This is a genomic window from Streptomyces sp. NPDC045287 (assembly GCF_056432325.1).
This window is the reverse complement of the sequence record NZ_JBWKJG010000010.1, coordinates 57,672-115,342: the sequence shown is the minus strand read 5'-3', so window position 1 is coordinate 115,342 and position 57,671 is coordinate 57,672. Positions and strand designations below refer to the sequence as shown.

The following is a 57,671-nucleotide window of genomic DNA, read 5'->3' as shown; positions in this document are numbered from 1 at the left end:
CGAAGCGGAAGAGCGAGGAGAAGCGGCGGACCGCGATCGGCACGTCGAGCTCACGGAAGTCGGCGTTCAACTGGTCCACGAACGTCTCGGTCTTCCGGTCGAGGTCCCGTTGCAGGCCGGGGCCCTGCTCGCGGAGGTGATCGAGGACCGCCTTCGCCGCCACCATGGACAGCGGATGCTGGTTGAACGTACCGGCGAAGAAGGTGGATTCCACCGTCGGGCGGGAGTCGTCGCCGAAGTTCCAGACGCCGCCGTCGATGACGTCCATGACCCCGCCGCGTCCGGCGATCACACCGAGCGGCATGCCGCCTCCGATCACCTTGCCGTAGGTGACCAGGTCCGCCTCGATGCCGTACAGGCCCTGGACACCGGCCGGATGGCAGCGGAAGCCCGTGACCATCTCGTCGAAGACGAGCTTCGTGCCGTGCGCCCGGGTGATCTCCCGCAGCTCGCGCAGGAAGTCGGGGTTCTGCACGCCGGGAGTGCGCAGCGTCACCGGCTCGGTCATCACCGCCGCGAGCTCCGGGCCGTGCTTGTTGATGAAGTCGAGTGCCTCGTCCGTGCCGAACTCGAGCACGTACACGTTCTCCACCGCACGCGGTGAGACGCCCGCCGCGAGCGGTCTGGTGCCGAACACGCCGTTCTCGTGGGACGGCACGGCGAGCGCACCGTCGAAGTGGCCGTGGTACCCGGTGGAGAAGATCACGATCTTGTCGCGGCCGGTGGCCGCCCGAGCGATGCGAACCGCCGTCATGACCGCTTCGGTGCCGGTGTTGAGGAAGGCGACGCGCTCCATGCCGGTGAGTTCGAGCAGCGCACCGGCGACGTCCTCGACCAGCTGGGTACGCGGCCCGAGGCCGAAGCCGAGCTCCATCCGCTCCCGCAGGGCCGACATGACGGCCGGCGGGTTGTGCCCGAGGAGGTGGACGCCGTATCCCATGGTGAGGTCGACGTACTCGTTGCCGTCGACGTCCCACACCCGCGCGCCCCGCCCGCGCTCGGCGACGATCGGGTACACCATCTCCTTGGTCGAGGGCCGGAAGCCGATGCTGGAGCGGCTGTCGGCCACGATCGGCCGGAACCGCTGGGCGGATGCCTTCGAGCCCTTGGTCCGGGCACCGAATCGGTCGGCCAGGGCCTTCAGGTAGCGGGTGCGCTGCGCCGTCTCCACGGGGCCGACCGCGGTGCCGCGCGCGCCGGGACCGAGTGGCACCGCCGACCGGGCCGGCGCCTGCCGCGGCACGGACGTCGAAGCGTCGGCCCCGGGCGCGGCGGCCGGGGCGACCGCGTCGGCCCTGTCGCCCGCGAGCAGGTCCAACTGGCGCTGCATGATGAGGAGTTGGTCCTTGATCAGACTCTGCACGGCCGGCGAGACGGCCGCCGTCGGCGATCCGGCCGCCGGTGCCGCGACGGGCGGGACGCCCACGGCCGGCGCCGGCGTCACCGGATCGGGCACCGGGGTCGGTGCCGTGCCGACGGCGGCGGTGTCCGTGATGGGCGCGGCGGGCGGCACCGTCCGCTCCGTCGGCAGCTTGTCGGCCGCGGCGTGCGCGGTCAGGTGGGCGGCCAGGTCGGACGGGGTCTGTACGTCGTCGAAGAGCTGCCGGAGCGATATCTTGCAGCCGTACCGGTCCTCCAGCAGCCGTAGCATGCCGAGCAGCGCCATCGAGTCCGCGCCGAGATCCGGAAGCGGAACGTCGGGGTCCAACTGGCTGGGCGGGACGTCGAAATAGTCACCGACGATGGTGACGATCTCTTGGAGCAGTGGCTCCACGGTGTTCTCCTCGTGGTTGATGTCAGCCGGCACGGCCGCTCCTGCGGCAACTGGTTTTGGGCCGGGTCACGTCGCCGGGCACGGGCCCGTCACCCCGCCGTCCGTTCCGGGTCCAGCCGCGCCGCCAGCCGGTCGATCGTCGGGTGCGCAAGGAGTTCCCTCGTCGTCAGCGGTACGTCGAGTTCCTCCGCGATGCGCCGGGCGAGCCTGACCGCCAGCAGCTCGTCGCCGCCCAGGTCGAAGATGCTCCGGTCGTAGCGGTCGACCTCGGTCCGCAGCGCCCGGGACCAGAGTTTCGCCAGTGCGCTCTTCAACGCGTCGCCGCGCAACGGCCGTCCGGGAGCGGAGCCGGCGGGCCGCGCCGGCTCCGGGCGGGTCCACTGCCGCTGGATGTGACGCTCCAGGTCGGTGGTGCAGACCGCGAGCCGGGACGGCAGGTCTGCGCGCAGGACGAGTTCGAGGACGTCGGCACCGTGTTCGACCGGTCCGGGGCCGGGGCGGGCCCGGTCCTCCCAGCCGATGCTGACCAGGCCGTCCACAGCCGATGCCTGCGCGTCGAGGAAGCGGCAGGCGGCCGCGTGCCCCGCGGAGCCGCTGTCGGCGAGCACCGAGGCCAGGGAGGACATCATGACGCCGCCGCAGTCGGCGGGAGCGTCGGCGAAGACCTCGGCCAGCACGAGCGCTCCGCGGACCGCCGGGGCGAGGGCCGCCCGCCAGGCGGCCCGGTCGGTGCGGTGGTCCGCCCGCTGGTGCGGTGCGCCGGCGCAGTGGAACCAGCCGTCGATCCGGCCGAACCGGTGCCGTGCGGCGCTGACCAGCTCCCGCATCGCCCTCGCGTCGGTGACGTCGACGGATGCCGCCATGACGGTGCCACCGAGCCGTTCGACGGCGCGGACGGCCTCGATCTTCCGGCTGACCGGATCGGCGGCCCCGTGCTCGGCGATCCACCGGTCGAACGCGTCCGGGGGCGGGAGGGGGGTCCGGCCGGTGAGCACCAGCGTGGCTCCGGCGACGCGGGCCAGGTGACCGGCGAGGGCAAGGCCCAGCCGCCCGAGACCGCCGGTGATGAGGTACACGCCGCCGGGCCGCAGCCGGCCGGCCCGCTCCGGCAGGCCGGAGTCGGCCGCGACCGGGACGGCATGCTGCGCCCAGCGTTGCCCGTGCCGGAACGCGACCGGAGCCGCGGTCGGGGCGGTGACCTCCGCGAGGAGCGCTTCCGGCGCCACGACGGCGGTGCCGATGTCGATGCCGCGGCAGCGGAGCCCCGCGTATTCCCGCGGCAGGGCGTGCAGCACGGCATCGGTCATCGCCGCGGCCGGCGCGACGGCTTCACCACCCGTGACGGCGTGCACGTCGCGGGCCACCACCGCGAGGTGCGCGCCCGCGCCGCCCCCGTCGCGGACGAGCCGCCCGGCGATGTCGAGTACGGAGAACAGCCCGAGGTCGCAGGCACGGTCCAGGTCGTCGGTCGCGTTGCCCCCCGGCGCGATGTCGAGGGACCACAGGTGCACGACCCGCTCCGGGGTCAGCCCGTCCGCAGCGAGCGCGGCGAACAGCTTCTCGTAGTCGCCGGGGTCCGCGGGGTCCACGGTGAAGGAGTCGGCCGCGGTCCGGGCGAACGCGCCGCCGTGGCGCACGAGTACCGGAGTGGCGTTCCGGTCCCGCAGCACACCGGCCAGCGCGTCCCCGGTCCCGCCGGAGTCCGCGAACAGCAGCCACGGGCCGACGGGCGGAGCACTCGCCGCGTGCGCACCGCCCACGGGACCGAGCCGCCGCCAGGACGGGGTGTAGAGCCATTCGGCCGGGGTCCGGGCGCGGACCGGTTCCCGGTCCGGAGCAGGGGGCGGCTCAAGGCGCAGACGGCTGCGGTTCAGCGGCTGCACCGGCAGCGGGACGCGGCGGGGTTCCCCGCCGGTCCAGGCCGACCAGTCCACCGGAACGCCCGCGGTCCACAGGCGTGCCGCCTCGGAGAACAGCCGGGCCACGGGCGACGGGACCGGCTCGGTGCCGGGCCCGGGCTCGCCGGGCAGTCCGTCGGGCAGGTCTCCGATGGCCAGCACCGTCGCACCGTCCCCCGTCCGGCCCGCGCATGCCTCGGCCAGCCGCTGCCCCTCCCACACGTCCCGGGTCCAGTGCAACGGGTCGAGCATCCGCGACTGCGGCAACTCGCCGCCGACGACGGCCGACAGGAGGGGAATCCGCGCGGCCCGCGGCGTGATCGTGGGCGGGGAGTCGAGCAGTCCGGCCCGCCAGGACAGCAGCGCCAGCGTGTCGGCAGGGGTGAGGACCCCGCCGAAGCAGGCCGCGAGGACCTCGCCGGTGCCCGCTCCCCCGACCGCCTCGGGCCGTACGCCGGACTCCGTCCACAGCGTCGCGAGGACCTGGCTCGCGGTCAACCGGCCCGCCAGCGGGTGCTCGGCGCAGACGGCGGCGCTGTCGATGGACCGCTGCGCTTCTTCGGCGACGGCGGCCAGCTCCCCGGCCAGGGCCTGGAAGTCGGCGGCCGTGACCTCACCGAACAGGAAGGAGACGGCCGGGGCGCTCCGCACCGCCGGCCGGACCGCGGCGCTGCCGTCGGCGAGCGCGCGCAATCCGGCCGCGGCGGTGGCACGGTCGTGCGCGACGAGGGCGTACCGGTGCTCGTAGCCGCGCCGGCCGGTCCGCAACGTGTGGGCCACGTCGGCGAGGTCGGGTGCGTCTGCCTGTTCCAGCGCGTCGGCCAGCCGTCCGGCCAGCTCCCGCAGCGCCCCGTCCGTCCTGGCGCTGAGCGCGAGCAACCGTGTTCCCCCGGCCGGCGTCGGCCGGGAGGGCGGCAAAGGCGCCTCTTCGAGGACGACATGGGCGTTGGTGCCGCCGATGCCGAACGAGCTGACGCCGGCCCGCCGGGGAGTCTCGCCCGCCGGCCAGGCCGTCGCCAGGGTGTTGATGTAGAACGGGCTGTCGGCCAGGTCGATGGCCGGGTTCGGTTTCGTGAAGTTCGGATGGCCCGGGATCTCCCGGTGCTGCAGCGCCAGCACCGTCTTGATGAAGCCCGTGATCCCTGCCGCAGCGGCGAGGTGCCCGACGTTCGCCTTGACCGAGCCGAGCGCGCAGTGGCCGACCCGGCCGCTGCCGGTTTCGGCGAACGCCTCGCTCAGCGCGGCGAATTCGATGGGGTCGCCCAGGGCCGTCGCGGTTCCGTGGGCCTCGACGTACGAGATGGTGTCGCTGTCCACTTCGGCGACCGCCTGCGCCTCGGTGATCACCGCCCGCTGTCCGTCGATGCTCGGCGCCGAGTAACCGACCTTGTCGGAGCCGTCGTTGTTGATCGCCGAGCCCTTCACCACGGCGAGGATCCGGTCTCCGTCGTCGATCGCCTCGGCCAGGCGCTTCAGGGCGACCAGGCCCACCCCGTCGCCGAAGGTCGTGCCCTCGGCGGCGGCGTCGAACGGGCGGCACCGGCCGTCCGGGGAGAACATCATCCCTTCGCTGAAGACGTAGCCCGGGTACTGGTTGGCGATCACCGAGACGCCGCCGGCCAGGGCGATGTCGCAGTCACCGGTGAGCAGGCTCTGCACGGCCATGTGCACCGCGACCAACGACGTCGAGCAGGCGGTCTGCACATTGACGCTCGGGCCCTTGAGGCCCAGCTTGTACGAGATCCTGGTGGTCAGGTAGTCCTTGTCGTTGGTGAGCATGAGCTCGGTGCCCTCGTGTGTCAGGGGATCGCAGGCACGCGCCACGACGTTGGTCAGGTACGTGTTGACCGACGCACCGGCGAAGACTCCGACGGACTGGTCGCCCGCCCCTCCGGAGTAGCCGATGGTCTCCAGCAGCTCCCAGGCGACCTCCAGCAGGATCCGCTGCTGGGGATCGAGCAGTTTGGCCTCGCGTCGGGTGACGCCGAAGAACTCGTGATCGAAACTGAACGCGTCGGGCAGGGCAGCGGCCCGCTTGACGTAGCGGGGATCGCCGAGCAGCCGCTCCGGCACCCCGGCGGCGGCGAGCTCGGCGTCGGTGAACGAGGTCAGCAGGTCGTCTCCGGCGCGGATCCGGCTCCAGAAGTCGGCCAGGTCGGGGGCGCCGGGGAACCGGCCGCACATCCCGATCACGGCCACGTCATTGGCCCGGGGCACCGGGGTGGACGTAACGGCGTCAGGCACCCTTGTCTCCTTCCGCGTTCCGGCGGTGTCGTTCTCGTGCGCGCAGGCGCGTGCCGCGGACGGTGTCGTCCGTCAGCCGTGTCCGCCGGCTGGGCGTCCGGCCGGGGCCGCTTCCCTCGGCAGGCGCCGAGGGGGCCCGGCCGAGGCGTGCGGCCAGGCTGGCCACGGTCGGGTGGCGGAACAGCTCCGACACCTTCAGCGAACCGTCCGCGGCCTCGTCGGCGAGCAGTTGGTGGACTTGCATCAGCAGCATGGAATTGCCGCCGAGGTCGAAGAAGTTGTCGTCGCGTCCGATGCCTTCGCGGTGCAGCACCTGCTGCCAGGCGCCGGCCACCCGCCGCTCGTGCGCGCTCAGCGCCACTGCGCCGCCGGGCCCGGTGCGCGCCATCGCGCTCGCGAACTGCCCGGCCAGTCGAGCACGGTCGACCTTCTGGCTGGCGTTGAGCGGGAACGAGTCGAAGAACCCCACCGAGGTCGGCACCATGTAGGGCGGCAGCGTGGAGCGCAACTCCGCTTTGAGGCTGCTCTCCGTCACCTGGTGACCCGGCTCCACCATCACGCAGGCGACGAGGCGGCTGTCGCCCGCGCCCGCGCCGAGGACCAGCGCCGTCGACCTCCTGACCCCGGGCACCTCGTCCAGCCGCGCTTCCACCTCTTCCAGCTCGACCCGGAACCCGCTGATCTTGACCTGGTTGTCCGTGCGCCCGAGGACCTCCAGCAGTCCTCGGGAGTTGACCCGTGCCAGATCGCCGGTGCGGTACAGCCTGCCCCGGGGTTCGAACGGGTCGTCCAGGAAGCGTTCCTCGGTCAGTTGCGGCCGGTTGACGTAGCCGCGGGCGACGCACTGCCCACCGATGTGCAACTCGCCGGTGAACTCCGGCGGCACGGGGTTCCCGTGCTCGTCGAGTACGTGGACCCGGGTGTTGGCGAGGGGCAGTCCGACCGGCACTCCGGTGCCGGCGCAGTCCTCGGGCCGGACCCGCTGCGCGGTGACCCAGACCGTGGTCTCGGCCGGGCCGTACATGTTCCACAGCGTCCCGCACCACTCCAGGGCGGCCCGGGCGAGGGGCGCGGGCAGGGGCTCACCGCACGAGAGGAGGTGCCGCAGGGCCAGGTCCTGTGCCCCGCTCCGCCGCACCACGGCCGACAGGCCGTGCAGGGCGGAGGGCGTCTGGACCAGGTGTGTGACCCGTTCCGCCGCGAGCAGCGCGTGGAGGAGATCGGGCGATCGGGACGTGGCCGACGGCACGACGACCAGGCATGCCCCGGCCAGCAGGGTGCCCCACAGCTCCCAGACCGACAGGTCGAATCCGGTCGAGTGGAAGAGCGCCCCGACCCCGGTCTCGTCCATGGCGACGCACGTGCGCATGGACTCCAGCAGGCTCAGCACGTTGCCGTGCTCGACGTCGATCCCCTTGGGCGTCCCCGTGGAGCCGGAGGTGTAGACGGTGTACGCGACGTCCGCGGCGCCCGGCAGGTCGCCGGTGCCGCCGTCCACGGGCAACTCGGTGTCCGGCATGACCAGGGTCCGTACCGCCGTGCCGTCCAGCATGCCGACCAGCGACGGCTGGGTGAGCACCACGCGCGCTTCGCTGTCCTCGAGCACGGCCTGGCACCGGGCCGGGGGGGACGACGGGTCGAGGACCACGTAGGCCGCTCGTGCCCGCTGGACCGCGACGATGGCGACGACCGTATCGAGTGAGGGTTCGAGCAGCAGGGCGACGCGGCTGCCGGGCCCCACCCCCTCGGCACGCAGCTTGGCCGCCCAGCGCCCCGCGAGTTCGTCGAGTTCGGCATAGGTGAGCCGGGTTCCGTCGAAGCGCACCGCCGTACGAGCGGCATGCCGCTCAGCGGCTTCCCGGAAACGGACCGCCAGGCTGTCGGCCGGCGCGACGGACACCGGAGCGGAGTGCCGGTTGATGCCGTGGTCGGCCCCGGTCAGCATCGGCAGGTCCGCCATGCTGCGGTCGGGGTCCGCGATCGCGGCCCGGAGGAGCGTCAGGTAGTGCTCGGTCGCGCGGCGGGCCGCCGCGGCGGAGAAGACGGACGTGCGGTACTTGAGCACCCCGACGAGCCGGTCGCCGTCGTGCACGACCTCCAGCACGAGTTCGAGCTGGTCATCCTGCTGGGCCAGCCGGAACGGCTCCGCGGTCAGCCCGGCCCAGGCGACCGGGGCCGCACCCTCGTCGGCCACGTACAGACCCGCGAGCGCCGGGTACCTGCTGGGCTTCTGATAGCTGAACATCGTCTGGAAGACCGGGTTGCGGTCGTCCACCCGGGGTGGTGCCAGCTCGCTGACGAGCAGCTCGAACGGATAGTCCTGGTGCTCCAGTGCCTCCGCGACCGTGCGGCGGGTGCGGCCGAGCTGCTCCCGGAAGGACACCGCGCCGCTCAGGTCGGCGCGCAGCACGACCGGATTGACGAAGTTTCCGACGCACTCGGCCATCGTCGGGTCGGTCCGGCCGGCGACCGGTGTCCCCACCAGGACGTCCCGATGTCCGGTGTAGCGACTGACGAGGGCCTGGAAGGCCGTCAGCATCACCGTGTAGGGCGTGACCCCCTCCTGCGTGGCCAGCGCGAACACACCGTGGGCGAGATCGGCGGGGAAGGGGAAGACGATCGCCCCGCCCCCGTCGGCGTCCGCCGGATCGAGATCGAACCGCGGCCACTCGGCCGTCTCCAGCGGACCGGACAGCTGGGCGTGCCAGTAGGAGCGCGCCCGTCCGCCTCGCTCGCCCGCGATCAACTCGTCCTGGTACGCGACGAACCCGCTGTACGGGACGTTGCGTCCGGGCAGCCGCGGCGGGCGCCGTTCGGCCTCCGCGCGGTAGAGCTCCTCGAGCTCCGCCACGATGACGCCGAGCGACCAGAAGTCGCACACCACGTGGTGGGCGGCCACCAGAACGACGGCCTCTCCCTGCGCCACCTGGTACGCCCGTACCCGCATCGGCGGCCCGGTGACGAGGTCGAACGGCTCGCGGTAGGCGCTGCGCACCGCCTCCTCGACCTGCTGCCGGCTCCACTGGCGAGCGTCCAGTTCGGCGAAGTCGGGTTCGAGCCACCCGTGCACCGTCTGTCGGCCCGTGGTGTCGTCCTGGCCGTCCGTGCCCACGCGGGGGAACGTGGTGCGCAGGGCCTCGTGCCGCCCGACGAGCGACCGGATCGCGCGGGAGAGCGTCCCGGAGTCGAACCCGCCGGTGAACCGCGCGGTGAAAGCGACGTTGTAGGACGCGCTTCCCGGGTTCATCCGGTGCAGCATCAGCAGCGAGCGCTGGGCGTACGAGAGCGGGTGGTCGGTGCGCGCCTGCCGGGCACGCGACCGGAGGGCCGCCTCGAGCCTCTTCCGGATGTCGTAGTCGGTAATGGGATTCACTCCTCGGTCGATCCGGCGGCGTCCTGATCGGCCAGCCAGGGCAGCAGTGCCTGGATCTGGTCCTCAGTGAGCGAGTCAAGAGAGGCCAGGAGCCGTTCCGCCTCCTGGGGGGAGAAGGGCTCCGCGTCGGCCGCGCGGGGCGGTGCCGCGTCGGCGGCGGCCGGCGCGGACGGCGGCGCGGACGGCGCTTCGCGCGCCAACCGGTCGGCCAACTCGTCGACGAGCAGCCGCAGGGCCTTGCCTTCGAGGAGGCCCGTGAGCGGCAGGTCGATGTCCAGGTCACGGAAGATCTGGCCACGGACCTCGACCGCCACCAGCGAATCGAGCCCGGCCTCCTGGAGGGAGAGGTCCTCGTCGACCGCGGCCTCGGACATGCCGAGCCGCGTGGCCAGCATGATGCGCAGGTACTCCAGCACCAGTTCGCGGCGGCGTTCGGGCGTGGCGCCGGGCCAGTCCCGGCGCAGTCGCCTGACCGAATCCGCTCCGTCTCCGGACCGCGTCCCCGGCTCCCGGCCCGCCGCGACGGCCCTCCCGCCGGGGAACCGGGCCAGATAGCGGGACCAGTCCACGGAGAAGACGCCGTACTGGCCGCCGGGCCCGGCCAGGAGCCGGTCGAGTGCGGCGAAGGCCGGATCGGGCGCCAGCGGGGTGAATCCGCCGTCCAGGATGCGGTCCTGCAGGCGCCGGCTCAGCCGCGCCACCATGCCCGCCTCCCACGGCCCCCAGTTGACGCTGAGGGCCGGCAGTCCCCGTCCCCGCCGGTGGTGCGCGAGCCCGTCGAGGAAGGCGTTGGCCGCCGCGTAATGGGCCTGCCCGGGCGCACCGAGCAGAGCGGCCGTGGAGGAGAAGAGGATGAAGTGGTCGAGGTCGATGCCCAGGGTGGCGCGGTGCAGGTGCCAGCCGCCGGTCACCTTCGGGTCGAGCACCGCCTGGAAGCGGTCCCAGCTCAGTTGCGGCAGCACCGCGTCATCGAGCGAGCCCGCCGCGTGGACGACACCCTTGAGGCCGCCCCACTCCTGTTGCGCGCGCTCCACCAGTCGGTTGACCGCGGCCTCGTCGGTCACGTCCAGGCCGACCCGCGTGACCTTCGCTCCCGACTGCTCCAGTTCGCGGACCTGCTCCGCGATCCGCGCCTCGGGGGCGCGGCGCGAGGCGAGCACGACGTGGCGCACCCCGCGCCGGGCCAGCCACGCCGCGGTGCGCAGACCCAGTGCCCCGGTCCCGCCGGTGATCAGGTAGCACCCGTCCGCGGCGAACCGGTCCGGACGTGCCGCCGGCGTCGATGCGCGGCGCAGCGTCGGCTGGTGGACGCGGCCGTCCCGGATCGCGGCCTCCGCCGGCGCGACGGCCGGGGCGAGCACCTCGGGGAGCGTGCGCAGCGCACGGGAGAGGTCCCGCGGGTCCATGTCGAGCAGCCGTACGTTCAACCGAGGCGCTTCCAGCATCGCGCTGCGGCCCAGCCCCCACAGCATCGAGCCGTACGGGTCACTGGCCTCGCCGGAGTCGTGCACGGCCACCGCCCCGCGGGTGAGCAGCACCACGGAGCCCGGTGTCCAGGCCGCGCGCTCGGTGGCCCGTACCAGGGCGGGCAGGCTTCCGCAGGCGGCTCGCGTCTCCTGCCCGGCCGGGCCGAGCCCGTCCAGCCCCAGGCAGTACAGGATGCTCGCGGGCCCGGTGTCGCGGAAGAGCCGCACCAGGCTGTCCGCGTCGGCGGGGTCCAGGGCGTAGCGGCGGTCGTCGCGGCGTGCGAAGGTCTCGCCCACCTCGACGATCACGCACCGGTTTCCGCTCGCCTCCAGCGCCGTGACCGCCTGCCGCCAGTGCCCCTGGCCGTCGGCGAGCACGATCCACTGTCCGGCGGCGGGCGACGCGTCGCCCACCGCCGTGACGGGCTCCCATTCCTCGGCGTAGATCTGCGTTTCGGTTTCCGGCCGGGCCGATTCGCCGCGCGAGGACGAGGGGAAGGACACGGCCCTCAGTTCCAGGCCGAAGAGCTCCAGCAGCGGATTGCCCTCGTGGTCGGTCAGCGAGACGTCGGCCACGGCCCGCGACGCCTCGGCCACCCGGTGCCGAATGAGCGCGACACCGGACTCCACCGCGCTCGACGTCGGGTGGAACACGGCCCGCTCGATCCTGAACGGCAGCAGCACGCCGTCCTCGGGAGCCTTTCGGACGATCCGTGCCGCGATCGCCAGTTGGACGCAGGAGTCGAGCAGCGCCATCGTCCGCTCGCGCGGCGAGGCGGCCGGGAAGCCGAGGTCGCCCGTGCTGTCCTCGCCGACCAGGCGCAGCTCCTCGATCCACTGGAAGGCCGGGCCGAACCGGAAACCGGTCGACTCGAAGAGCGGGTAGAGCTCGGCGGCGAGGACCGGCAGGCCGGCCCGGTAGTCCGACGGATCCGCCCACGGACGCGGTCGCGTGTCGGCGTCGTCGGCCTGCCGTACGCGTCCCTCCGCGTGGACGTACCAGGACTCGTCGGCGAGGGGGGCGTCCTCGCGCGCCAGACTGAGCGACTGCGCCACGAACCTGCCGTCCCCGGCCGGGGTGAGCACGAGCTGGACCCGGCGTTCGTCCGCTCCGACGTCCAGCGCGCGCGGGAAGACCAGGTCCTCGACGACGGTCGCGGACTCGGCGGCCACCGCCTCCACCAGGCATGCCGTGTGGTAGGCCCCCGGCACGACGAGGCGGCCGGAGATCTCGTGGTCGGCGAGTACCCGGGGGGCCGCCGAGGCCACCGTGGTCTCGTAGCGCCGCTGCGCGGACCGCGGCAGCGCGAGGCGGCTCAGTTCGGGCGGGCCACCGGCCGGTTGCGCGGACGGTGCGGCGTCGGCACGGGCCGGCGCCGGTGCGATCCAGTGCCGGGTCCGGGCGAAGGGATACAGGGGTGCGGGCGCCTTGCCCGTGCGGAACGGCGCGTAGTACGCCGCCCAGTCGACGGGTACCCCGGCCCGCTCCAGCCGGGCCAGGTGCGCGAGGACCGTGGCCCGGTCGGGGTTCCTGGCGGACAGGCCGGGCAGCCACACGGCGTCGTCACCGGACTGTGCGCGGCCCGCGGTGGTGAGCGTCCGGCCGGGCCCCACCTCGACGAAGGTGTTGAATCCCGCGCCGAGCAGTTCGCCCACGCCGGCGGCGAACCTCACCGACGAGGTGAGCTGGCGTCCCCAGTACGGTGCGCCGAGCTCGTCCGCGGCGGCCGGTTTTCCCGTGAGGTTCAGGATCATCGGGACGGTGTGCGGCCGGTGGGTGATCCGGCCCGCCGCGGCGATCAGGGCCGGGACGGCCGGGGCGACCAGGGGCGAGTGGAAGGCGTGTGTCGTCTCGAGCGCGATCGTCTGCCAGCCCCGCCGCTCGAACGCGCTCTCCAGCGCGCTCACCTCGGCGTCCGAGCCGGACACGGTCACCCGCTCCGGCGCGTTGTACGCGGCGACCGACGCGGTGCCGCCCTGGGCCGCGACCAGGCGCTCCAGTTCGGCGAGGTCGGTGCAGCCCACTGCGAGCATCCGGCCGCCGCCGGGCACGGCCGCGAAGGCGCGACCGCGCTCGCAGACCAGTTCGAGCCCTTCCTCGACGGTGAACACCCCGGCCACGCAGGCGGCCGCGTACTCGCCCAGGCTGTGCCCGAGAACCGCGTCCGGCCGCACCCCGCACGACGTCCAGAACTCCGCGAGCGCGACCTGGAGGAGGAAGACCGCGGGCTGGAGCAGATCGGCGCGCGTCTGTGCCGCCGGGTCGGTGAACACGTCGAGCGGATCGACGCCGGTGAGACGACGGAAGAGCGCCGCGTGCCGGTCCAGTGCCGCGCGGAACACCGGGTGCTCCCGGTAGAGCCGCACGGCCATTCCGGGGTACTCGGAGCTCTGTCCGGGGAACAGGAACGCGACCCGCGGCTTGGCCCGCGCGGTTTCGCCCGCGTCCACCTGCCCGGTCCCCTTGTGCAGCCACGACTCGATCCGCTCGGCTGCCGCCTCCCCGGTGTCGGCGAGCACGCTGAGCCGGTGTCGGAGCGGCCTGCGCCCGACGTGGCTGGTGTGGGCCAGGTCCGTCAGGACGGCGCCGGGCTCGCGGAGGCGGTCCGCCCACGTGCCCGCCAGAGTGCGCAGCGCGTCCGCCGACTTCGCGGTGATCGTGACGAGTTCGGGCCCGGGACGCGCGGCCTCCGGTACGCGTTGTGGCGCCTGCTCGAGCACGGCGAACGCGTTGGTGCCGCCGATCCCCAGGGAGTTGACCGCCGCGCGGCGCGGGGATCCGGGCAGGGGCAGCCGGTCCGGGGGGACGAAGAGACCTGATGCGTCGAGGCGCAGCCGGGGGTTCGGCGCCGTGAAGTAGGGGCTCGGCGGGATGACTCCGTGGTGCAGCGCCAGCGCGGCCTTGATCAGGCCGGCGATGCCCGACGCGGCCTCCATGTGCCCGATCAGCGCCTTCACCGAGCCGATGGCGCAGGGCCCATCGTGGCCGAAGACCTTCTTCAGCGCCCCGATCTCGGTGGGATCGCCGAGCGGCACGCCGGTGCCGTGGGCCTCGATGTAGCCGATCGTGGCGGGATCGACGCCGGAGACGGCGAGCGCCTGGCGGATGGCGCCCAACTGGCCCGGCAGGCTGGCGGCGCCGTAGCTCGCCTTGCCGCCGCCGTCGTTGTTGATCGCGGTGCCGAGGATCGTGGCGTAGACGGTGTCGCCGTCGCGCAGTGCGGCGGCGAGCGGCTTGAGGACGACGGCGCCCACGCCGCTGCCGAAGATCGTCCCCTGCGCGCCGGTGTCGAACGGGCGGCAGCGGCCGTCCGGCGACAGGATGCCGCCCCGTCGGTGCCAGTGTCCGGCGGTGGGGATCCGGATGTTCACGCCGCCGGCCAGGGCCGCCTCGCATTCGCCGCGCAGCAGGCTCTGGCAGGCGAGGTGCACCGCGACCAGCGAGGTGGAGCAGGCCGTCTGCACCGTCAGGCTGGGTCCGGTCAGATTGAGCTTGTACGAGACCCGGGTGGCGAGGAAGTCCTTGTCGGAGCCGAGCTGTTCGAGCGAGGCCGTCGGGTCGGCCAGCGGCCCGGCGTTCTCCAGCACCTCGGGGAGGTAACTGGTGAGGACCCCGCCGCTGCCGGCGAAGACACCGACCGGGGCCCCGGCCCCGGCCGACGTGGCGAGGCCCGCGTTCTCGAGGGCGTGCCAGCAGGTCTCCAGGAAGACGCGGTGCTGCGGGTCCATGGCCGCGGCCTCGCGGCCCGAGATGTCGAAGAAGGCCGCGTCGAAGCGGTCGACGTCGTCGATCGAGGCGGTCGCCTTGACGTAGTCGGGGTCCTTGAGCCACTCCGGGTCCACACCGGCGCGCAGCAGTTCCTCGTCGTCGAGGTCGCGGATCGCCTCGCGTCCGGCGAGGATCGCGTCCCAGAACTCGTCCACGTCCGAGGCTCCGGGGAAGCGTGCGGCGATGCCGACGATGGCGATCGGGCCCCCGCCCGGCTCCTGTCGGGTCATGACGGCTCGCCGCCACCGAGCCGGGGCAGGACGACCGGGTCGTACGCCTCCAGCAGGTCACCGACCGTGCGCACGCTGGTGATGGGCACCTCGTCGGAGAACGGGTCGGTGTCCAGCTCCAGTTCCAGTACGGCGATCAGCCGGGCGAGGTGCAGTGACGTCAGACCGAGCTGGTCGACGAGCAACTGGTCCTCGTCCAGGTGCTCGACCGGCTCGGCCACCTCGTTCACGATCTCGAGCAGCACGGCCTTGACCGTCTCGCGCCTGTTCATTCGAATCTCACTCCCGTTCACGTTTGTCCCGGTCCCTGCGGTCGGGGCTCAGCAGGTGTAGCCGCCGTCGACGGCGATGGTCTGGCCGGTGATGAAGCTCGCCGCAGGCGAGGTGAGGAACCGGACGGTGCCGAGCACGTCCTCCACCGAGCCGAGCCGCCCGAGCGGTGTGCGCCGCACGATGCGACGGCGCTGGTCCGGGCCGATGCCCGCGGTCATCTCGCTGTCGAAATAGCCGGGGGCGACGCTGACCACGCGGACGCCGGCCGGGCCGACCTCCCGCGCCAGGCCGCGGGTCAGTCCGTCGAGCGCGGCCTTCGCCGCGCCGTACACCGCGACGCCGGTCTGCCCGCGCAGCGCGTTGATCGACGACAGGTTGATCACCACGCCGTCCCGGCGGGCGAGCATCGGCTTCAGACAGGCCCGAGTGAGCAGAACCGGCAGCGTCAGGTTGGTCCGCAGCGCGGCGTCGATCGCCGCCGGCGGGGTCAGCGTCAGCAGGCCCTCCAGCCCGACCGCGGCGTTGTTCACCAGCACGTCGACGCGGCGACGGCGGCGCACGGCCGCGCGGACGAACTCCTCGACCCCCGCGGCGTCCGTTCCGTCGACCGCGGACCAGGACAGTGCCTCGGGGCCGTGCGACGCGCGCAGTGCGGCCAGTTCGGCGGACTCGGTGCGACTGAAGGTCTCCACCCGGTAGCCGCGCTCCAGGAAGTCCGTCACGAGTGCCAGCCCCAGGCCACGGCTGCCGCCGCTGATGACCGCCACGGGACGCTGTTCTACGGGGCCGTTCATCGCACACTTCCCATTCGTTTGAATCGCTGGCCGTGCAACGGTCCGTCCGAGACGGTGATGACGGCCGGGACTTTGTGGGGCGGAAGATGCTCCGCGCAGAGCCGGCGCAGCCGCCTGCTCAGCTCCCGCCGCTCCTCCGGCTCGACCAGCTCGACCGTGGCCGCGACGATCTCCCCGGTGACGGCGTTCGGGCGTCCGGTCACGACGACGTCCCGGATGTTGTCCGCCCGGAGCAGCACGTTCTCGACCTCGGCCGGGGACACCTTCTCGCCGCCGACGTTCATCAGTGCCGAGAGCCGCCCGAGGACGCGCAGCGAACCGTCCTCGGCCACCTCGACCGCGTCTCCGGTGTTGAGCCACCCGTCCTCGTCGAACGGGCTGGCCGCGTTGAGATACCCGAGCATGCTGCTCGGCGACTTGATCCAGAGCACTCCGTCGCGCACGTCCGTGCGGAACCCGTGCCCGCCGACGTCCATCTGCAGCGAGTCCGAGGCGACGGACCGCGTGGGAAGGATGCCGGTCTCGGTCAGGCCGTAGGTCTGCTTGAACTGGACCTGCGGGAAGACTTCGGCGGCGTGCGCGAGGGTGACCTCGCGCATCGGCTCGGTGCCGTAGGTGACCAGTTCGAGCGAGGACAGGTCGTGGTCCCGGTACGCACCGGAGAGCAGCAGCATGTTGAGGAAGGTCGGCGTGGTGGGCAGGACCTGAACGCGGTGGCGCTCCATGGCCTCGCACGCGTGCTTCGGGGTGCGCCGCGGCTCGGTGACGACCGTGCCGCCGCCGACGAGCGTGCGGAACAGCGTGTTGACTCCGCCGATGTGGTCGAGCGCCATGAACTGCAGCGTTCTGCGCGGGCGGGAGGACGCCCTGAATCCGCCGAGCAGCCGCGGCAGCGAGAGCAGTGCCGCCTTGCTCTCGCCCGTCGAGCCCGAGGAGAACAGCACCAGGCCGGCCTCCCCCGACGCGGCCAGCTTCGTCAGCAGGTCGGGCCGGGGCCCCTCCGGTGCCGCGACCGTCCGGATGCTCCACTCGTCAGGGCCGTCGAACTCGATGACCGTGGTCGCGTGTGCCGTCGCGATCCTGCGGGCCCGCTGCTCCTTCGGCGGATCGGTGGGAGCGAACGGAACCACGACGCAGCCTCGGACGGCGAGCGCCGTGAAGAGCGCGACGACGGACGGCGAGGCGTTTCCGACCACCGCCACGATCTCGCCCGCGGCCGTCCCGCGTCGATCCAGCGTGTCCAGCCAGTCGGTGGTCCGCTCGCCGAGTTCGGCGTACGTGGTCCTGCCGCCGTACCCGGCCATCGCCTCGGCGTCGGCGCGCCGCTGGAGTTGTGACAGCAGCCAGTCCATCGAGCCTTCTCCACCCACGTTCGTCATGCGTCTGCTTCTCTCACCCGGGCCGCCCCGGCCGCCCCGTGGCGGCGGGAGTACGATCGCGCCGCCGCCGTCACGGGTTCCCACGCCTGCCCAGCACGGGGCGGGGCCTGCTGTCGTCGGTGCTGAGCTGAGCGGCGACGTCCCCGATCGACTGCGCTTCGAAGATCACCCGGAGCTTCAGCTCGCAGCCGAGGACCGTGCGCACTCGACCGATGACGATCATGGCGAGCAGCGAATCTCCGCCGAGGTCGAAGAAGTTGTCCTCAAGGCCCGCCCGCGGAACACCGATGACCTCGGCGACGATCCGGCACAGCTTCTCTTCGCGGGAGCCGGCGGATGCCGGGGTGCTCCGGCCTCCGGCCGGGGCCGTGCTCGACGGCTTGGTGCCCAGCAGTGCCTTGCGGTCCGGCTTGCCGCTGGGTGTGAGCGGGAGGCCGTCGACGACGACCACCCGGTCGGGCAGCATCGCGGCGGGGAGCCTGCCGCACAGGAATTCCCGTACGGCCGCCGGTGACGGCCCGCCCTGGTCCGAGTCGTCGGCCGGCACGACGTACGCCACCAGTTGGGCCATGCGCGTGCCCGGGTCGGTCGCGAGGACCGCGGCGCGGGCGACGGCGGGGTGAGCGAGCAGCGCGGACTCGACCTCTCCCGGCTCCACGCGCAGACCGCGGACCTTGACCTGGTCATCGAGGCGGCCCCAGAGCTCCACCTGCCCGTCAGGACGCAGCCGGCCCTTGTCACCGGTGCGGTACATGCGCTGCCCGGGGACACGGCTGAACGGGTCGGCGACGAATCGCTCGCTGGTGCCCGCGGGCCGTCCCGCGTATCCCTGGCCCACGCCGATCCCGCCGACGCAGACCTCACCGACGAACAGGGGCGGCAGCAACTGGAACTGGTCGTCGACGATGTAGATCTGGGACGTGCCGACCGCTCGCCCGGCCACCTGCTGCGGGTGTTCCCGAATCTCCGCCGCGGTGGACGCGACCGTGCACTCGGTGAGGCCGTACGTGGTGAACGCCAGCAGCCCGGGCTGGTCGTGCAGACGCCGCCACAGCCGGTCGGACGCCCTCTCGCCACCGATCACCACGATCTTCGGCGGGTACGGCAGCGTCAGGATCCCGTCATCGACCAGGACCTCCATCTGGCTGCTGCCGCAGTCGAGGACATCGATCGCCGTCTCGGGATTCGATCCGCGGGCGAGGAGCCGGGTCGGATCGGTTCGCTCCTCTTCGTCGAGCAACAGCAGCCGATGCCCGAAGGCGATCATGCCGAGACAGTGGTTGACGAACCCGTCACCGGTCAGGGGGGTCAGCGCACCGATGTTCACCGGACGGTCCGCGGGAAGCCGCGCGTACATCGGCGCCAGGTGGGTGGTGACGAACGCGACCAGGCTCTCGTCGTCGATGACCACGCCCTTCGGCCGTCCCGCGGCATCCGAGGTGAAGGCCAGGTAGGCCGGAGCGGCGGCCGGGCGACGGGTGAGGCCACTGCCGGTGGCCGCGTCCCCTGCCGCGTCCGCGAGGAGCACGGCCGTCGAAACGGTCTCCACGCCGGCGAAGACCTCGTCCGCGACGAGCAGGTCGGTGTCCGCCTCCTCCAGGAGCAGGCGCCGGCGGGCTTCGGGGTGTTCCGGATCCAGCAGCAGGAAGGCACCCCCCGCGCACCAGGTGGCGAGCATCGCGGTGATCAGATCGCTGCGCCTGGTCAGGCAGATCCCCACCACGGTGCCGGTCCGCACGCCGCGGGCCCGCAGTCCCGCGGCCATGGTCCTGGTTCGGTCGGCCAGTTCGGCGAAGGTGAGGTGCTCCCCGTGCGCGACGACCGCCTCCCTGTCGGGTGTGGCCGCGCAGGTCCGTTCGAAGAGGTCCCACGCCGACGTGGGTTCCGCGGGGGCGCGGCCGTCCCGTGGTGCGCCACCCGCGCCGAGTGCCAGCGTTTCCGCACGGGCTGCCGGGTCGAGCAGCGGGATGTTCCCGAGCGGGACGTCGGAGGCCCGGCTCAGTGAGCCCAACAGGTTGGCGTAGGCATCGGCGAACCGTTGCATGGCCGCCCCGGAAAACCGCCGGCGGTCGTATTCGACGGTGACGGTGACGTCGCCCGCCAGCCGTTGTACGTCCAGGGAAAGGTCGAATTGGGTCCCCGACACTTCCGTGGGATCCGGCATGGGCGTCACCTGGAGACCGTCAAGGGCCCACACGTCACTCGGGTCGACCGTGCCGTAGCTCATGGCGGCTTGGAACAGGGGGTTGCGGTCGGCTTCCCGCTGCGGGGCCAGCGCCGCGACCACGGCCTCGAACGGCACGTCCTGGTAGTCGAGCGCTTCGTGAACCGTTTCGCTCACCCTACCGAGGAATTGATCGAAGGTCAGCGTGGGCAGCACCTGGCAGCGCAGCGCCACCGTGTTGGAGAAGAACCCGATCGTCTCGAAAAGGGCCGAGTGCGGCCGGTTGACCACCTGCGTGCCGACCGTGATGTCGCTCGCTCCCGCCCAACGCTGCAGCAGAACGAAGTACACCGCGAGCATGCCCGTGAACAGGGTGACCGAGCGATCCCTGCAGAAGGCTTCGAATCCCGCCACCGCGTTCTCGGGAAGTGTGACGGGCAGCCGGTGACCGACGATCCCGTCCGGACGTTCCCCGCCGTCCTCGGGCAACCGCGTCAGCTCAGCACCGGACAGCCGATCACGCCAATAGTCCAGCCCTTCACTGTCCACCTCCGCCCTGTTCCCCGCCGGAAAAAAATCGGAGTACTGCGCAGCCTGCGTCCCGAAAGCGGGCGCCTTCGGGTCGGCATAGGCGAGACGAAGCTCTCCGGCGAATATCTGTGCGGATATATCATCGGTGATGAGGTGATGAAACACGAAGGTCAGCAGGTGCAGCGTGGGCGATATTCGTATCACACTCGCCCGCCAAAGCGGTCCCGACGAAATGTCAAACGGAACGTCGAGCAGCTTTCTGGCCTCCGCATCCGCCCATGCACGGCGCTCGCCCGGCGAATCCCCCTCGGCCTCGACGACGTCGATCAGGGGCCGTGCGGCATCTTCGCCCTCGGCCTTCACGAGCTGGAGAACATCGCCGTCACTCTCCAGGAAAACGCTGCGCAACGCGTCGTGCCTGCCGCGCAGCACCTTGAGCGCGCGCTCGAGTCTCTCTACGGAGAGATCACCGGCGACGACGAGGACGGCACCCCAGACATCAGCCGCATTGTCCGGCCGCATGGTCGACGCGAAGTACATCCTCCGCTGCGCGGACGTGACGGGAACCACCCGAGAATGATGCCTGCCCACGGGACCATCACCATCCTCATCCGGCACATCCCGCCCATCCGCGTGACGCATTCCGGGCACGAAAGCCCTCCCCAACCGATCGGCCATTCCGACGAAAACAGCTTACTTTCAGACTCGCCCTGCGCAATTGACTCAAGCGCATACAAGGCGGTTCAGCGCGAAGAAACGCGAGGCAAACAAGAACACCCTTTTCCGGGGTCGTCACCATTTTTAGCAGGGGCCGTTCGCCGCGGACGCATCCCTCTGACGCCGCGCATCGCCGGCCGGAGTCGCCGCTTGTCTCGCCGGCGAGACAGGTTCGGGCCGCGCTGTCGCGTCGATCGGCCGGGAGCGGCATGCTGGTTGACGTGCACGTTACGCAAGGACGAGCCGCGGAGCCCTTACGGGACCCCTCGGACAGATCGGACATAGAGCGACAGTGCGCACATTGACGGCATAAAAGACAAAACCAGCGGTGAAATGGTTTTGATTAAGAAAAGACCTCACAACGACTGACCCAACAGTCCGTCATGTGCGCTTACGATGCCGATTCCGGCCCCACGGCGGGTGCACGGACACCGGGAGGCATCCTCACGATCGCCTCGGTGGCCATACGCAGAGCGCAAAAGCAAATACGGGGATCCATGCGTACTACTTCCGTCGCAACACGACCAAATGGGACAGCGACGCACAAGATGGCAGCTACAAGCGCTGCCGGGAAACCTCTGAACATCGGTGTTCAGTTCCACAAGTCCGGCTTGTTGTTCACTTCCAAGCAGAGCCTCAATGCATGGGAGCAGGTCGGCACCAAGCTGTTTTCCTTCGCGGACTCGTCCACCTGGTGGATAGCCGACTGGCTGGTCTACGGAGAGTCCCAGTTTCACGACCGGTACTACGAAGCCATCAAGCAGACATCGCTCAGCTATCAGACCCTCCGTAACTACACATGGGTCGCGCGAAACTTCCCGATGCCCCGCAGGCGGCACAATCTCAGCTTCAGCCATCACCTTGAGGTGGTATCGCTCGACCAGCCGGAGCAGGACTACTGGCTGCGGAAAGCGGAGGAACTGGGCTGGAGCAGGAACAAGTTGCGCGGAGAGGTCCGCAGCAGCCTGCGCACGCGGCAAGGTGAGGTGACGCCGACCGAGACCGAGAGGCGCGCCGAGGTGAGCAGTACCGGATCCCCCGCGGCCGAGCCCGACTCGGCGCCGGATCCCGTGGACGCCGGCCCGTCGCCCGAAGCGCGCCTGCTGCTCGAACTCCCGGCCGAAGTCCTGGCGACGATCCGGACAGCCGCCAAAAAGCAAGGTGCACCGGTCGAGACCTGGGCGGCGGAGATACTGCGGCGTGCCGCCACCGGCTCCTGACGGAGTCCGCCGTGCGCCGGGAGACCACGCGGGCGGCTCCTGTGCCGTCGACGCCCAAGTGGTCGGCGCCCGGCAAGTCGACCGCGGCGTGGCGGGGGACGGACCGGGCCGTCTCCGGCCGGACCCCGTTCTGGGCCGTGTGGCCCGGGGACAGGTGTCGCAGTCCAGTGGCCCAGGCGACCCGGGTCCGGTCCTCGGCCTGTCTGCGTCCGTGACGCACTCGAACTCGGCGACCCGCCCGCCAGGGCCGGGGGCGTTGGTCCCGAAGCAGGCCGGCCGTGTGCCGTCCGCGTCCGTGATCCTCAGCCGAGCCCCGGGATGCGGTTTTCCTTGCCGACGATCGCTGTCGCCGCGTGCCGTCAGGCGCCGGGGCCGGGGTCCGGGTGGACCGGTTTCGTGATGCCCGCCCTCGCGGCTTCGAGCTGAGCGGCGAAGGCCACGCCGAGAAAGAGGGCGACGCCGGTCACGTTGGCCCACAGCAGCAGGGCGACGAAAGCGGTGAGGGGCCCGTACACGGCGCCGAAGGAGCCGCTTTCGCCGACGTAGAGGGCGAGCAGCCAGGTGGCGACCACCCAGAGCAACAGGTGGACGCCCGAACCGAACACCAGCCATGTGTAGCCCGGCTGGTCGCGGCGGGGCGCCCAGCGGAAGATCACGGCCGACGCCAGCGCCGCGAGCAGCACTCCCACCGGGACGTGCAGCGGCTGCCACCAGTCGAGGAGTGACGGCGGCCAGTGCAGGGCCCGGACCACGGACACGCCGATGTCCCGGCCGGCGACGACGGCCAGGAAGCCGCCGCCCAGCGGGAGTCCCGCGCACACGGCGAGCAGTACGCCCCGGCCGTACTTGGCGAGGAAGGGGCGGTCGCGTTCGATGCCGTAGATCCGGTTGCAACCGCGCTCGATCTGCCCCATCGCGGAGGCGAGGTTGAGGACGGCGAAGCCGAGGCCCAGCCACATGGCCACGGCCCCCGCGACGTCCGCCCCGGCGCTGCGCCGGGTGTCGGCCAGGGCCTGCCGCACCAGGTCCGCGCTGGTGCCCGGCACGATCCGGGCCAGCGTCAGTTCGATGACCTGGCCGAGCCCTTCGGTGTGCATGGTGGTCGCCACCCCGACCAGGGCGATGGTGAACGGCACGATGCCGAGTACCACCTGGTAGCCGAGGGAGCGGGCGAAGCTGAAGCCGTCCGCGTACCGGAAGCGGGCGAAGGAGTCGAGGACGAGATCGCGTCCTCCGTAACGCCGCAGCGCGGTGAACGCCTCGTCCCCGGAGAGCTCCTCCCCGACCATGTCCCGCGTCTGCGGCACATGCACGACCGTACCCATGTCGTCCCTTCCGTCCCGAGCCCCGGCGGTCCCGCGCCGCGTCACGCGCGGTGGCGGTCCACCGCACGGTCGGTCGGAGGGGTGGCCCGGCCACCCCTCCGACGGGTGCCTGCCGTGTGCCCCCGGCAGGGCCGTGTACGCGCACCGGGGCCCCGCCGCGGGGCCCTTCCCCGCCCACACGGTCCCGTCGCGCGCACCGGACGTCCGCCCGCTCGTCCCGCTCCGCGCCGGTCGCGTTCACCGGTGTTTCGCGGGGCGCCCCTCAGCCGACCGGCACCCGCACGCCCGACGGCTCGGGGTGCGCAACGGCCCGTGGGCCGGCGGGCGTAACCGACCGCGGTCCGGCGGGCGTACCGCCCCTCGTCCGGCCGGAGCCGCGCACCGGTGGGCGCCCCGACGGTCTCGGCGCGCACGGGACCACCCGCCCGACACCGCCTCAGCCGCGGTAGACGCTGAAGCGCCTGGTCAGGGAACGGACCAGGTCGTGTTCCCCCACGACACCGACCGCGCAGACGCTCAGCTCGCCCGGGCGGGCGGTGGCGACCATGGCCCGGTAGGCGTCGAAGGAGTTGTCGAGTGTCCGGCCCTGGGCGGTGAACAGCACGACGGGCAGCCCCTCGGCCCGGGCCGACTCCGCGAGGGCCGTCAAGTGGTTCCTCCGGCCGGAGAGCACCAGGGTGTTGAAGCGGATCCCGGCGTGGAGGGATCCCTCGCCGTCGCGCACGTCGTCCGCGTAGATCCGGTCGTCGAGGCGGGCCAACTGCCCCATGACGATCGCGGAAGCGTTGGCCGCCGCTCCCGCGTCGAGGGACTTGTCGACGGCGATGGCGGCGCGGAGGAGTTCGGTCATGGGGCGCCCTTTCTCAAGGGGGACGGACAGGAGGCGAGGATCGTTTCATCGTGCGGTGCCGCTGTGGCCGGCGGGGCATGGGGCGGATCGACTCCCGGGCTCGCTCGCGCAGTCCCGCGATCGGGGCCCCGCCTTCCGCAGGGGTGGGCACGCCGGTGAGGGCCGGGGTCCGCACGTCTTCGCGGGGACCTTCCAGTTCGGTGCCGGTCCGCGCCCGGACCACCGTCGTTGCGGCGCGTTCCGCGAGGACCAGCACGATGGCGGTGGAACCTTCGAAGAGGGCCGGCGCGAGGGCGTGGCTCGTTCTCCGGTGGTGTTCCGGCAGGGCGTTGACGAAGGTCTCGAAGGCGGCCGGATCGATCCGGCACTCGTTGTTCTCCATCGGGCCGATGCCCGAGGAAACCCCCGGCTCCGCCTCGGACGTTTCCCCGTGGCGCGGGAACACCCGGGAAGCTTCCCCGGACGGTTCCAGAGGTGCTCGTCCCCCAGGTCGAAGTACTGGCTCGCCACGCCCCCTCGCACCGGTCACCGCGGATCAGCGTATCCGGGCGGATCGTCGCCGTCGCCGTCCGGTCCGCGAGCGCCCCGGCCCCGTGGCGGTCGATGGGGTGAGCCGTCCGCGACCGCGGACGGACGACGCCCGCGGCCTCGGCGTCCACGCGCGGACGGGGCACTCCGGAGGACGGCGCCCCGACCGGGTGGGGGCGCCGCCGTGCCCGTGCGGGACGGGGGCCGGTCAGCCGGTGGAGCCGGCGGTGAGGGAGCCCAAAGGGATTCGGGTCAATAAAACAGCCGGCGGTCCCGTTGGCCCTTTCCGAGGAGCGCTTGCCCTCTTCGGCGCCTGCGCATCTCCTTTTGGAATGATCAGCAGGTGCGACTGGATCGGCGGGAAAACCAGTTACCCCCCATCGGTGCCTCCGCAATCGGTCGGCGTGCCTCCGGAAGGGGGCTAGTACATCCGGTGCGGCGGTAGTCCCTGCCCGCTCCCAGTCCGGTGGAAGGATGTGCCCGCCCGTGCGTCACCGCGCATCGTCATCGGCTGCGAAAGGCCAGCCGGAACCGTGGGCTTCCCTTGAAGTTCGGTGGCCGTTTCCCCGTGCCGTCGGCGGCCTGCACGGCCCGCGCGTCACGGGCGGGGAAGACGGCGACGGTGCGGCAGCGGTCCGGGGCCGGTGATGGCCGGGTCCGGTGGGCCGGCCGCGCCGGGGGTGCGGGGAGCGGGGCCACGCGGCAGCGTCGAGCAGCCACAAAGAGCTGGTCAGGGCGTCCACGAGAGGGAGGGCCAGAGCGGGCCGGCACACCGGCGAGGACGGCGCGGCGGGACACCGCCGCCCGCGTCGCGGGAGGTCTTCATCGCGGCGCCTTCACCCGTGGAGGGGCTCCGGAGCCGGCGGCGCGTCACGGTCCCGCCGTCCCGGGCACACCGCTTCGGGCGGCCCGCCGACTCGGACTTTACCGGCCCCGCGCTTATCGGACTCGCGCACGGGGCGGTCTTAGCGAAACATTGACGCTGTTTTAACGGAAATCATTCGCCGCAGCGGAAATGCGAACCCCGCGCTGTCGCGTGGTGAACCGCTCTGGCAGCATGCAGCGTTCGTATCGGCGTGTTCGTTCGCACCCGGCCTTGATGCAGAAGACAGTACGCAGAAGGCAGTACGGGGAAGTCCGGCGTCCGGGTGCCTCACGGCAACGGATGTCCCTACCCGGCGGAGTCGTGGGAACAGCGCGCCGCACCATGCGGTGATCATTACGTTTCGCGGGCACGTGTGCACGAGGCCCGACGCTCCGATCGGGAAGAAGGTTGATGGGGGACATGGCGGACAGCGACAGGACAGCCGTGCCCGAAGTGGTGGCCAGTCCCGCCGTGCGGGCCCAGCCGACCGGCAAGGTGGCACGGTGGATGCTGCGCCACCAGGTGCAGCCGGTGGGACCGGCGTCGGGCGAGGGGCACACGGAGCCCCACGCGTGGTGGAAGGTGATGTGCCTGACCGGGGTGGACTACTTCTCCAGCCTGGCCTACGTGCCGGCGATCGCGGCGCTCGCGGCCGGGGCGGTCTCGCCGCTGGCCACCTTGCTGATCGTGGCGCTGACGCTGCTGGGGATGCTTCCGATGTACCGGCGTGTCGCCCGGGAGAGCCCGCACGGGGCGGGGTCCGTGGCGATGCTGGAGGACCTGCTGCCCTTCTGGTGGGGCAAGCTGTTCGTCCTGGTCCTGCTCGGCTTCGTGGCCACGTCGTGGATCATCACGATCACCCTGTCCACGGCGGACGCCTCCGTGCACGTGGTGGAGAACCCGTTCTTCCCCGCCGCGCTGCACGGGCACGAGGTCGCCCTCACCGTGGTCCTCCTTCTGGTCCTCGGCGGGGTGTTCCTCCTCGGGTTCAGCGAAGCGGTCAGTGTCGCCATCCCCCTCGTGGCGGTCTTCCTGGCGCTCAACGCGGTCGTGATCGCCGTCGGCCTGGTCCACGTGTTCACCGCCCCCGGGGCGCTGTCGGCGTGGACGGACGCCCTCGTCGGAGGCGGAGCGGGCTTCGGCGATCTGATGACACCCGCCCTGGTCGCGTTCCCGCTGCTGGTGCTGGGCCTGTCGGGCTTCGAGACAGGGGTCAGCATGATGCCCCTCGTGGCCGCCGGCGGCGCCGACGCGGCGCAGCGACTGGGGGCACGGGTACGCAACACACGCAGACTCCTGACCACCGCGGCCCTCGTCATGAGCGTGTACCTGCTGTCCGCGAGCTTCGTGACCACCGTCCTCATCCCGGAGCGCGAGTTCGAACCCGGCGGCGCCGCCAACGGCCGCGCCCTGGCCTGGCTGGCCCACGAACACGTCGGCGAGGCCTTCGGCACCGTCTACGACATCAGCACCATCCTCATCCTCTGGTTCGCCGGCGCCTCCGCCATGGCAGGACTGATCAACATCGTCCCCCGCTACCTGCCCGACTACGGCATGGCCCCGGAGTGGGGGCGCGCGGTCCGGCCGGTCGTGATCGTCTACACCGCCCTGTGCGTCCTGATCACCTTCGCCTTCGACGCCGACGTCGACGCCCAGGCCGGCGCCTACGCCACCGGCATCCTGGCCATGATGGTCTCCGGCGCCTTCGCCGTCACCGTCACCATGGCCCGCCGCCGCCGACGCGCGGCCACCGTCGGCTTCGCCCTGCTCACCGCGGTCCTGCTGTACGCCCTGCTGGCGAACATCGTCGACAAGCCGGACGGCATCGCCATCTCCGGCTTCTTCATCGCCGGCATCATCACCGTGTCGCTGGTCTCCCGCGTCTCGCGCACCACCGAACTGCGCGCCGACCGCATCGTCTTCGACCCCGCCGCCCGCCGGTTCGTCACCGACACCCTGGTCCACGACAACTCCATCAACATCATCGCCAACCGCCGCCAGGCCGGCGACAGCGCCGAGTACAGCGCCAAGGAACGCGAACAGCGCGGCACCAACCCGGTGCCCGGCCCCGCCGACGTGATCTTCCTTGAGATCGACGTGGTCGACCCCTCCGACTTCAGCGACACCCTCACCGTCCGCGGGGTCGAAGTCGACGGCCACCGCATCCTGCGCGCCGAAGCCCCGGCCGCGCCCAACGCCATCGCCGCCGTCCTGCTCGCCCTGCGCGACGCCACCGGAGTACGGCCCCACTGCTACTTCGCGTGGGCCGAGGGCAGCCCCCTCAAGCACATGTTCCGCTACTTCCTCCTCGGTCGCGGCGACACCGCCCCCGTCACGCGCGAGATCATCCGCAGCAACGAGCCCGACCCCGACCGGCGCCCCGGGATCCACGTCGGCGGCTGACCCTCCCCCGGCCTGCCGGGCCCGGCGAGCGTTCAGCACCCGTCGATCGCCCCGGTCCGTACGCCGGGTCGGGGGGCCGTCCCCACCTGTCCGAGCCTCACGACGAGGGCTTCGGTGTCCACACGGCCGTCGTTCGCTCTGGCCGGCTCGGCGGCTCCCAGCCACCGGCCGGTCCGGGAACTCACCGCTCGCCTGCGCTGCGCGCACGGACGCGTGATCCCACACCGCCTTCCACGGACCGGGCCGCGCAGGCGGAGCCCGCCCCGGGGCACCCGTGACGACCCCGGGCCCGTCGACCACGACCCGTCGACCACGGCGCGGCGATCACTCCGACGGCCACCGCGCCGCCCAGGCCCGGGCAGACGCCGCCCCAGCCGCGCCCGAGTCGGCGGGGCGAGCACGACCGGCCCCGTCCGGGGCTCTCACTTCGAGGTGACGTTCTGGTGGGGGCGGGTGTGAACCCCGGCCCCCGTCACTGGCCCACCCTCCCGTCGACGCACTCGCGCAGCAGGTCGGCGTGCCCGCAGTGACGGGCGTACTCCTCGATCCGGTGCACCAGCAGCTCCCGGATCGCGATCTCGTCCTTCCCCACCCGCTCGCCCAGGTCCGGGTGCTCGGCCAGCGCGGCGTCGGTCGCGGCCTGCTCGCGCTCCAGATCGGCGTACGCGGCGTCGACCACGGCCTGCTCGGCGACGGCTCCGTCGAAGTCCGCGCCCTTCTCGCCGTACAGCTTCGGCAGGGGGTCGCCGTCGCTGATCCAGTTGCGCCAGTCGCGTTCCACCTCGGCGAGGTGCCGGACCAGGCCGAGCAGCGACATCGTCGACGGCGGAACCGACCGACGGGCCAGTTGCTCCGGACTCAGGCCCTCGCACTTCATCCGCAGGGTCATGCGGTAATCCGTCAGGAAGTCCCGCAGCGTCGCCGGCTCGCCGTCCGGACCGGGACCTTCGTTGGTGCGGGGGTCGTCGTCCGGGTCGGTCCACATGTCGGGGTGGACGGTCGCCTGGGTCCATCGCGCGGGTCGGTCACTCATGCGGTGCATGGTCGTCCATGCAGGTCCGGGCCCGCCACCGAGTTCTCGCTCCGCGGCGGCACCGTGGCGTCGTCAGGAGGCGGCGCTGTCCCGGTGGCAAGGTGTTCCGGCAGGCCGGTCCGGTCCCGCGCAACCGCTTCGGCCAGGTGCGGCTCGGGGCGCCCCCGCCGGGATGTCCACCTGGACGGCGGTGTGGGGCGCGGCCCGGCCGGAGTCCGGCACCGGTGTCGCCGCGGTGGCCACGGTGCGGGTCCGCGAGGTCGTCGAGCGCCTGGTCGCCGCCGGCCCGCGGCGGCCGGGTGGCCCGCGAGGCTCTGCGGGCCGGCCATCGCTGGTGGGACCGGGAGGCGGGCCGGGGGTGGCCGGCCGGGTGTCAGTGGGCGAACTCCTTCTTGGTGAGGTCCTCGACCAGGCGCCAACCGCCGCCGTCCGGTTCGAAGAGGAAGACGTGGGACGACACGTAGGGGATGGTGGGCTGCGGGTCGGCGCCGGAAGGGGCGGTGGTGTAGGGCGTGGTGGAGCTGTCGACCCAGACCTTGGCCCGTTCGCCGTGCATCTCGATGTGGTGCACGACGGCCTTCGACTTCGCCTCGCCCCAGACCCGACCCGCCGGTGACGGGGTCTCCCGCCACTGCGGATCCGCATCGGCCTCGCGCTGGAAGATCGCCTCGGCGGTGACGCGCAGCTCCTCCCGCTCGGCCTTCTCCGCCCGGTCCTGCAGCACGTACACGGTCCCGCCGGCCGCGATGACGGCTGCGACGGCTCCCGACGCCACCTTGTGGCTCCTGCGCATGTTCCCCCCTGATCGAACGGTGTGGGATCGCAGCGTAAGCGATCATCGGCAGTCCACACGTCCCCGATCCGGTCCCTTTCTCCCAGGGCGGCGACAGATGCCGGCAAGGGGCTTGAGCGGCCCGGTGCGCAGCCGTGCCCGTCGCCGTGTCGCAGGTGCGCCCGGGGCGGGGGACGCCCCGCGGCCGGAGCGATGCCACCGGCGCTCGGCGCCGGACGGCTGGAGGAGATCAGTCCTGGACCGGGGTGCCGGGGCTGGTGTCGTACGCCTTCCGCACGAGGTCGGGGCGGCGGCCGTCGTTGAGCTGCCGGGTCCACTGGGCGTCGACCTGCTCGCGGACCTGCGGTTCCATCTCGGTCGGCAGCAGGTTGCGGTAGTGCCGTTCGTCGCCGAGCAGAACGCGGACGGTGCGCTCGTAGACCGGTTCGGGGTCGTACTGCTCGTGCGGGAAGGCCGGTTCGGCGTAGTCGTAGAGGCGGTCGGCGGTGTTGTCGCGCCGTTCCTTCCACGTCTCGAACATGGTGTCGTTGAAGCCGGTGAGGAACGGGCCGGGGTTGACCGTGGCGACCGTGACGCCGAACTCGGCGAGTTCCTGGTCGAGGGCGTCGGCGAACGGTTGTTCAGGAGGACCTCGACCTCCCGGGCCCCGGCCCTCTCCCGGTCGCCGGGGTCGGTGACGTCCAGCTTCTCCACCCGCAGGTCGACGCCCCGCTCCCGGGCTTCGGCGCGTACCGTGCTGACCTGGGCGATGATCTCCACGCCCGCGATCACGTCGTGCTCGGCCGCCGCGAGCCGCAGCGCCACCTCCTTGCCGAAACCGCTGCCCGCGCCGGTGATGAGAATCGGTCCAGCCATGTCCTCGCGCCTTCCCGTGCTCGTGTCCGGCCTGCCCGGGCACACCGGATGTCCTGGGCCGCGCGTACCGGCGGCCGTCTTCACGAAGCCGCGGCGACCGCCTCGGCCACGGCGGTGCCCTGCTCGCGGGCCCCCACCGACCCCGACCGCGCCCGCCACCTCGCCGTCGGCCACGAGCGGCGCGCCTCCCGCGAAGACGAGCACCCGGCCCGGGCCGGACAGGGCCGTGCCCCGGAACCGCCCGCCCGGCTCGGGATCCCGCGCCGGATCACCGGCGGCCGACCCGCCGACCCTCCCCGCCCTATTGGTCCAGACCTATTGACCGGATTGGTTTACACCAATAGCCTCCCAGGCGTGTGAGTGTCATGTCATGACCAACAGGCTCATGAACGACGGGTGGCCGCACGCGCGGGCGCGCCACCCGACCCCCTCCGGAACCGACACTCGATGGAGACGCCTTGAGATCCCCCACCGTCAGACGTCTGTGGACACGGACCACGGCAGTGCTCGCCTGCCTGGTCATCCCGCTCGCCGCCCTGGTCGGCCTGGCCGCGCCGGCGCAGGCGGCCGAGGCGAAGGCGACCTACCAGAAGACCCAGGACTGGGGCAGCGGCTTCGCGGGCCAGTGGACCGTCAAGAACACCGGCACCACCGCGATCAGTGGCTGGACGGTGTCCTGGGACTTCCCCGCCGGGACCTCCGTCGCGTCCGTCTGGGACGCCACCGTGACGAACTCCGGCACGAGGTGGACGGCGAAGAACGCCTCGTACAACGGCACCCTCGCCCCCGGTGCCAGCGTCTCCTTCGGCTTCAACGGCATCGGCACCGGCGGCGGCAACGTCACCAACTGCGTCCTCAACGGAGCCTCCTGCGACGGCTCGGACGTCCCGGGCGACAACCCGCCGTCCGCCCCCGGCACACCGAGCGCCGGGACCGTCACCGACACCTCGGTGGCGCTCAGCTGGACGGCGGCCACCGACGACAAGGGCGTCAAGAACTACGACGTGTACCGCGGCACCACCAAGGTCGCCACGGTCACCACCACGGGCTACACCGACACCGGCCTCTCGCCCGGCACCACGTACGGTTACAGCGTCCGCGCGCGCGACACCGCCGACCAGGTCGGCCCCGCCAGCGGCACGAGGACCGTGACCACCACCGGAGGCGGTGGCGGCGGCCCCCGCTTCATCCAGGCCGCGCCCTACCTCTACCTCGGCTGGGGCAATCCGCCGAGCGCCACCGAGGTGATGAAGGCCACCGGCACCAAGTGGTTCACGATGGCCTTCATCCTCGCCCAGAACGGCTGCAACCCGGCGTGGGACAGCCAGCGCCCCCTCCTCGGCGGCGTGGACGAGTCCACCATCAAGGCGATCCGCGCGGCCGGCGGTGACATCGTCCCGTCCATCGGCGGCTGGAGCGGCAACAAGCTCGGTCCCAACTGTTCCACCCCCGAGGCCCTCGCGGGCGCCTACCAGAAGGTGATCGACGCCTACGGCCTCAAGGCGATCGACATCGACATCGAGAACACCGACGAGTTCGAGAACGCCGCCGTCCAGGACCGCATCCTCACCGCCCTGAAGATCGTCAAGCAGAACAACCCGGGCCTGCGGACGATCCTCACCTTCCCGACCCTCATCTCCGGCCCCAACTCCTGGGGGAACCGCCTCATCGAGCGGGCCCACGCCCTCGACGCGAACATCGACAACTTCACCATCATGCCCTTCAACTTCGGCGGCGGTGCCGACATGTACGGCAGCACCGTCAAGGCCACCGAGGGCCTGAAGAACAAGCTCAAGTCCGTCTTCGGCTGGACCGACGCGGAAGCCTACGCGCACATCGGCATCTCCGGCATGAACGGCAGCAGCGACACCGGCGAGATCACCACGCCCCAGATCTGGACCCAGATCCGCGACTGGGCCAACTCCCACGACATCGGCCGCCTGGCCTTCTGGTCGGTCAACCGCGACCGCCCCAACTGGGAGTTCACCTCCATCACCGCCGGCTTCACCGGCTGACCGACGCCCGTCCCGCACGGGCACGGCGGCGCCCCCACCCGGTCGGGGGCGCCGCCTCCCGTACGCGGACCCCGGCCCGGCGCGACGCGCTCGCCCCGTACGCGCCTCCTCCGCCCCGGCGGGCCCGGTGGGAGTGCCGCCGCGTGCCCACCGGGCCCGGGTGCGGCCGGCGGGCACGCGGTGGCCACGCGCGTCCTCCACGACGCCTTCGGGGCGAACCGCGCCGAACGGGTACCGGACGCACGGGCGACGGCTCCGGGCACCCGCAGGCGCGTCCCCGTGCGGCGGCGTCCGGGCAGAACCGCTCGGTCCGGGCAGAACCGATCAGGCGGTCGCGTCCGCTCGTCGGCGGGGACGAGGCTTCACCAAGGCGAGGCTTCACCGTGTCGAGGCTTCACCAGGCGGCCGAAGACGGTGCCGCCGCGTAGCAGTGGACGGTCACCGGTCGGCACGGGCTCCATCGTTGCTCGACCGTGGCCATCCGTTCCCAGCCCAACCGCTCGTACAGGGCCGCCGCGGCGGTGTCGGACGCCACGACGTCGAGCACCGGCTGTAGGTCACGGCGTCGTGCCTCCTCCGTGGCCCGGCCGATCAGGAGCGCTCCGATCCCGTGCCCCCTGGCTCCCGGGGCGACGAACAGGCGGCCGACCACCGCGGTCAGGTCCGCGCTCGTCCCGTTCCGCTCGCCCCACAGGCCGGGGGCCAGGTCCCCCTCGCCGCCGCGGGACAGGACGACGTGGCCGACGACCCGCCCTCCCAGTTCGGCGACCCAGGCCCCCAGCGGGCGAGCGGGCGAAAGCCACTCACGGGGGCGGTCGGGCCAGTTCACCGGGTAACCGTCGCGCCGATGGACGTCCGCGAGGACCCGCACGCACTTCTCGGCGTCGTCCTCGGTCCTCTGCCGGATCCGTACCGGCCTCTCCGCGGCGGCCCCGGAGCTCTCGATGTTCATCCCGGCAGAAAAACACAGGTCACTCGGCCGCCACCAGTCACTCTCGACACACGTTCCGGCTTGCTGGGCCGGAGGCGGGTCCAGTGCGCCGCGCGGCGGGCGCCGTCACCAGCCCGGGCGCGACCACCCCGGCCGGGCGGGACCGGCCGGCCGCGCCCGCCTCCCCCACAGCGGCCCCCGGGGCTCCGGCGGCGGCGAAGTGCCCCGGCGCAGCGGCCAGGCGCACAGCATCCCCACCACGAAGCCGACGACGTGGGCCAGGTACGCCACGGTCCCGGCCTGCGAGACGCCCGCCCCGTACGAGTACACGGCCTGGAGGGCGAACCACAGTCCGAGCACCGTCCAGGCGGGCAGGCGCAGCGGCAGCAGGATCAGGAACGGCACGAGGACCCACACCCTGGCCCTGGGGTACAGCACCAGGTACGCGCCCAGCACCCCGGCGACGGCGCCCGAGGCACCGATCAGCGGCGTGGCCGAACCGGAGTCGGCCAGGGCGAAGCCGTACGTGGCGGCGTAGCCGCAGAGGCCGTAGAACAGCAGGTAGCGCACCCTGCCGAGCCGGTCCTCGATGTTGTCGCCGAAGACCCAGAGGAACAGCATGTTGCCGAGCAGGTGCAGCCAGCTGCCGTGCAGGAACATCGCCGTGAGGACGGACAGCGGCGGCGACTTGTCGTAGCCGGGCGGGCCCAGCAGGCAGCCCGGGCCGGACGGGCCCACGCCGACCTCGCCCGTGGGGACCAGCCCCGGCAGCCGGTCGTGGACGAGTTCCCTCGGCACGGCCGCCCACTGGTCGAGGAACGAGTCCAGCCGGCAGAACTGCGCGAGGCCGCTCTCGCCGGTCAGCGAGCCGGCCATGCCGGGGGTGCGCAGGAAGACGACGAAGTTGGCGGCGATCAGCGCGTACGTCACCCAGGGGACCCGCCGCGCCGGGTTCACGTCATGAACGGGAATGACCACATGAGATCACTGCCCTGCCATACACGCACGAATCAGACCAATCGCTACGGGTCGAGGAGGGACCGCCCCGCGACCCGGCCCCGGGACGCGGTGGCTGCGGGACGCGGTGGCCGCGGGTCGGTCGCGCCGCTACCCTCCGGCGGGGCGGTCGCGCCGCTACCCGCCGGTGTCCCGCCCGCCGCTCCCGGACGTGTCCCGACGCGCGTCACGCGCCTCCTCCCCCTGCTCCGCGCCGCGCTTCCGCCGGTCGTCCGGCCGGCCGCGCCCGCGTTCCTCCTCCGGGTGGACGTCCTTCTCGCCCGTGACCCGTTCCAGCGGGCTCTCGTGGTTCTCGGTTCCGGTCATGGCCACTCCTCGCGTCGCGTGCCGTACCCCCAGCGGGTCACCCGATCAGCCGGACCCAATCCCGTCGCGTACGAGGCGTGCCGCGCGGGTACCCGACCCGCCCGGGACACGGGCGCCGAACAGGGATGGAGACATGCCGGATCACGTATTTCCGCTGGTCGTCGTCACGGGGGTCTCCGGCTCCGGCAAATCGACGATCGGCCGGGCCCTGGCACGGCAGCTGGGGGTGCCGTACGAGGAGGGGGACGACCTCCACCCGCCGGGGAACATCGAGAAGATGGAGGCCGGGGTGCCCCTCACCGACGAGGACAGGGCGCCCTGGTTGGAGCGGATCGCCGGGTGGCTGCGCGGCCACCTCGACCGCGGCGGCGTCATCACGTGCTCCGCGCTCAAGCGGCGTTACCGGGACCGGCTCGCCGCCGTGTCGCCCCGCGTCTTCTTCCTCCACCTGCACGGTCCGGCCGAGCTGATCGCCGCCCGCATCACCGCCCGGCGCGGCCACTTCATGCCGCCGAGCCTGTTGCGGTCGCAGTTCGACGCCCTGGAGCCGCCGGCTCCCGACGAGCACGGCGCCGAGGTGTCCGTCGAGGGCACGCCCGAGGAGACGACCGCCCTGGCACTCGCCGCGGTGAGGTCCGCCCCGCGGTGAGGGCCGCCCCTCCGTGAGGTGCGGGTCCGTTGTGTAGGCCACCCCCGTGAGGTGCGGGGCCGTTGTGTGGGTCGCCCCGTGAGGTGCGCAGCCGCCACGCGGGCCACCCGGTGAGGTACAAGGCCGTCGTGAGGACCGTCCGGTGAGGTACGGGGCCGCCGGCCGGCCGCGTACCGGCGGCGTGGGCCGGGTGGAGCACACGTGGCATCGGCGCGGACGCGCGCGGGTACCCGCCTTTCATGATCGTGTCGGTGGAGCTCCTGCCCGAGTCGGCCCTGCGCGAAGCCATCGGCTTCCTGGTGCGGCTCGTCGAGTCCGCCGGGGCGCTGATCATCTTCATCGGCGCCGTCTGGGCGTTCGCCCAGTTCGTCAAGGCCGGTCTACGGGGGCGCGGCCGGGTGGCCGGGTTCAACCGGATCCGGCTCAGCCTGGGGCGCTTCCTCGTGCTGGGCCTCGAGTTCCAGCTCGCGGGTGACGTGCTGCGCACGGCGGTCGCGCCCAGCTTCACCGAGATCGGGCAACTGGCGGCGATCGCGGCCATCCGTACCGCGCTCAACTACTTCCTCGGACGCGAGATCGCCCAGGAGAGCGCGGAGATCGCGCGTGGCACGGACCCACTGGAGCAGCCCGCCCGGAGGACACCACGGTGAACGCCTGGCTGCAGGCCGCCGCCGTGCTGATCACCGCTGCGGGGCTCGTCGCGGCGGCGGCCTCCTGGCGGTTGACGGGCCGTTTCCGAAGCGCCCTGGCCGTGCTGCTCGACTTCCTGACCGCGGCCGGGCTGGTGAGGTTGGCCGGGGACCCCGCGTGGGGCAGCGTCCTGTCGGCCGCCGCCGTGATCGCGCTGCGCCGTCTGATCGGATCGGGCCTGGCCCTGTCCCGCGCCGCGCCGTAGGGGCCGAAGCCCGCCGGGAGGGCCGGGCGGGCGGGTCGGGCGGTCCTCCCCGTCGGGCGGGCCCTGCCGGCCCGCCGGAACGGCGCCCTTCCGGGAGCGGGGCGCGTCCGGCCTCCGTACCCTTGACTACCGTCGGACGCGGCGCCGGTCCCGTACGCGGGAGGCTCCCCTACACGGGAGGCTCCCGTACGCGGGAGGCTACGGCGGCGAGCCGCGGCCAGGACTCCCCTCCCCCGACGCGGAACGGAAGGACGGCCCATGCGCGCACTGACGGTCCGGCCCGGCTCGCGGGCCTCCATGGAGGTCCGCGAACTCCCCCCGCCCGATCCGGGCCCGCGGGAACTGCTGGTGCGGGGCCTGGCGCTGGGGGTGTGCGGCACCGACCGGGAGATCGCCGACGGGCAGTACGGCACCGCGCCCGCCGGGCGGGACTGGATGGTGGCCGGTCACGAGTCGCTGGGGCGGGTGGAGCAGGCGCCGCCCGGGAGCGGCTTCTCCCCCGGCGACCTGGTGGTCGGCGTGGTCCGCCGCCCGGACCCCGTACCGTGCGGGGCGTGTGCCCGCGGACACTTCGACATGTGCCGCAACGACCGCTACCGGGAGCGGGGCGTCAAGGAGCTCGACGGCTACGGCGCGGAGTACTGGACCGTGGAGTGCGACTACGCCGTCACGCTGGATCCGCGCCTGGAGCACGTGGGGACGCTCCTGGAGCCGATGTCCGTCGTGGCCAAGGCGTGGCAGCAGGTCGACCTGGTGGGGGGCCGCTCGTGGTTCGAGCCGCGACGGGTCCTCGTGACGGGCGCCGGCCCCATCGGGCTGCTGGCCGCGCTGGTGGGCGTGGAGCGGGGCCTGGAGACGCACGTGCTGGACCGCGTCGAGCGGGGCCCGAAGCCGTCGCTCGTACGGTCCCTCGGCGCGGCGTACCACAGCGCCGGGGCCCGCGAGGTGATGGACGACGTGCGGCCGGACGTCGTCATCGAGGCGACCGGCGCCGCGCAGGTCGTGTTCGCGGCCATGTCCGGCACCTCGCCGTACGGCGTCCTGTGCCTGACCGGGGTGTCCCCCGCCGGCCGGCGCATCACCGTGGACGCCGGGATGGTCAACCGCGACCTGGTGCTGGGGAACGACGCGGTCGTCGGCTCGGTGAACGCCAACCTCGACCACTACCGGCAGGCCGCGGCGGCACTCGCCCGGGCCGACGCGGCGTGGCTGGAGGGCCTGGTCACCCGGCGGGTGCCGCTGGAGCGCTTCCAGGAGGCGTTCGCCGCGCACGACGACGACATCAAGGCCGTCATCACCCTGGACGCCCCTTGACCGCCCCCGGCCACCCGGCCGGCCGGCGACCCGCGCCGTAACGCCCCGGGGCACGGCGGCTGCCCGGAACGGCGCCCGCCCACCACGGCGCGCCCCGCTCCCCGCGCCCCACGGGGCCGGGCCCGGGGAGCGGCGCGGAGGCGGACACGGGTGTGGGGCGCGAGGGCGGTGCGGAGGCGGATGCGGCCGGAGCAGGGCGCGGGAGCAGGTGCGGCCGGGGCGCGGCGCGGGTGGGCCGGGGCGCGCGGGGAACGGGGGCGAATGGGGGTGCGGGCGGATGCGGGCGCAGGGGCGGGTGGGCCGGAGCAGGGCGCGGGGACGGATGCGGGAGTGTGCGGAGGGGCCGTTCGTGGCACGCGCACCGGATGGCGAAATCGTGGCACCACCTCCCCGAAGCCCTGCGCGCCGAGACCCGGTCCGTGTCGCGTGCGGTACGACGCGCCCGGGCGGGGCCGGGACGCGAGCGCGACCTGGTCGCCCAGGCGCTCAAGGCCGCGCTGGCGGCCCTGGTCGCGTGGGTCGTCGCGAGCCGGGTGCTGCACGCGCCGATGGCCTTCATCGCCCCGTGGGTGGCGGTCGCCCTCGTACGGGCCACGGTGTACCAGTCGCTGGCGCGGAGCCTGGAGCAGCTCGCGGCCATCGCCCTGGGCACCACCCTCGCGACCGCGGCCGGCATGGCGCTCGACGACCCGACGGTGGCCATGGTCCTGGTGCTCCCCGTCACCCTCCTCGTCGGCAACTGGCGCAAGCTCGGGGACCAGGGGATCTACGGCGCCACAGCGGCCCTGTTCACCCTCACCGCCGGTGACCCCGGTGTCGGCCAGGCCGTCGCCCGGCTGCTGGAGTCGCTGCTGGGCGCGGCCGTGGGCGTGGCGGTCAACATGCTGGTCCGCCCTCCGGTGTACCTGCGCGACGGCCGCGCCTCGCTGCGCACCGCCCTCGACGCGGCCGCGGAGTGCCTGGCCCGCGTCGCCCGGGGACTGGCCGGCCCCTGGGACCACGGGGACGCCCGCGCGTGGGACCAGCAGGCCCGGCGGGTCGGCGAGCTCGCCGACGAGGCGCAAGACGCCCTGGCCAGGACCGAGGAGAGCGCCCGCCTCAACCCGGTCGCGCGCCGCCGGACGCGGCTCCTGCGCCGGCAGGGCCCGTACGCCCACACGACGTACGTGCTCGAAGAACTCGTCCGCTCCACCCGCGACCTGACGCGCACGCTGCGGGAAGCCGCCGACGGCGGCAGCGGCAGGCCGCGTCCCGAAGAGGACGTGGCGATGCACTACGCGCGGCTCCTCGGGCACCTGGCGACCGCCGTGACCGCGTTCGGGCACGTCGTCACCGAGGACTCCGGGGCGGCGCGGTCCCGGCTGCGGCGGGCGGTCGAGGACGCCGGCGCCGCGCACGAGGAGCTGCGCCGGCTCCTCGCGGGCAGGGGTGCCGCCGACCCCGAGTGGATGGGGCTGCACGGTTCGCTCCTCGTGGACGCCCACCGGGCCGTGCGGCAGCTCCTCCAGGAGCCCCCGCACCACGACGACCGGCCGTGACCCGGGTGCTCCGCCCTGCCCCGCCGTCCGGGCCGGGCGGCGGGGCGGGGCGGTGGGGGCCCGTCACTCGGGGCCGCGGGGAAGGCGGTGGGAACCGTCACGCGGAGCCGCGGCCGCCCTTCAGGTGGCCGGTGAGGTCGGTGAGCTTCTGGCGGACGCCGCGGGTGGCGATGCCGACGCCGTCGGGGTCCCGTACGGCGGCCTTCGCGGCCTTCACGCCCTGGTCCAGCGTGATGTGCGGCGGGATGGGGGCGATGTCGGCGTCGACCTTGAATTCCAGGACGACCGGGCGGTCGCTGCGCAGGGCCTCGTCCCAGGCCGCGCCGACCTTCTTCGGATCGTCGCAGTAGACGCCCTTGAGCCCGAGGAGCTCGCCGTACCGCGCGTACGGCACGTCCGGGATGTCCTGGGAGCCGGGGAACTTGGGGTCTCCGGCGAGGGCGCGCTGCTCCCAGGTGACCTGGTTGAGGTCCTGGTTGTTGAAGACGCAGAAGACCAGCGGCGGGCCGCCCGCGAGCCGGTCCCAGTACCTCTTCACGGTGATCATCTCGTTCATGCCGTTCATCTGGAACGCGCCGTCCCCGATGAAGGCGATCACCGGCCGGTCGGGGTGGGCGAAGCGGGCGGCGATGGCGTACGGGGTGGCGGGGCCCATCGTCGCGAGCGTGCCGGACAGCGAGGCGTGCATGCCCTTGCGGAGCTTCAGGTGGCGGGCCCACCAGTTGGTGCCCGAGCCGGAGTCCGCGGTGAGGATGCAGCGGTCGGGGAGGCGCGGCGACAGTTCGGCGGCGACGCTCTGCGGATTGACCTTGCCGTCGAAGCTCTGGTGGGCGCGCCGGTCGAGGACGCGGTGCCACTCCTTGACGTCCTTCTCGATCTTCTTGCGCCAGGAGCGGTCCTTCTTGCGGTGCAGCAGGGGGATCAGCTCCCTGAGCGTCTCGCGGACGTCACCGACGAGGTGGGCCTCCATGGGGTAGCGGATGCCGATCATGCGGCCGTCGATGTCGATCTCGACGCCGCGGGCCTGGCCCTCGTCGGGGAGCCACTCGGCGTACGGGAAGGACGTGCCGACCATGAACAGCGTGTCGCAGCCGCGGATCATGTCGTCGCTGGCCTTGCTGCCGAGCAGGCCGATCGGGCCGGTGACGAACGGCAGGTCGTCGGGGAGGACCTCGCGGCCGAGGAGGGCCTTGGCGACACCGGCGCCGAGGAGTTCGGCGGCCTCGACGACCTCGGCCTCGGCGTGCGCGGCGCCCTGACCGATGATCATGGCCACCTTGGCGCCCTCGTTGAGGACGTCGGCGGCCTTGCGGAGCTCGGTCGCGTCGGGCAGCACGCGCGGGCGGCTCCAACCGATGCTGGAGTAGACGGAGCCGTGCTGCTTGGGCGGCGAGGGCTGCGCCTCCTCTTCCTGGACGTCCTCCGGGATGATGACCGTGGCGACGGAGCGGGTGGTGAGCGCGGTCTTGAACGCCCGGTCCACGACGTGCCGCGCCTGCCCCGGATGCGTGATCATCTGGCAGTACTCGGACACGTCGGCGAAGAGCTGTTCGAGGGCGATCTCCTGTTGGTAGGAGGAGCCGAGGCTCAGCCTCCGCTGCTGGCCGACGATCGCGACGACGGGCTGGTGGTCGAGTTTGGCGTCGTACAGGCCGTTGAGCAGGTGGATCGCGCCCGGCCCGGACGTGGCGACGCAACAGCCGACCTCACCGGTGAACTTGGCGTGCCCGCACGCCATGAACGCGGCGGCCTCCTCGTGCCGCGCCTGGATGAACTCCGGCCCGTCCCCGGCCCGTCCGAAGGCGCCGAGCAGGCCGTTGATCCCGTCACCGGGGTACCCGTAGACGCGGTCGACGCCCCATCCGCGAACCCGTTCCAGCACGTAGTCGGCCACCGAAGTCATGGCATCTCCCTCTGGTCCCTCGCGGACCGTCTCGACGCACGTCGGTCGTGCCGTCCGGGTGACCGCCGCCGCGGCCCACAAACGTCGCCCACCGGGTGGGCGTCTAACCCGCCTCCGCCTGGACGTTGGCCTCCGCCTGGACGCGGTCGACCTCAGGGTCCGGGTGTTCGCCGAGGTACTCGACCCAGGCCTTCTTGACGCACGGGTAGTGCGTGGTGGCCTCGACGAGGTTCATGAAGTTGACGATGTTCGCCTCGAAGCGCTCCTGGAGCGTCCCGTCCGCGATGCGGCCCCCGTCGTCGAGCTGTGTGTGGGCGGCGGCCAGGGAGAACATGTCGGGGTAGACGCGGGCGCCGAGGTGCTCCAGCGGGACGCGCAGGGCCCACAGGCCGCGGTTGCCGCCGACCATTGACGGGGACGCCGACAGGAGCAGCACCTGCATCTCGTTGAAGGGCTGCGGACGGAACCGGGACGTCCAGTCGATGAGGTTCTTCAGGACGCCGGGGACGGAGGCGTTGTACTCGGGTGACGCGACGATCAGTGCGTCCACCTCGTGGAGCCGTTTGCGGAAGCGCTCGGCCCCGGGCGGGATGCCGTCGGCGGCCTCGGCGTCGGCATCGTAGTCCGGCACCTGGAAGTCCCTGACGGAGGCGAAGGTCGCCGACGCCCCGTTGGCCTCGACGGCGGCCACGGCCAGCCGGGCGAGCTTCGTGTTGAACGAGTCGGCTCGCCGGGAGCCGGTCATGACGAGGAACGACAGCGGGTGGCGTTGGGTGGTGCTGCTCATGGGGTCCGGGCCTTTCGTCGATCGTCGGTCGTCGGCCATGGGGGGCGTTGGGCGTCGGTCGTCGGCCATGGGGGCGTCGGTCGTCGGCGCGTGCGGGGGCGCGGGAGCCGGCGTGGGCGGCGGCCCCGTGTGCCGCCCGGCATCGCACCGCCGGCTCCTCGCGCGGCCGGCCACCCGCGCGGCCGGCCACCCGGTCGCGGAGCAGCGGGACCACCCGTCTCCGCCGTCCCGTCGAGCGCCATGCGGCTCCTCCCGGCGTCGGACTGCTGCGGCACGGGAGCGCGGGGCGGCGCCTCGCGTGCCGTACCACTGTGCGCGGGAGTCGGCGCCGCGCGCCGGGTGACGGGGCCATACGGGTCACGGGCGTCCCCCGCCCGCGCGGGCCGGTGGCCTCGGGCCGTGCGCTACATTTTGCGTCGCCTTGACCGCGATCACTCAGATCACTTCTGCAACGGGGAGCCGGCTCATCATGATCGACATCGTCAACGGACTCGGCCGGGCCGCCGCTTACGGCGGCCTCGGGCTGGTCCTGCTGATCCTCGGCATAGTCCTGGTCGACGTGCTGACCCCCGGCAACCTCCGGCGGCTCGTCTGGGAGCAGCGCAACCGCAACGGCGCCCTGCTGCTGAGTTCGGCGCTGCTCGGCATCGGCGGCATCGTGTTCACCTCCATCTGGTCGACGTACGACGACTTCGGCAAGGGCCTCGTGTCGACCGCGGTGTTCGGTCTGCTCGGTCTGGTGATGATGGCCGTGGCGTTCGTCGTGGTGGACCTGATCACGCCGGGCCGCCTGGGCGCGCTCCTGGTGGAGCCGGAGCCGCACCCGGCGGTGTGGGTGACGGCCTCCTGCAACCTCGCGGTGTCCGCGATCGTGTCGGCGTCCATCGCCTGAACCGCCGGCCGTCCCGGCCGTGGGCCGGCCCCGGTCAGTCGGGGGCGGGCAGCGGCTCGACCTCCAGGTGGCGCCGTCGCCGCGGCCCCCGGTACAGCAGGGCCTCCCAGCCCAGCCGCTCCAGGGCCCGCGCGCACCCCGCCAGGGCGGTGTCCTCCTCCTGGGCGGCGCCGCCGCCCGGCGGGCCCAGCCACTCCACCCGCACCTGCCCCGGGCCGTCGCCGGGGCCGACGCGGTAGCCGGTCCTGACGCGCCGCCCCTCGGCGTCCAGCGCGGACGGCGGGACGCCTGCCGCCTCCAGGGCCAGCGCGACCGCCCTCACCGGCTGGTTGCGCTCCCACGGGGCCGGCACGGCCCCGTGGTCGCCGCCCCCGGTGTTGGTGAGCCGCCGGATCTGGAGCAGCCCCTCGTACGCCGTGCGGACCTCGGCGGCGCGCCGCTCGGCCGCCGCCGGGTCCGCCGCCGGGTCCGGGCGCGGGGGCCCGTCCCCGGTGGCGGCCTCGAACGCGCCGCCCGCCCCGGTCACAGGAGCCGCCTGATGTCGCCGCGGACCCGGTAGAAGCCGCCCGCCGCGGCGTGCAGCGCGTCCACCGCGTAGCGTGCGCCGGGCTCCCGTATCGCGCGCGGGAACTGGACGTTCCACGAGGGCTCGTAGCCCTCGGACACGACGTGCACCCGGAGCCGTCCGCCGTCCTGGACGCACTCCACGACGACCGAGCCGGCGGGGGCGTCCGCCACCGCGGCCACCGAGGCCGCGGCCGTCGCCGGCGCGTACGTCGGCAGGGCGGCGGCGAGCTTCACGTCGCGGGCCACCGGGACCGTGCCGCGCTGGGCGGCCTCGATCGCCGTCTCGCCCGCGTCCACGCAGACCAGCGAGCCGTCCGTGGTCACCAGGTAGAGCCGCTCGTCGTGGTACTGCATGGACAGGGCCGAGCCACCGCCCGTGCCGAGCTTCCACAGGCGTGTGCCGTCCCGGTCGAAGCAGTAGACGGAGGACGCCGCGTCACCGGCGAAGACGAACCGCCCGCCGGGTGACGTGGCGCACGCGTACACGGCGCTGTCGCAGGCGTACGTCGCCTCGATCCGGCCGTCGTCCTTGGACAGCCGCTGCACGGCGTGGTGCGCGGTGCCCGCGTACACCGCCGTGTCCTCCTGCCAGCCGAACAGGACGCCGCCGCGGGTCGCCGTGTGCCACAGTTCGCCACCGCCGTCGGGCGCGTACGCCGTCACGCCCCGCTGGTGGCCGTGGTAGACGGCCCGGTCGTCGGCGCGGACCATCCAGGCGTGCTCGCCCCGGCTGCGGCGGGCCCACTGGTGCTCGTCCTCGTGGTCGATGACGGTGAGCCGGCCGGCGCGGTCCGACACGTTCAGCACGCCCTCGTGGATGTCGAGCCAGAAGATGTCGACGTCCGCCGCGATGTCGTACGCCGCGAACGGCAGCTTCGACGACAGGTCGTACACGCGGCCGTCGTCACAGCCCGCGTAGATCCAGAAGTCGTCCGCGACCAGGCACTTCACGCCGTCCGGCAGGGCGAAGCGGGCGAGGACGGCGCCGTCGTGGTCCAGGGTGTAGACGTCGCCCGCCTGGTTGCCGACCCAGCAGCGGTCGTCGTCGACGTGGATGCCGAACGCCGCCGAGCCCGTCCGGAACCGCCACAGCACCGGTGCGACCGCGCGGGCCGTCGACGGGGCCGACGCGACCTGACGGCGGGTCACCGCGCGCGGGGCCCTTTGGCCCGGGACGGCCGGCGCGTACCCCTTGCGGACCTTCTCCCCGACCTTCTTGGCCGCGGCGGCGCGCGCCTTCTCCACGGTGGGGAACGTGGAGGTCTGGGTCTGGCCGGCGGCGCCGATCCGTCCGTACCGCACCGTCACCGTCTGACCGTCGACGGACACCTCGTAGAACTTGTGCGCACCGCCGCCGTCCTGCGACAGCTCCAGATACGTCGTCTCCGCGGACACAGCAGACATGACTGGCAGACCCCTCCCCAGGGCGGACCCGGCGGCCTGTCCCGCGGGTCCCACTGGAAAAACCGTAGGACGCGGCACTGACAACCGCCCGGAGCCGCCGTCCCGTACGGAGCACTCCGGCGAGCGGCCCGCGGCGCCGTTGGCGACGATGGTGCCGACGGGCAGGAAGGACCACGGCCGGGGCGGTTCGGCGCGGAGGAGGCGGGAGCATGCGTCTGCCGCAGACCCGCAGGGCCCGTACCGCCACGTCGATGGCCCTCTTCGGGGCGCTCGTGGCGGCGAGCCTCGTCGTCGGGCCGTCGTCGGGCCCGCGGGGGCACGGTGCCGCCGAGTCCGGGGGCACCTCCCCGCAGCGCGCGGGCCGTCACCAGGGGCCGCGGCCGATGATCGTGCCCCGCACGGCGTGGCGGGCGGAGACCGTGTCGACGGCGCCCGCCGCCCGGTACGCGCCGGCGGTGCGGGCCGCCGTCATCCACCACACGAGCACCCCGAACGGGTACGACTGCGCGAGCGTCCCCGCGACGCTGCGCGACCTGTACGCGGGGCACGCCCACGGCCGGGACTGGGACGACATCGGCTACAACTTCCTCGTCGACGCCTGCGGCACCATCTACGAGGGCCGGGCGGGCGGTGTCGACCGGCCCGTGATCGGCGCCCACACCAAGGGGTTCAACGAGGGGACGGTCGGCATCGCGGCGATCGGCACGTTCTCGGAGGGCACGCGGGTGCCCGAGCCGATGCTCGACGCGATCGCGCGGCTGGTCGCCTGGAAGCTGGATCCCTCCGGGGCCGATCCGCGCGGCACGGTCACCCTCGTCTCGACGAGCGACGAGTCGCGCTTCCCGGAGGGCACGACGGCCGTGCTGCCCGTCGTCGGCGGCCACATGGACGGCTACGCGACTCGCTGCCCGGGCGCGGCCCTGTACGCGAAGCTGCCGGACATCAGCGCGCGTGCGGCCCGGCTGCAACGCCGCTGACCCACGCGTCGGCGAGCGACCGGCGGACCGTCGAAGGGGGTGCACGCCGCCGTGGACCCGTGGGGCCGCCGGCGCGCGGCGCGCGGCCCCGTCGAACACGGGCCGGAGCCGTACGGGTTCCGCACGGTGGGCGACGGCGGGTCCGGCGACCGCCTTCGCCGCGGCTTCACCCTCGTGGCGGGGGCCTCGTCGACGTCCGGGCCCCGGGCCGCCGGGCATGCAGGCCGTCCGAGGATTTCACCGGACGGGCCCGGGTGCGTACTGTCCGGCTGATTTCCGTTGTCGGGGCCGCGCCACCGGATCCCCCGACGACAGGGCCGTACGCGACGACGGGGCGAGGCAGGGCATGCACAGGGACAACGAGCACGTACCGGAGCTGGTGAGCGCGGCGCGGGCGGGTGACGGCCGGGCGCGCGAGCGGCTCGTCGAGGACTACCTGCCGCTGGTCTACAACGTGGTGGGGCGGGCGCTGGACGGGCACGCGGACGTGGACGACGTGGTCCAGGACACCATGTTCCGGGCGTTGGACGGGCTGGGCGGGCTCCGCGAGCCGTCCCGGTTCCGGTCCTGGCTGGTGGCCATAGCGATGAACCAGATACGCCGCCGTTGGAACGACCGCCAGCAGGCGCCGGTCACGTCGCTGGAGCGCGTCGTGGAGCGACCGGATCCGGCGGGCGACTTCGTGGACCTGACGATCCTGCGGCTCGGCCTGTCCGGCCAGCGGCGGGAGGTCGCCGAGGCGACCCGGTGGCTCGACGAGGACGACCGGGCGCTGCTGGCCCTGTGGTGGCAGGAGGCGTCGGGCCGGCTCACGCGCGCGGAGCTGGCCGAGGCGCTGGGTGTCCCGGCGCGGCACGCGGCGGTGCGGGTGCAGCGGATGAAGGCCAGTCTGGAGACGGGGCGCGGGGTGGTGCGCGCCTTGGCGGCGGAGCCCCGGTGCGGTGCGCTGGTGCGGCTGACGGCGGACTGGGACGGGCGTCCGGCCCCGGTGTGGCGCAAGCGCGTCGCGCGGCACGCCCGCGGCTGCCGCGCCTGCGGTGGGCACTGGGCGGACCTGATACCGGCCGAGGGGCTGCTGGCCGGTCTCGCCCTGGTCGTTCCGCTCTCCGGGTACCCGGCGGTGCCCGCCGCGCAGGTCGACGCGGCGCCCGCAGCGGCGTCCGGCGCGGTTCCCGGCCAGGCGGCGAACGGCTCCACGGCGGACGGTGCGGCGGCGAACGGCGCGGCGGGGGCCGACGGGGCGTCCGCGGCCGTACGGGAGGGTGCCACGCGCGCGGGGACGGGAGGACCCGGCGCGGGCGGCCCTGCGGGAGGCGCGGCGCGCCGGCGGGTGCCCGCGGCGGTCGGGGGCGCGGTGGTCGGCGGGGTGCTGCTGGCCGCGCTGTGGCCGGTGGCGCCCGACGCCCCCGCGCCCGTCCCGGAGGGGCCGGCCCCGAAGGGGCTCGCCGCGCCGGCGTCGCCGGCCGGGACGCCCACCGCGTCCCGTACGCCCACGCCCACCTCCTCGCCCTCCCCGCCGCCCACCGCTTCCCCGAGCCCGGCCGCCTCCGTGACGGCGGCACCGGCGCCGCCCCCGGGCGCCGCGCGGACGGCCGGGCCGGGCGCGGCGCAGCGGCTGACCGCGTTGGTGAACGCCCGGCGCGCCGAGGCCGGCTGTGCTCCGCTGCGACTGGACCCCCGGCTGACGGCGGCGGCCCGGGCCCACGCGCGCGACATGGTGGCGCGGAACTACTTCGCCCACGCCGACCCGGAGGGCCGGCACGCGGACGCGCGGATGGCCGACGCCGGGTACGACGCGGGCGCGTGGGCCGAGAACCTGCACCGGGGGCCCCGGGACGCGGCGGCGGTCGTCGACGACTGGATGGACGGCTCCGTCCACCAGGAGAACATGCTCGGCTGCCGCTACCGGGACACGGGCGTGGCGGCGGTGCCGGGCCCGGAGGGCACGGTGTGGGTGCAGACCCTGGCCGGCCCGGCGTGAGCGGCGGTGCGGCGCGTCAGCCGGTGGCGCCGAAGTTCTGGACCCACCAGGGGCCGTTGGGCCGGAGGTTCACGCCGACGCCGATGTCCCGGAAGGCGCAGTTGAGGATGTTCGCGCGGTGACCGGGGCTCTTCATCCAGTCCCGCACGGCGGTGGCCGGGTTCCCGGGGCCGCGGTGGATGTTCTCCGCCCAGGTGCTCCAGCGGTAGCCGGCGGCCCCGATCCGGTCACCCGCGTCCTGCCCCTCGGGGGTGTCGTGCGCGTAGTAGTCGCGGGCGGCCATGTCGTCGGCGTGGCCCTGGGCGGCCTCCTGGAGACGGCTGTCGGTACGGAGGGCGGGGCAGCCGGCCTTGGCGCGTTCGGCGTTGGCGAGGGCGACGACGCGGCGCACGTGGTCGGCGACCGCGCCGCCGGGCCGCGCGGGGCGGGCCGCGTACGGGTCCGCGTCGCCCACGCGCGCGGTGGGCGACGCGGGGGCGGCGGAGGGACGCTTCCCGGTTCCGGCCGTGGTGTGCCGGCCCGGTGGGGCGGGGGTGGTCCGGGCCGGGGCCGGGGTGGAGGCGGCGGGGCTGGCGTGCGGCGACGGCGGTGCCGACCGGGACGGGCGGGGCGCGGGTATGGCGGGGCTCGTAGGGGGTGTGGTGCCGGTGGTGCTCGCGGGACGGTCGCCGAGGGACGGCGCGGGCGCGGCCGTGCGGGTGGCGAGGGAGCCGCCCTCCCCTCCGGTACCGCCGAGGACGACCGTGCCGATCGCCACCGCGGCGACGGCGACCGTGCCGGCGACGACGGTGCCGACGCCCTGGTAGGTCCAGCGCTGTTTCGCGTGGCGCCGCGGCGCCGCGACGGCGGCCCCGCGGCCGGTACGGCGGCGCCGGCCGTGACGGGTCGCGGCCCGGCCGTGACGGGCCTCCTCCCGGTCCTGCCGCGGACGGCCGGGATGGTCCTGTGGGTCTCGGGGATGCTGCACGGTCTCTCCGCTCTTCGCTCTCCTGCAAGGGGCTGCCGGTTGTGGTCCGGCGGACGGGAGATCGGGCGCGGCGGCGGCGACAACACTTCTCGTGGAAACGAGGCGTTCTGCGGGAGCGGCCCCGGAAGGGGTTCTCGCGCGGCGCAGGGGCGGAGAACCCCCGCGGAAGCCGCCGCCCCTGCTTCACGGCGTCCTCGCGCGCGTAGGGGCGGAGCAAGGTCGTGCCCACGTGGCGGGGCCTGGAGGTGGGCGTCCTCGCGCGCGTGGGGCGGAGCTGGGCGTTGGCCCTCGCCCCGAACTCTCCCGGACGGGGTCCTCGCGCGCGTAGGGGCGGAGAACCCTCGCGGGGGATTCGGGTGGTCCCTCCGGACGGCCCGGCGTGCGGTGCCCCCGCGGCTGCGCGAGGCTGGGCTCCGTGACGCAGCTGATCACGATCGAGGTGGGCGACGACGGTGACGGCACGGCCGTCTTCGAGGTCGACGACGGCCTGGTGGCGGTGGGTTCGGAGGGCTTCCCCGGCGAGTCGGTCACGGCGCGCGCCCAGATGTCGCTCCAGGAGGCCCTCGACCAGTTGGGCCCCGCCCTGGCGCGGGTCTTCGACACGCTCCGCCGCCTGGGGCCGGAGGAGGCGGCGGTGGACTTCGGCCTCAAGGTGGGCGGTGAGGGCGGCATCGTCGTGGCGAAGGGCACGACGGAGGTGAACTTCGCCGTGCGCCTGGTGTGGAGGCGCGGCTGATCCTGAGCCGACGGCACACGGGCCGTCGGAGAAGAGGCCGTCAGGGAAGAGACCGTCGTCGATCGTCGTCGCCGTCCGGCTGGAGACTCACATGCGCGTGCTCCTCGTCCACCCGAGTGCCCTGATGTACTCGGAGATCTTCCTCCGACTCGAACCGCTGGGCCTGGAACGGGTGGCGGCCGCGGCACGGGACGCGGGGCACCGGGTCCGCGTCGTGGACCTCCAGGTCCTGCCGCCGGCCGTGCTCGACGCGGAACTGCGGTCGTTCGCGCCGGAGGCGTTGGGGATCTCCCTCAACTACCTGGCGAACGTCCCGGAGGCGATCGAGATCGCCAAGCGCGCGAAGGCGGCGTCCCCCGGGTGCTTCGTCTTCTTCGGCGGTCACAGCGTGTCGTTCATCGCGGAACACGTGCTGCGGCAGGCGGAGGGCGCGGTGGACGCCGTCGTGCGCGGTGAGGGCGAGCCGGCCGTGGCACCGCTGCTGGAGGCGGCGCGCGACGGCGGCCTCGGCAGCGTACCGGGCGTCGTGTCGGCGGAGGGGCGGGGGCCCGCGCCCCGGCTGTTGGAGAGCCTGGACGGCCCGCGCCCCGCGCGCGACCTGATGCGGAGACGGAACCGGTACTTCATCGGAGAGCTGGATCCGTGCGCGTCGATCGAGTTCACCCGCGGCTGTCCCTGGGACTGCTCGTTCTGCTCGGCGTGGACGTTCTACGGGCGCAGCTACCGCAAGGCGTCGCCGGAGGCGGCGGCCGAGGAGATGGCGTCGATCCGGGAGCCGAACGTCTTCATCGTCGACGACGTGGCGTTCATCAAGCCGGAGCACGGCGACGGCATCGCGGCCGCCCTGGAGCGGCGCCGCATCCGGAAGCGGTACTACCTGGAGACCCGCAGCGACGTGCTGCTGCGCAACCCGGAGGTGTTCGAACGCTGGACGCGGCTGGGGCTGCGGTACATGTTCCTGGGCATGGAGGCCATCGACGCCGAGGGCCTGGACCTGTACCGGAAGCGGGTCAGCCCGGACGACAACTTCCGGGCCCTGGAGGCGGCCCGGCGGATGGGCATCATGGTGGCCATCAACCTGATCGTGGATCCGGCGTGGGACGAGGAGCGGTTCCGCGCGGTGCGGGAGTTCGCCCTGTCGGTGCCGGAGATCGTGCACCTGACGGTGATGACGCCGTATCCGGGGACGGAGATCTGGCACACGGAGGCGCGGCAGCTGACGACGCGGGACTACCGGCTGTTCGACATCCAGCACGCGGTCGTCCCGACGAAGCTGCCGCTGGAGGTGTTCTACCGGGAGCTGGTGCGCACCCAGGCGGTCCTCAACCGCAAGCACCTGGGGCTGCGCAACGCGGTGGGCGCCGTGGGGGTGCTGGGCCGGAACCTGCTGCGCGGGCAGACGAACTTCGCGCGGATGCTCTGGAAGTTCGGCCGCGTGTACAACGCGGACCGGCAACTGGCCGACCACCGCCGGCCGGTGCGGTACGAGCTGCCGGTACCCGAGCACCGGGCGGCCCCTCCGGCACGGCAGGAGCTGTTCGTCCACACGCGTACCGCGGCGCCCGCCCACCGCCGGCCCGCCCCGGAGGCCGACGGGGTGTGACGGGCTCGGGCGTGAACACGCCTCGACGCCGGTGCGCGCGGGGGTCACACTGGCTGCATGTCGCTGAAGATCGCCGTGTTCGGCGCGGGGAGCGTCGGTTGCCATCTGGGCGGCTCCCTCGCCGCCTGCTGCGAGGTGACGCTCGTCGGCCGCCCTGCCGCGATGGACGCCGTACGGGAGCGGGGGCTGCGGCTGACGGGCGGCGGCCGTCCGGACGTGCGGGTGGCGCCGGCGCTGCTGCGGGCATCGAGCGGGGCGTCGGACGTGTCGGGCGCCGACTACGTACTGGTCACGGTCAAATCGGGGGCGACGCGCGAGGCCGCCGAGGCGATCGGTCCTCATCTGGGCGTGGACACCGTGGTGGTGAGCTTCCAGAACGGACTGCGCAACCCGGAGGTGCTGCGGTCCGCCCTGCCGGCGGGCACGGCGGTGCTGACGGGCATGGTCCCGTACAACGTGGTGCGTACCGGCCCGGCGGTCTTCCACCAGGGCACGGCGGGCGCGGTGATGGTGGACGACGTACCGGACGCGGGACCGCTGGTGGCGGCGTTGCGGCGGGCCGGGCTGGAGGTCGAGCCGCGCGATGACATGCGGCGCGTCCAGTACGCGAAGCTGCTGATGAACCTGAACAACGCGATCAACGCCCTGTCGGGGCTGCCGCTGCGCGACCAGTTGGGTGCGCGGGCGTACCGGCGGTGCCTGGCGCTGTGCCAGGAGGAGGCGCTGGCGGTGTACCGGGCGGAGGGTGCGGCCCCGGCGCGGCTGGGTCCCGTACCGGCGTCGGTGACGCCTCGTCTGCTGCGCCTGCCCGACGCGGTGTTCCGGCGGGTGGCGGCGGCGTCGTTGCGGGTGGACGCGCAGGCCCGGTCGTCGATGTGGGAGGACCTGGAGCGGGGCCGGCCGACGGAGATCGACACGTTGCAGGGGGAGATCGTGGCGCTGGCCGCCCGGCACGGCCTGCGCGCCCCGGTGAACGCGCGTCTCGTCGAGTTGGTGCGGGAGGCGGAGGCGGCCGCTCCGGGGCGGGCCCGCCGCTGGTCGGGGGCGGACCTGTACGCGGAACTGAGCGGCGCGGCACGGCGCGGGTAGGCGGGCGGTCGGCGGGGCGCGGGGCTTCGGGCGACGCGGACGCGGTGGGGTGGCGGCGTGCCGTCCGCCGGGGTTGCCCACAGGCGTTGTCCACAGGGGTTGCCGGTCCTCGTCCGTACACGAAAAGATCGTTCTCCATCTGGACGTCGACGAAGGGGGGAGCGATGAAGCCTCGCCTGGTGTTCGTCCACGGCATCGGCGGTCCCCGGGATGCCGCGGCGGATCTGGAGGAGTGGTTACGCGCGGCGGCGCACGGCGCCCGCGCGGCCGGCCACAGCAACAGGCTGTCCGGCCTGACGGGGGGCTGGGCCGCCGATGTCCGCTTCGCCTACTACGGCGACCTGTTCCGCACGCCCGGCTCGCAGGGCACGGGCGGCGCGGCCGGGCCGCGGGCGTCCCGGCAGGACGAGGAGTTGGTCGCCGGGCTGCTCCTCGAAGCCGTCGACGAGCGGCTGGCGGACCCGGCGCTGGCACCGGGCGAGGCCCGGGTGCTGCGTCACGCCCGTACGCAACTGGCCCCGCCCGGTGGCGCCCAGGGCGTGGGCGCGCCCGGTCGGCACGCGGTGAACGCGCTGACGAGTCTGATGGCGCTGCCCGGTCTGCGGTCCACCGGCGGCTGGCTCAGCGCCCGGCTCACGGCGGGCATGCTCGGCCAGGTCGCCCGCTACCTCAACCGCGGCGAGCCCGGGGACGACGGGGCGACCCTGGACGCCCGGATCCGCCGAAGGGTGGCCGCCTGCCTGGACGGCGACGGGCCGACGGTGGTGGTGGCGCACTCGCTGGGTACGGTCGTCGCCCTGGAGGCCCTGCACGCGCACGGGGGCGAGGTGCCGCTGCTGATCACCCTGGGGTCGCCGCTCGGGATGCGGACGGCGGTGCTGCCCCGTGTACGGCCGCAGCCGCTGAGCGCTCCGGCGTGCGTCGGCCGGTGGCTCAACTTCTGGGACCGCGACGACATCGTGGCCGCGCGGCCCCGGCTGGAGGACGTCGTGGTGCCGAACGCCTCCTCGGTCGGTCCCGTGAGCAGCCGGGTCGACTCGGACGGCGCGTGGGTGCACCCGGCCGCCAAGTACCTGGCGCAGGCCGCCGTGGCGGGTCCGCTCGTCGAGGCCCTGACCGCCGCCGCGGAGTCATGACCGGCCCGCGGCACGCCCTGGTGATCGGGGCGCAATGCCCTGACCTGGGCCTGCTGGACGAGTTGGAGGACGCGGCCCGGGCGCTGCACGACACGCTGACGGCGCCGTGGGCGGGCGGCTGCGAGAAGGACCCGCCGGGCGGGACGACGCTGCTGTGCGGCGACGGGGTGACGCGGGCGGACGTCGAGGCGGCGATCCGCACGGCGGCGCTCGGCGCGGGCGACGCGGGCGCGGTGCTGGTCGTCGCGCTGCTCGGCCACGGAATGGCCTCCGGGACGGGGCTGTACTTCATGGCGAGCGACTCGCGTGCGGAGGCGCCGCTGACGGCGGTGGACGTGGGATCGCTGCTGACGCAGGCGCTGGAGACGCAGGGCCTGGCGGGCGTCATCGCCATCGTGGACACGTGCCACGCGGGGAACGCGGTGCCGGACCTGAAGTCCGTCGCCAACGGCATCCGGCAGGGCGACACGCGGCTGTCCCTGCTCATGGGGTCGGGTGCGGCGGAGGAGGCGTACGGGCTGCGGTTCAGCCGGACGCTGGTGCAGGTGCTCCGGAAGGGGCTGCCCGCGGCGGGCGAGACGCTGGCGCCGGACGCCGTCGTGGAGGCCGTGCGCGACGACGGCGGCACGGCGGGGCAGGCGATCCTGCGGGCCGAGTTCGACGGGGCGCGGTTCGGGCCCGGCCCGCTGTGGCTGGCCCGCAATCCCCGGCACGCGGCCACCGGGGGCGCGCTGATCGGCCGGGTCGGGTCGGAGGAGCTGGCCCGGGCGGTCGCGGCGGTGGACGAGTCGCTGTTCGCCGGTCCGGTGACGACGGCCCAGGACATCGGCGCCGTACGGGACGGGCTGGCGGCGGCCCCGCCGTCCCCCGCCCGGGAGTGGGCGCTCGACGTGGTGGACGCGCTGAACGCGGCGGCGCGGACCGTCGGCCTGCTCGGCTCCTGGCCCGGCGCGCCGCTCACGTCGGGGCTCCTTCGGCGGACGTTCACCGCGGCGTGCCCCGGCCCCGTGGAGTCGCCGCCCGGTTCGTCGGGCACGGACCTGCTGCGCGACGCCGTCGAGTACCTGCTGCTGCGGGCACCGGTGGCGGGGAAGCGGCGGCTGGGGCCGCTCGTCGACTTCGTGGCGCTGCTGGCGCACGAGACGGGTGTGGACCCGGGGACGCCGGCGGTGCGCGACTGGGCGGCGGCCCTGGGCGCGGTGATCGACTTGAACGACGCGTTCGAGCGGTTGGCCGACCGGACGCGTGACATGCGGCTGCGGCTGGTGGTGAGCCTGCACGCGGCCGTCGGTGACGAGTGGCCGGAGTCGTTGGCGGCCTGGCTGCTGGACGGCGGCGAGGTGCGCGACCGCGAGGAGTTCGCGTGCAGCCCGGACCGGGCCGGTGTGGAGCGGCAGGTGGGCGCCGCGTTGCGGTGGGCGTCCCGGCTGGCCGCCGGGATGGACGTGCCGCTGCGCCGGGTCGAGGTCGCCGCGCCGGCCCCGCTGCTGCTCCAGTGGCGCCCGGAGGAGACCGACTTCGGGATGCGGCTGGGCGCCGATCACGACGTCGTCCTGCGGTGGAGCGACCGCATCCAGCCACCCGACCACCTGTGGTGGATCAACGACCGGGCGCGCAGGACGCTCCGCGCCATGGAGGACTGCTCCGACGGCACGCGGCTGGAGTGGCTCGGCGAGCCCGACACCCGGCAGGCGCGGGAGCTCCGCGACCGGTTGCTCGGCGGGCCGCGTACGCGCGCGGTCGCCCTGGAGCACCGGCCGCCGCACCTCGGCGACGTGCTGGAGACGCTGCTGGCGTCCTCCCCCATCGTGCTGTGGCCGGAGGACGAGGCGCACCGCGTCCCGGCCGAGGCGCGCCGCTACCTGGACGCACACTGGCACCTGCTGCCCGGCGAGTTCTGCCGGGCGTACCGCGACCGGTGGAGCGGCTGCGGCACCGCGGCCGCCGGGTGGTCGGGGCGCGGGCACCTGGCCCGGCTGCGCACGGTGTGGGACGACGCGGAGTGGCTGGATTTCTGCAGGTGGTTCGAACAGTTCGCAACGGATGGGGAGAGTCCCGCATGACCTGGCAGCCCTTCTACGCGGGAACCGGCAGCGCGCCGCGCGAGCGGGTGGAGCTGGCCCCGCCACCGCCCTGGCGGGTGTTCCCCCGCAGGTCCCTGCACGAGCAGTTCGTCCCGCCGCGGGGCCTGGTGGAGGCGGTGAACGCCGCGCTGGTCCTGCGCCGCCCCCTGCTGCTGACCGGACCGGCGGGTTCGGGCAAGTCCACGGTGATCGAGCAGGTCGCGGCGGAGCTGGAGTTGGGCCCGGTGCTGCGCTGGCACATCACGTCCCGCAGCGGCCTCGCGGACGCCCTGTACCGGTACGACGCCCTGGGCAGGATCCACGCGCAACGGCTGGAGGGGCCGGACGGCGGCGACGACATCGCGCCGTTCCTGCGGATGGGCCCCCTCGGCACGGCGCTTCTGCCGGCGCGGCGGCCCCGGGCGCTGCTCATCGACGAGATCGACAAGAGCGACCTGGACCTGCCCAGCGATCTGCTGGACGTGCTGGAGCGGGGCGAGTTCGAGATCCCGGAGCTGGCCCGGTACGGCAGGGACGTGGTGGCCGTCCGGGAGTGGGGCGGCGACGCGTACCACGAGGTGACGCGGGGCCGGGTGCAGTGCACGGAGTTCCCGTTCATCGTGATGACCAGCAACGGGGAGCGGGACTTCCCGGCCGCGTTCCTGCGCCGGTGCATCCGCTTCACGATGCCGATGCCGACACCGGAGACCCTGCTCAGGGTCGTCGCGGCGCACCTGGGCGCCGACGCGGCGCGGTCGGAGGCGGCCGGTGAGCTGGTGGACGCGTTCGTCGAGCGGCTCACGGCCGGCGAGAGCCTCGCCGTGGACCAGTTGCTCAACGCCGTCCACCTGCTGACCGGGGACGGGGCGCCGGACGACGAGCGGCGGCAGGCCGTCGTGGACCTGCTGCTGCGGGAGTTGTCCCGTGTCTGACGCGCTGGGCCGGGTCCTGTCCGCGCTGCGCTCGGCCGCCCCCCACCTGGACCCGGCCGCGGGCGGCGGACCGGGACCGGGCGGCGGGCTCGACGGCACGGGGCTGGCGGAGGCCCTCTGGCTGGCGGCCACGATGGCGCGGCACCGCCCCGCGGATCCTCCGTCGACGGGCCCGCCGCCGTCCGCCGCGCCGGGGGGTGACGCGCCCGCGTCGCGGGAGGCCGGGCCGCAGGACCCGCCGCGGCAGCCCGCGGCACGCGCGTCCGACCCGGTGGCGCCCGGCGCGGCGGCGCGCGCCGCCGGGACGCGCGGGCTGCACGAGCGGCTGCCCGGGGCCGGTACGCGGCTGCGCGGCCACGCCGTGGCGGCGCCTCGCGCCACGGGCCTGCCCCGCGCCCTGGAGGTGACGCGGGCGCTGCGGCCGTGGAAGCGCCCGTGGCCGGAGGGACGGCGCGGCGCGCTGGACATCGAGGCGACCGTGGACGGGTACGCCCGCAGCGGCGAGTTGATCCCCGTGTTCGCGGCCGCTCCGGAACGGTGGTTCGACCTGACGCTGGTCGTCGACCGCTCCCCCAACATGCGGGTGTGGGAGGAGACCCTCGACGACTTCACCACCGTCCTGGACCGTCTGGGTGCCTTCCGCACGCTCCAGGTGCGGGACCTGCTGTTCGACGGGGCCGGGCGTCCGCAGGCGCCGGGCCAGCTGCGCCAGGCGGACGGCCGGAGGCTGGTCGTCGTCGTGTCCGACTGCGTGGCCGCGCCGTGGCGGGCACCGGCCGTGTGGCGGCTGCTGCGGGAGTGGGCGGCCACGACGCCCATGGCGCTGCTGAACCCGCTCCCGACGAAGCTGTGGCGGCGCGGCGGGCTGAACCTCCCCACGGTCCGGTTCACGCCCGCCGCGCCCGGCGCCCACCGCAGCCGCCTCCCGCACGAGGCGCCCCCGCTGCTCGACCTCGCCGGCCCGGACGGCGCGGCCCGCAGCGGCGCGGCCACCGGGGAGGGCGCGGGGGAGAGCGCGGGGCGCGACGACGCGGGGGCGTGGCTGCCGATCCCCGTGCTGTCGCTGTCGCCGCACTCGCTGGACCGCTGGTCGCGGGCGGCGATGCGCGGCGCACCCGAGGGCTGTACGGCCGTCCTCGTCCCGCCGGGCGGGCGGTTGCCGGGCCGGTCCCGGCCGCGCGCCGCGTCGCTGTCACCCGGTACGGCCGCGAAGGGCTTCCTCCGCACGGCCGCTCCCCGGGCGGTGCGGCTGGCGGTGCTGTGCGCGCCGTTCGACCGGCTCAGCCTGCGGCTGCTCCACGTGATCCGCCGGGAACTGGTGCCCGACGCGACGACCGCCGACGTGGCGGAGGCGGTGACGAGCGGGCTGTTCGAGCTGGAGCAGCCCGCGGGCGACTCCGGGCCGCTGGAGCTGGTCCTGCCCGAGGAGGTCAGGGCGGTGCTGCGGGAGCGGCTGCCCGCGCACGAGGCGTGGCGGGTCCACCA

At 73.6% G+C, this 57,671-nt stretch carries 39 protein-coding genes and 2 pseudogenes (2 of these 41 cut by a window edge); 18 read left to right on the top strand and 23 right to left on the bottom strand.

Annotated features, from left to right (window positions below; all coding sequences use genetic code 11):
• The 8 genes from AC07D6_RS18325 to AC07D6_RS18290 all read right to left on the bottom strand — a co-directional run.
• Positions 1-1,807, bottom strand: partial view of an aminotransferase class III-fold pyridoxal phosphate-dependent enzyme gene (locus AC07D6_RS18325; protein WP_479045464.1) — the 5' portion only. The gene continues 1,523 nt to the left of window position 1, outside the view; the window shows 1,807 of its 3,330 coding nt (coding positions 1-1,807); the start codon lies at positions 1,805-1,807; its stop codon lies beyond the left edge, outside the window.
• A 56-nt stretch (positions 1,808-1,863) separates the two neighbouring features.
• Positions 1,864-5,916, bottom strand: a complete 4,053-nt coding sequence (locus AC07D6_RS18320; protein WP_479045462.1) for an SDR family oxidoreductase — start codon at positions 5,914-5,916, stop codon at positions 1,864-1,866.
• On the bottom strand, positions 5,909-9,289 hold the full coding sequence (locus tag AC07D6_RS18315) for a non-ribosomal peptide synthetase (RefSeq protein WP_479045459.1): 3,381 nt from the start codon (positions 9,287-9,289) through the stop codon (positions 5,909-5,911). The genes AC07D6_RS18320 and AC07D6_RS18315 overlap by 8 nt, the downstream gene beginning before the upstream one ends.
• Positions 9,286-14,754, bottom strand: coding sequence for a type I polyketide synthase (locus tag AC07D6_RS18310; protein ID WP_479045456.1), 5,469 nt, complete (start codon positions 14,752-14,754; stop codon positions 9,286-9,288). The genes AC07D6_RS18315 and AC07D6_RS18310 overlap by 4 nt, the downstream gene beginning before the upstream one ends.
• The gene (locus AC07D6_RS18305) at positions 14,751-15,026 is read right to left on the bottom strand and encodes an acyl carrier protein (RefSeq protein WP_315879546.1); all 276 of its coding nucleotides are present in this window, start codon (positions 15,024-15,026) and stop codon (positions 14,751-14,753) included. Before AC07D6_RS18305 ends, AC07D6_RS18310 begins: the two co-directional genes overlap by 4 nt.
• Positions 15,027-15,074: 48 nt before the next feature.
• Positions 15,075-15,821 carry an SDR family NAD(P)-dependent oxidoreductase gene (locus tag AC07D6_RS18300; RefSeq protein WP_479045453.1) on the bottom strand — a complete coding sequence of 249 codons (747 nt, stop codon included), beginning with the start codon at positions 15,819-15,821 and terminating at the stop codon, positions 15,075-15,077.
• Complete coding sequence (locus AC07D6_RS18295) at positions 15,818-17,200, bottom strand: class I adenylate-forming enzyme family protein (RefSeq protein ID WP_479045451.1); 1,383 nt, start codon at positions 17,198-17,200, stop codon at positions 15,818-15,820. The genes AC07D6_RS18300 and AC07D6_RS18295 overlap by 4 nt, the downstream gene beginning before the upstream one ends.
• Positions 17,201-17,270: 70 nt before the next feature.
• On the bottom strand, positions 17,271-20,465 hold the full coding sequence (locus AC07D6_RS18290; protein ID WP_479045449.1) for a non-ribosomal peptide synthetase: 3,195 nt from the start codon (positions 20,463-20,465) through the stop codon (positions 17,271-17,273).
• Between the two features lie 758 nt (positions 20,466-21,223).
• On the opposite strand from AC07D6_RS18290, the gene AC07D6_RS18285 reads away from it, so the two are divergent.
• Entirely contained in the window at positions 21,224-21,832 is a 609-nt protein-coding gene (locus AC07D6_RS18285; RefSeq protein WP_315879550.1) for an LmbU family transcriptional regulator, read from the top strand.
• A 121-nt stretch (positions 21,833-21,953) separates the two neighbouring features.
• Here AC07D6_RS18285 and AC07D6_RS18280 read toward each other — a convergent pair.
• From AC07D6_RS18280 to AC07D6_RS18265, 4 genes and pseudogenes are all read right to left on the bottom strand, one after another.
• A pseudogene (locus AC07D6_RS18280) lies at positions 21,954-22,168 on the bottom strand (IS1380 family transposase); the annotation flags it as partial.
• Between the two features lie 23 nt (positions 22,169-22,191).
• The gene (locus AC07D6_RS18275; RefSeq protein ID WP_315879551.1) at positions 22,192-23,157 is read right to left on the bottom strand and encodes a YihY/virulence factor BrkB family protein; all 966 of its coding nucleotides are present in this window, start codon (positions 23,155-23,157) and stop codon (positions 22,192-22,194) included.
• A 436-nt stretch (positions 23,158-23,593) separates the two neighbouring features.
• Positions 23,594-24,007 (bottom strand): DUF2000 family protein, encoded by a 414-nt coding sequence (locus AC07D6_RS18270; RefSeq protein WP_479045445.1) that lies wholly within the window; start codon positions 24,005-24,007, stop codon positions 23,594-23,596.
• Positions 24,008-24,020: 13 nt separating this feature from the next.
• On the bottom strand, positions 24,021-24,452 hold the full coding sequence (locus AC07D6_RS18265; RefSeq protein WP_479045443.1) for a DUF6086 family protein: 432 nt from the start codon (positions 24,450-24,452) through the stop codon (positions 24,021-24,023).
• A gap of 1,368 nt (positions 24,453-25,820) precedes the next feature.
• Between AC07D6_RS18265 and AC07D6_RS18260 the strand changes: the two genes are divergently transcribed.
• Positions 25,821-27,803: an APC family permease gene (locus tag AC07D6_RS18260; protein ID WP_479045440.1), complete on the top strand. Its 1,983-nt coding sequence runs from the start codon at positions 25,821-25,823 to the stop codon at positions 27,801-27,803.
• Positions 27,804-28,275: 472 nt separating this feature from the next.
• Here AC07D6_RS18260 and AC07D6_RS18255 read toward each other — a convergent pair whose 3' ends face one another.
• The 3 genes and pseudogenes from AC07D6_RS18255 to AC07D6_RS18245 all read right to left on the bottom strand — a co-directional run bounded on the left by AC07D6_RS18255 (position 28,276) and on the right by AC07D6_RS18245 (position 30,484).
• Entirely contained in the window at positions 28,276-28,845 is a 570-nt protein-coding gene (locus AC07D6_RS18255; RefSeq protein ID WP_479045438.1) for a DinB family protein, read from the bottom strand.
• A gap of 364 nt (positions 28,846-29,209) precedes the next feature.
• Positions 29,210-29,629 (bottom strand): hypothetical protein, encoded by a 420-nt coding sequence (locus AC07D6_RS18250; RefSeq protein ID WP_479045436.1) that lies wholly within the window; start codon positions 29,627-29,629, stop codon positions 29,210-29,212.
• Positions 29,630-29,858: 229 nt separating this feature from the next.
• Positions 29,859-30,484: pseudogene (locus AC07D6_RS18245) on the bottom strand (SDR family NAD(P)-dependent oxidoreductase).
• Between the two features lie 458 nt (positions 30,485-30,942).
• Here AC07D6_RS18245 and AC07D6_RS18240 point away from each other — a divergent pair.
• Positions 30,943-32,499, top strand: coding sequence for a cellulose binding domain-containing protein (locus AC07D6_RS18240; RefSeq protein WP_479045433.1), 1,557 nt, complete (start codon positions 30,943-30,945; stop codon positions 32,497-32,499).
• Positions 32,500-32,893: 394 nt separating this feature from the next.
• On the opposite strand, the gene AC07D6_RS18235 is transcribed toward AC07D6_RS18240, so the two are convergent.
• The 3 genes from AC07D6_RS18235 to AC07D6_RS18225 form a co-directional block, all read right to left on the bottom strand.
• A complete protein-coding gene (locus AC07D6_RS18235) occupies positions 32,894-33,451 on the bottom strand; it encodes a GNAT family N-acetyltransferase (protein WP_479045430.1) in 558 nt (185 codons plus the stop codon).
• A 105-nt stretch (positions 33,452-33,556) separates the two neighbouring features.
• Complete coding sequence (locus AC07D6_RS18230) at positions 33,557-34,408, bottom strand: rhomboid family intramembrane serine protease (protein ID WP_315879559.1); 852 nt, start codon at positions 34,406-34,408, stop codon at positions 33,557-33,559.
• 156 nt (positions 34,409-34,564) lie between these two features.
• Positions 34,565-34,753: a hypothetical protein gene (locus AC07D6_RS18225; protein WP_315879560.1), complete on the bottom strand. Its 189-nt coding sequence runs from the start codon at positions 34,751-34,753 to the stop codon at positions 34,565-34,567.
• 133 nt (positions 34,754-34,886) lie between these two features.
• On the opposite strand from AC07D6_RS18225, the gene AC07D6_RS18220 reads away from it, so the two are divergent.
• From AC07D6_RS18220 to AC07D6_RS18200, 5 genes are all read left to right on the top strand, one after another.
• A complete protein-coding gene (locus AC07D6_RS18220; protein ID WP_479045426.1) occupies positions 34,887-35,402 on the top strand; it encodes a gluconokinase in 516 nt (171 codons plus the stop codon).
• A 239-nt stretch (positions 35,403-35,641) separates the two neighbouring features.
• A complete protein-coding gene (locus tag AC07D6_RS18215) occupies positions 35,642-36,052 on the top strand; it encodes a DUF1622 domain-containing protein (protein WP_315879562.1) in 411 nt (136 codons plus the stop codon).
• Positions 36,049-36,297: a hypothetical protein gene (locus tag AC07D6_RS18210; RefSeq protein ID WP_315879563.1), complete on the top strand. Its 249-nt coding sequence runs from the start codon at positions 36,049-36,051 to the stop codon at positions 36,295-36,297. Before AC07D6_RS18215 ends, AC07D6_RS18210 begins: the two co-directional genes overlap by 4 nt.
• A 258-nt stretch (positions 36,298-36,555) precedes the next feature.
• Positions 36,556-37,611: a glucose 1-dehydrogenase gene (locus AC07D6_RS18205; protein ID WP_479045423.1), complete on the top strand. Its 1,056-nt coding sequence runs from the start codon at positions 36,556-36,558 to the stop codon at positions 37,609-37,611.
• A gap of 365 nt (positions 37,612-37,976) precedes the next feature.
• Entirely contained in the window at positions 37,977-39,149 is a 1,173-nt protein-coding gene (locus AC07D6_RS18200) for an FUSC family protein (RefSeq protein ID WP_479045420.1), read from the top strand.
• 97 nt (positions 39,150-39,246) lie between these two features.
• Here AC07D6_RS18200 and AC07D6_RS18195 read toward each other — a convergent pair whose 3' ends face one another.
• Both AC07D6_RS18195 and AC07D6_RS18190 read right to left on the bottom strand, forming a co-directional pair.
• The gene (locus AC07D6_RS18195) at positions 39,247-41,052 is read right to left on the bottom strand and encodes a thiamine pyrophosphate-requiring protein (protein WP_479045418.1); all 1,806 of its coding nucleotides are present in this window, start codon (positions 41,050-41,052) and stop codon (positions 39,247-39,249) included.
• 103 nt (positions 41,053-41,155) lie between these two features.
• The gene (locus tag AC07D6_RS18190) at positions 41,156-41,839 is read right to left on the bottom strand and encodes an NADPH-dependent FMN reductase (RefSeq protein WP_479045415.1); all 684 of its coding nucleotides are present in this window, start codon (positions 41,837-41,839) and stop codon (positions 41,156-41,158) included.
• 469 nt (positions 41,840-42,308) lie between these two features.
• On the opposite strand from AC07D6_RS18190, the gene AC07D6_RS18185 reads away from it, so the two are divergent.
• Entirely contained in the window at positions 42,309-42,731 is a 423-nt protein-coding gene (locus AC07D6_RS18185; protein ID WP_315879710.1) for a DUF350 domain-containing protein, read from the top strand.
• 34 nt (positions 42,732-42,765) lie between these two features.
• On the opposite strand, the gene AC07D6_RS18180 is transcribed toward AC07D6_RS18185, so the two are convergent.
• Positions 42,766-43,257 carry a hypothetical protein gene (locus AC07D6_RS18180; protein WP_479045412.1) on the bottom strand — a complete coding sequence of 164 codons (492 nt, stop codon included), beginning with the start codon at positions 43,255-43,257 and terminating at the stop codon, positions 42,766-42,768.
• The gene (locus tag AC07D6_RS18175; protein ID WP_479045409.1) at positions 43,254-44,702 is read right to left on the bottom strand and encodes a WGR domain-containing protein; all 1,449 of its coding nucleotides are present in this window, start codon (positions 44,700-44,702) and stop codon (positions 43,254-43,256) included. Before AC07D6_RS18175 ends, AC07D6_RS18180 begins: the two co-directional genes overlap by 4 nt.
• Positions 44,703-44,911: 209 nt before the next feature.
• On the opposite strand from AC07D6_RS18175, the gene AC07D6_RS18170 reads away from it, so the two are divergent.
• The gene (locus AC07D6_RS18170) at positions 44,912-45,679 is read left to right on the top strand and encodes a peptidoglycan recognition protein family protein (RefSeq protein WP_479045407.1); all 768 of its coding nucleotides are present in this window, start codon (positions 44,912-44,914) and stop codon (positions 45,677-45,679) included.
• A 346-nt stretch (positions 45,680-46,025) separates the two neighbouring features.
• On the top strand, positions 46,026-47,660 hold the full coding sequence (locus AC07D6_RS18165; protein ID WP_479045405.1) for a sigma-70 family RNA polymerase sigma factor: 1,635 nt from the start codon (positions 46,026-46,028) through the stop codon (positions 47,658-47,660).
• 16 nt (positions 47,661-47,676) lie between these two features.
• Here AC07D6_RS18165 and AC07D6_RS18160 read toward each other — a convergent pair whose 3' ends face one another.
• Positions 47,677-48,627, bottom strand: coding sequence for a CAP domain-containing protein (locus tag AC07D6_RS18160; RefSeq protein WP_479045403.1), 951 nt, complete (start codon positions 48,625-48,627; stop codon positions 47,677-47,679).
• 415 nt (positions 48,628-49,042) lie between these two features.
• Here AC07D6_RS18160 and AC07D6_RS18155 point away from each other — a divergent pair, with 415 nt between their 5' ends.
• The 7 genes from AC07D6_RS18155 to AC07D6_RS18125 form a co-directional block, all read left to right on the top strand.
• Positions 49,043-49,363 carry a CU044_2847 family protein gene (locus tag AC07D6_RS18155; protein ID WP_315879704.1) on the top strand — a complete coding sequence of 107 codons (321 nt, stop codon included), beginning with the start codon at positions 49,043-49,045 and terminating at the stop codon, positions 49,361-49,363.
• A 91-nt stretch (positions 49,364-49,454) separates the two neighbouring features.
• Positions 49,455-50,966, top strand: a complete 1,512-nt coding sequence (gene hpnR, locus AC07D6_RS18150; protein WP_479045401.1) for a hopanoid C-3 methylase HpnR — start codon at positions 49,455-49,457, stop codon at positions 50,964-50,966.
• A gap of 57 nt (positions 50,967-51,023) precedes the next feature.
• Positions 51,024-52,055 (top strand): 2-dehydropantoate 2-reductase, encoded by a 1,032-nt coding sequence (locus AC07D6_RS18145; RefSeq protein WP_479045399.1) that lies wholly within the window; start codon positions 51,024-51,026, stop codon positions 52,053-52,055.
• 164 nt (positions 52,056-52,219) lie between these two features.
• Positions 52,220-53,191, top strand: a complete 972-nt coding sequence (locus AC07D6_RS18140; RefSeq protein ID WP_479045397.1) for an alpha/beta hydrolase — start codon at positions 52,220-52,222, stop codon at positions 53,189-53,191.
• Positions 53,188-55,254 (top strand): vWA-MoxR associated conflict system protein, encoded by a 2,067-nt coding sequence (locus AC07D6_RS18135; protein ID WP_479045395.1) that lies wholly within the window; start codon positions 53,188-53,190, stop codon positions 55,252-55,254. Before AC07D6_RS18140 ends, AC07D6_RS18135 begins: the two co-directional genes overlap by 4 nt.
• Positions 55,251-56,186: an AAA family ATPase gene (locus AC07D6_RS18130; protein ID WP_479045393.1), complete on the top strand. Its 936-nt coding sequence runs from the start codon at positions 55,251-55,253 to the stop codon at positions 56,184-56,186. The genes AC07D6_RS18135 and AC07D6_RS18130 overlap by 4 nt, the downstream gene beginning before the upstream one ends.
• A protein-coding gene (locus tag AC07D6_RS18125; protein ID WP_479045391.1) for a NaeI family type II restriction endonuclease crosses the window boundary here: on the top strand, positions 56,179-57,671 show its 5' portion. Its footprint extends 3,574 nt past the window's final position; the window shows 1,493 of its 5,067 coding nt (coding positions 1-1,493); its start codon is at positions 56,179-56,181; the stop codon falls past the right edge of the window. Before AC07D6_RS18130 ends, AC07D6_RS18125 begins: the two co-directional genes overlap by 8 nt.

Bases quoted from the DNA above. Each gene is read 5' to 3' on its own strand.
- AC07D6_RS18185 (WP_315879710.1), top strand. From the start codon at position 42,309: ATGATCGACATCGTCAACGGACTCGGCCGGGCCGCCGCTTACGGCGGC.
- AC07D6_RS18310 (WP_479045456.1), bottom strand. From the start codon at position 14,754: ATGACCCGACAGGAGCCGGGCGGGGGCCCGATCGCCATCGTCGGCATC.
- AC07D6_RS18305 (WP_315879546.1), bottom strand. From the start codon at position 15,026: ATGAACAGGCGCGAGACGGTCAAGGCCGTGCTGCTCGAGATCGTGAAC.
- AC07D6_RS18205 (WP_479045423.1), top strand. From the start codon at position 36,556: ATGCGCGCACTGACGGTCCGGCCCGGCTCGCGGGCCTCCATGGAGGTC.
- AC07D6_RS18295 (WP_479045451.1), bottom strand. From the start codon at position 17,200: ATGACGAACGTGGGTGGAGAAGGCTCGATGGACTGGCTGCTGTCACAA.
- hpnR (WP_479045401.1), top strand. From the start codon at position 49,455: ATGCGCGTGCTCCTCGTCCACCCGAGTGCCCTGATGTACTCGGAGATC.
- AC07D6_RS18140 (WP_479045397.1), top strand. From the start codon at position 52,220: ATGAAGCCTCGCCTGGTGTTCGTCCACGGCATCGGCGGTCCCCGGGAT.
- AC07D6_RS18260 (WP_479045440.1), top strand. From the start codon at position 25,821: ATGGCGGACAGCGACAGGACAGCCGTGCCCGAAGTGGTGGCCAGTCCC.
- AC07D6_RS18225 (WP_315879560.1), bottom strand. From the start codon at position 34,753: ATGACCGGAACCGAGAACCACGAGAGCCCGCTGGAACGGGTCACGGGC.
- AC07D6_RS18220 (WP_479045426.1), top strand. From the start codon at position 34,887: ATGCCGGATCACGTATTTCCGCTGGTCGTCGTCACGGGGGTCTCCGGC.
- AC07D6_RS18135 (WP_479045395.1), top strand. From the start codon at position 53,188: ATGACCGGCCCGCGGCACGCCCTGGTGATCGGGGCGCAATGCCCTGAC.
- AC07D6_RS18250 (WP_479045436.1), bottom strand. From the start codon at position 29,629: ATGCGCAGGAGCCACAAGGTGGCGTCGGGAGCCGTCGCAGCCGTCATC.
- AC07D6_RS18200 (WP_479045420.1), top strand. From the start codon at position 37,977: ATGGCGAAATCGTGGCACCACCTCCCCGAAGCCCTGCGCGCCGAGACC.
- AC07D6_RS18235 (WP_479045430.1), bottom strand. From the start codon at position 33,451: ATGAACATCGAGAGCTCCGGGGCCGCCGCGGAGAGGCCGGTACGGATC.
- AC07D6_RS18215 (WP_315879562.1), top strand. From the start codon at position 35,642: ATGATCGTGTCGGTGGAGCTCCTGCCCGAGTCGGCCCTGCGCGAAGCC.
- AC07D6_RS18195 (WP_479045418.1), bottom strand. From the start codon at position 41,052: ATGACTTCGGTGGCCGACTACGTGCTGGAACGGGTTCGCGGATGGGGC.
- AC07D6_RS18190 (WP_479045415.1), bottom strand. From the start codon at position 41,839: ATGAGCAGCACCACCCAACGCCACCCGCTGTCGTTCCTCGTCATGACC.
- AC07D6_RS18145 (WP_479045399.1), top strand. From the start codon at position 51,024: ATGTCGCTGAAGATCGCCGTGTTCGGCGCGGGGAGCGTCGGTTGCCAT.
- AC07D6_RS18300 (WP_479045453.1), bottom strand. From the start codon at position 15,821: ATGAACGGCCCCGTAGAACAGCGTCCCGTGGCGGTCATCAGCGGCGGC.
- AC07D6_RS18165 (WP_479045405.1), top strand. From the start codon at position 46,026: ATGCACAGGGACAACGAGCACGTACCGGAGCTGGTGAGCGCGGCGCGG.
- AC07D6_RS18175 (WP_479045409.1), bottom strand. From the start codon at position 44,702: ATGTCTGCTGTGTCCGCGGAGACGACGTATCTGGAGCTGTCGCAGGAC.
- AC07D6_RS18255 (WP_479045438.1), bottom strand. From the start codon at position 28,845: ATGCACCGCATGAGTGACCGACCCGCGCGATGGACCCAGGCGACCGTC.
- AC07D6_RS18130 (WP_479045393.1), top strand. From the start codon at position 55,251: ATGACCTGGCAGCCCTTCTACGCGGGAACCGGCAGCGCGCCGCGCGAG.
- AC07D6_RS18270 (WP_479045445.1), bottom strand. From the start codon at position 24,007: ATGACCGAACTCCTCCGCGCCGCCATCGCCGTCGACAAGTCCCTCGAC.
- AC07D6_RS18275 (WP_315879551.1), bottom strand. From the start codon at position 23,157: ATGGGTACGGTCGTGCATGTGCCGCAGACGCGGGACATGGTCGGGGAG.
- AC07D6_RS18170 (WP_479045407.1), top strand. From the start codon at position 44,912: ATGCGTCTGCCGCAGACCCGCAGGGCCCGTACCGCCACGTCGATGGCC.